Annotated in this window: 54 protein-coding genes, 2 pseudogenes and 1 riboswitch; of the genes and pseudogenes, 7 read left to right on the top strand and 49 right to left on the bottom strand. The window is 33.6% G+C overall.

All coding sequences use genetic code 11. From position 1 onward, the window contains the following. Window positions 1-97: 97 nt before the first annotated feature. From ACFOZZ_RS05345 to ACFOZZ_RS05310, 8 genes are all read right to left on the bottom strand, one after another. On the bottom strand, window positions 98-835 hold the full coding sequence (locus ACFOZZ_RS05345) for an amino acid ABC transporter ATP-binding protein (protein WP_376814873.1): 738 nt from the start codon (window positions 833-835) through the stop codon (window positions 98-100). An 11-nt stretch (window positions 836-846) separates the two neighbouring features. Continuing rightward, window positions 847-1,575 carry an amino acid ABC transporter permease gene (locus ACFOZZ_RS05340; RefSeq protein WP_279148198.1) on the bottom strand — a complete coding sequence of 243 codons (729 nt, stop codon included), beginning with the start codon at window positions 1,573-1,575 and terminating at the stop codon, window positions 847-849. An 8-nt stretch (window positions 1,576-1,583) separates the two neighbouring features. After that, the gene (locus tag ACFOZZ_RS05335; protein ID WP_278861526.1) at window positions 1,584-2,399 is read right to left on the bottom strand and encodes a transporter substrate-binding domain-containing protein; all 816 of its coding nucleotides are present in this window, start codon (window positions 2,397-2,399) and stop codon (window positions 1,584-1,586) included. Between the two features lie 234 nt (window positions 2,400-2,633). Then, window positions 2,634-2,800: riboswitch (Lysine riboswitch) on the bottom strand. Window positions 2,801-2,868: 68 nt separating this feature from the next. Continuing rightward, on the bottom strand, window positions 2,869-3,336 hold the full coding sequence (locus ACFOZZ_RS05330) for a metallophosphoesterase family protein (RefSeq protein WP_055288693.1): 468 nt from the start codon (window positions 3,334-3,336) through the stop codon (window positions 2,869-2,871). After that, window positions 3,333-4,484 carry a M15 family metallopeptidase gene (locus tag ACFOZZ_RS05325; RefSeq protein WP_278780164.1) on the bottom strand — a complete coding sequence of 384 codons (1,152 nt, stop codon included), beginning with the start codon at window positions 4,482-4,484 and terminating at the stop codon, window positions 3,333-3,335. The genes ACFOZZ_RS05330 and ACFOZZ_RS05325 overlap by 4 nt, the downstream gene beginning before the upstream one ends. Window positions 4,485-4,539: 55 nt before the next feature. After that, a complete protein-coding gene (uvrC, locus tag ACFOZZ_RS05320; RefSeq protein ID WP_376814872.1) occupies window positions 4,540-6,309 on the bottom strand; it encodes an excinuclease ABC subunit UvrC in 1,770 nt (589 codons plus the stop codon). Continuing rightward, the gene (locus ACFOZZ_RS05315; protein WP_376814871.1) at window positions 6,302-8,602 is read right to left on the bottom strand and encodes an endonuclease MutS2; all 2,301 of its coding nucleotides are present in this window, start codon (window positions 8,600-8,602) and stop codon (window positions 6,302-6,304) included. Before ACFOZZ_RS05315 ends, uvrC begins: the two co-directional genes overlap by 8 nt. A gap of 1 nt (window position 8,603) precedes the next feature. Beyond that, on the bottom strand, window positions 8,604-9,392 hold the full coding sequence (locus tag ACFOZZ_RS05310) for a CvpA family protein (RefSeq protein ID WP_278860369.1): 789 nt from the start codon (window positions 9,390-9,392) through the stop codon (window positions 8,604-8,606). Window positions 9,393-9,494: 102 nt separating this feature from the next. Between ACFOZZ_RS05310 and ACFOZZ_RS05305 the strand changes: the two genes are divergently transcribed. Further along, complete coding sequence (locus ACFOZZ_RS05305; protein WP_006504801.1) at window positions 9,495-10,415, top strand: ribonuclease HIII; 921 nt, start codon at window positions 9,495-9,497, stop codon at window positions 10,413-10,415. On the opposite strand, the gene ACFOZZ_RS05300 is transcribed toward ACFOZZ_RS05305, so the two are convergent. The 13 genes from ACFOZZ_RS05300 to ACFOZZ_RS05240 form a co-directional block, all read right to left on the bottom strand. After that, window positions 10,410-10,919 (bottom strand): deoxycytidylate deaminase, encoded by a 510-nt coding sequence (locus tag ACFOZZ_RS05300; RefSeq protein ID WP_055234703.1) that lies wholly within the window; start codon window positions 10,917-10,919, stop codon window positions 10,410-10,412. The two genes, ACFOZZ_RS05305 and ACFOZZ_RS05300, sit on opposite strands and share 6 nt — an antisense overlap. Further along, window positions 10,912-11,832 (bottom strand): RluA family pseudouridine synthase, encoded by a 921-nt coding sequence (locus ACFOZZ_RS05295; protein ID WP_279079055.1) that lies wholly within the window; start codon window positions 11,830-11,832, stop codon window positions 10,912-10,914. The genes ACFOZZ_RS05300 and ACFOZZ_RS05295 overlap by 8 nt, the downstream gene beginning before the upstream one ends. Next, window positions 11,802-12,308, bottom strand: a complete 507-nt coding sequence (lspA, locus tag ACFOZZ_RS05290; protein ID WP_070101805.1) for a signal peptidase II — start codon at window positions 12,306-12,308, stop codon at window positions 11,802-11,804. Before lspA ends, ACFOZZ_RS05295 begins: the two co-directional genes overlap by 31 nt. Before the next feature lie 71 nt (window positions 12,309-12,379). Beyond that, complete coding sequence (gene trhA, locus ACFOZZ_RS05285; protein ID WP_055234707.1) at window positions 12,380-13,054, bottom strand: PAQR family membrane homeostasis protein TrhA; 675 nt, start codon at window positions 13,052-13,054, stop codon at window positions 12,380-12,382. A 76-nt stretch (window positions 13,055-13,130) separates the two neighbouring features. Then, the gene (locus ACFOZZ_RS05280) at window positions 13,131-13,862 is read right to left on the bottom strand and encodes a metallophosphoesterase family protein (RefSeq protein ID WP_376814870.1); all 732 of its coding nucleotides are present in this window, start codon (window positions 13,860-13,862) and stop codon (window positions 13,131-13,133) included. Between the two features lie 55 nt (window positions 13,863-13,917). Then, entirely contained in the window at window positions 13,918-14,451 is a 534-nt protein-coding gene (locus tag ACFOZZ_RS05275; RefSeq protein ID WP_055288690.1) for a transcription repressor NadR, read from the bottom strand. Continuing rightward, complete coding sequence (locus ACFOZZ_RS05270; RefSeq protein WP_376814869.1) at window positions 14,452-16,491, bottom strand: L-aspartate oxidase; 2,040 nt, start codon at window positions 16,489-16,491, stop codon at window positions 14,452-14,454. It lies immediately after the preceding gene. 13 nt (window positions 16,492-16,504) lie between these two features. Then, complete coding sequence (gene nadA / locus ACFOZZ_RS05265; RefSeq protein ID WP_376814868.1) at window positions 16,505-17,410, bottom strand: quinolinate synthase NadA; 906 nt, start codon at window positions 17,408-17,410, stop codon at window positions 16,505-16,507. 243 nt (window positions 17,411-17,653) lie between these two features. Then, window positions 17,654-18,934 (bottom strand): ADP-ribosylglycohydrolase family protein, encoded by a 1,281-nt coding sequence (locus ACFOZZ_RS05260; RefSeq protein WP_376814867.1) that lies wholly within the window; start codon window positions 18,932-18,934, stop codon window positions 17,654-17,656. A gap of 116 nt (window positions 18,935-19,050) precedes the next feature. Further along, window positions 19,051-20,055, bottom strand: coding sequence for a macro domain-containing protein (locus ACFOZZ_RS05255; protein WP_376814866.1), 1,005 nt, complete (start codon window positions 20,053-20,055; stop codon window positions 19,051-19,053). 118 nt (window positions 20,056-20,173) lie between these two features. Then, the gene (locus ACFOZZ_RS05250) at window positions 20,174-20,341 is read right to left on the bottom strand and encodes a hypothetical protein (RefSeq protein ID WP_187114803.1); all 168 of its coding nucleotides are present in this window, start codon (window positions 20,339-20,341) and stop codon (window positions 20,174-20,176) included. 796 nt (window positions 20,342-21,137) lie between these two features. Beyond that, window positions 21,138-21,674, bottom strand: a complete 537-nt coding sequence (locus tag ACFOZZ_RS05245; RefSeq protein WP_055288685.1) for a TIGR00730 family Rossman fold protein — start codon at window positions 21,672-21,674, stop codon at window positions 21,138-21,140. Window positions 21,675-21,761: 87 nt separating this feature from the next. Further along, window positions 21,762-22,787 (bottom strand): YeiH family protein, encoded by a 1,026-nt coding sequence (locus ACFOZZ_RS05240; protein WP_278780140.1) that lies wholly within the window; start codon window positions 22,785-22,787, stop codon window positions 21,762-21,764. Window positions 22,788-22,898: 111 nt separating this feature from the next. On the opposite strand from ACFOZZ_RS05240, the gene ACFOZZ_RS05235 reads away from it, so the two are divergent. Further along, window positions 22,899-23,786 (top strand): LysR family transcriptional regulator, encoded by an 888-nt coding sequence (locus tag ACFOZZ_RS05235; protein WP_270467594.1) that lies wholly within the window; start codon window positions 22,899-22,901, stop codon window positions 23,784-23,786. Between the two features lie 63 nt (window positions 23,787-23,849). Here the strand turns inward: ACFOZZ_RS05235 and ACFOZZ_RS05230 are convergent, their stop codons facing one another. The 4 genes from ACFOZZ_RS05230 to ACFOZZ_RS05215 form a co-directional block, all read right to left on the bottom strand. Further along, entirely contained in the window at window positions 23,850-24,569 is a 720-nt protein-coding gene (locus tag ACFOZZ_RS05230) for a macro domain-containing protein (protein ID WP_278780136.1), read from the bottom strand. A gap of 39 nt (window positions 24,570-24,608) precedes the next feature. After that, window positions 24,609-24,815: a hypothetical protein gene (locus ACFOZZ_RS05225; protein WP_376814865.1), complete on the bottom strand. Its 207-nt coding sequence runs from the start codon at window positions 24,813-24,815 to the stop codon at window positions 24,609-24,611. Window positions 24,816-24,851: 36 nt separating this feature from the next. Next, window positions 24,852-25,514 (bottom strand): SIMPL domain-containing protein, encoded by a 663-nt coding sequence (locus ACFOZZ_RS05220; protein ID WP_376814864.1) that lies wholly within the window; start codon window positions 25,512-25,514, stop codon window positions 24,852-24,854. 187 nt (window positions 25,515-25,701) lie between these two features. Continuing rightward, window positions 25,702-26,841 (bottom strand): RNA-guided endonuclease TnpB family protein, encoded by a 1,140-nt coding sequence (locus ACFOZZ_RS05215; protein WP_376814863.1) that lies wholly within the window; start codon window positions 26,839-26,841, stop codon window positions 25,702-25,704. 78 nt (window positions 26,842-26,919) lie between these two features. Here ACFOZZ_RS05215 and tnpA point away from each other — a divergent pair, with 78 nt between their 5' ends. Beyond that, window positions 26,920-27,324 (top strand): IS200/IS605 family transposase, encoded by a 405-nt coding sequence (gene tnpA / locus ACFOZZ_RS05210; protein WP_286696561.1) that lies wholly within the window; start codon window positions 26,920-26,922, stop codon window positions 27,322-27,324. Window positions 27,325-27,408: 84 nt separating this feature from the next. On the opposite strand, the gene ACFOZZ_RS05205 is transcribed toward tnpA, so the two are convergent. The 7 genes from ACFOZZ_RS05205 to ACFOZZ_RS05175 form a co-directional block, all read right to left on the bottom strand. Beyond that, window positions 27,409-27,876, bottom strand: a complete 468-nt coding sequence (locus tag ACFOZZ_RS05205; RefSeq protein ID WP_278861389.1) for a flavodoxin — start codon at window positions 27,874-27,876, stop codon at window positions 27,409-27,411. Window positions 27,877-27,935: 59 nt separating this feature from the next. Beyond that, window positions 27,936-28,733, bottom strand: a complete 798-nt coding sequence (locus tag ACFOZZ_RS05200; RefSeq protein WP_278861390.1) for a carbon-nitrogen hydrolase family protein — start codon at window positions 28,731-28,733, stop codon at window positions 27,936-27,938. 5 nt (window positions 28,734-28,738) lie between these two features. Next, entirely contained in the window at window positions 28,739-29,395 is a 657-nt protein-coding gene (locus ACFOZZ_RS05195; protein ID WP_278861391.1) for a class I SAM-dependent methyltransferase, read from the bottom strand. 253 nt (window positions 29,396-29,648) lie between these two features. Beyond that, window positions 29,649-30,293 (bottom strand): class I SAM-dependent methyltransferase, encoded by a 645-nt coding sequence (locus ACFOZZ_RS05190; RefSeq protein WP_278861392.1) that lies wholly within the window; start codon window positions 30,291-30,293, stop codon window positions 29,649-29,651. After that, window positions 30,290-30,799, bottom strand: a complete 510-nt coding sequence (locus ACFOZZ_RS05185; protein ID WP_278861393.1) for a class I SAM-dependent methyltransferase — start codon at window positions 30,797-30,799, stop codon at window positions 30,290-30,292. Before ACFOZZ_RS05185 ends, ACFOZZ_RS05190 begins: the two co-directional genes overlap by 4 nt. A 14-nt stretch (window positions 30,800-30,813) precedes the next feature. Further along, complete coding sequence (locus tag ACFOZZ_RS05180; protein WP_278861394.1) at window positions 30,814-30,942, bottom strand: hypothetical protein; 129 nt, start codon at window positions 30,940-30,942, stop codon at window positions 30,814-30,816. Window positions 30,943-30,944: 2 nt separating this feature from the next. Further along, the gene (locus ACFOZZ_RS05175) at window positions 30,945-31,826 is read right to left on the bottom strand and encodes a ketopantoate reductase family protein (protein ID WP_376814862.1); all 882 of its coding nucleotides are present in this window, start codon (window positions 31,824-31,826) and stop codon (window positions 30,945-30,947) included. A 233-nt stretch (window positions 31,827-32,059) separates the two neighbouring features. Here ACFOZZ_RS05175 and ACFOZZ_RS05170 point away from each other — a divergent pair, with 233 nt between their 5' ends. Beyond that, on the top strand, window positions 32,060-32,209 hold the full coding sequence (locus ACFOZZ_RS05170) for a hypothetical protein (RefSeq protein ID WP_187114804.1): 150 nt from the start codon (window positions 32,060-32,062) through the stop codon (window positions 32,207-32,209). A gap of 21 nt (window positions 32,210-32,230) precedes the next feature. Here ACFOZZ_RS05170 and ACFOZZ_RS05165 read toward each other — a convergent pair whose 3' ends face one another. From ACFOZZ_RS05165 to ACFOZZ_RS05120, 10 genes and pseudogenes are all read right to left on the bottom strand, one after another. Next, on the bottom strand, window positions 32,231-32,770 hold the full coding sequence (locus ACFOZZ_RS05165; RefSeq protein WP_376814861.1) for a flavodoxin family protein: 540 nt from the start codon (window positions 32,768-32,770) through the stop codon (window positions 32,231-32,233). Window positions 32,771-32,835: 65 nt separating this feature from the next. Beyond that, window positions 32,836-33,150 (bottom strand): hypothetical protein, encoded by a 315-nt coding sequence (locus ACFOZZ_RS05160; RefSeq protein WP_278780126.1) that lies wholly within the window; start codon window positions 33,148-33,150, stop codon window positions 32,836-32,838. An 86-nt stretch (window positions 33,151-33,236) separates the two neighbouring features. Beyond that, complete coding sequence (locus tag ACFOZZ_RS05155; protein WP_270467588.1) at window positions 33,237-33,635, bottom strand: arsenate reductase ArsC; 399 nt, start codon at window positions 33,633-33,635, stop codon at window positions 33,237-33,239. Further along, window positions 33,628-34,182 (bottom strand): DUF5714 domain-containing protein, encoded by a 555-nt coding sequence (locus ACFOZZ_RS05150; RefSeq protein ID WP_270467587.1) that lies wholly within the window; start codon window positions 34,180-34,182, stop codon window positions 33,628-33,630. The genes ACFOZZ_RS05155 and ACFOZZ_RS05150 overlap by 8 nt, the downstream gene beginning before the upstream one ends. 250 nt (window positions 34,183-34,432) lie before the next feature. After that, on the bottom strand, window positions 34,433-35,080 hold the full coding sequence (locus ACFOZZ_RS05145) for a cupin domain-containing protein (RefSeq protein ID WP_278780122.1): 648 nt from the start codon (window positions 35,078-35,080) through the stop codon (window positions 34,433-34,435). Next, the gene (locus ACFOZZ_RS05140) at window positions 35,073-35,717 is read right to left on the bottom strand and encodes a GyrI-like domain-containing protein (protein WP_376814860.1); all 645 of its coding nucleotides are present in this window, start codon (window positions 35,715-35,717) and stop codon (window positions 35,073-35,075) included. Before ACFOZZ_RS05140 ends, ACFOZZ_RS05145 begins: the two co-directional genes overlap by 8 nt. Before the next feature lie 15 nt (window positions 35,718-35,732). Next, window positions 35,733-36,635 carry an alpha/beta fold hydrolase gene (locus ACFOZZ_RS05135; protein WP_376814859.1) on the bottom strand — a complete coding sequence of 301 codons (903 nt, stop codon included), beginning with the start codon at window positions 36,633-36,635 and terminating at the stop codon, window positions 35,733-35,735. Window positions 36,636-36,712: 77 nt separating this feature from the next. Further along, window positions 36,713-37,417 (bottom strand): annotated as a pseudogene (locus ACFOZZ_RS05130) (TraX family protein). Between the two features lie 412 nt (window positions 37,418-37,829). After that, window positions 37,830-38,894 (bottom strand): beta-aspartyl-peptidase, encoded by a 1,065-nt coding sequence (gene iadA / locus ACFOZZ_RS05125; RefSeq protein ID WP_376814858.1) that lies wholly within the window; start codon window positions 38,892-38,894, stop codon window positions 37,830-37,832. 148 nt (window positions 38,895-39,042) lie between these two features. After that, entirely contained in the window at window positions 39,043-40,254 is a 1,212-nt protein-coding gene (locus ACFOZZ_RS05120; RefSeq protein ID WP_376814857.1) for a hypothetical protein, read from the bottom strand. Between the two features lie 431 nt (window positions 40,255-40,685). On the opposite strand from ACFOZZ_RS05120, the gene ACFOZZ_RS05115 reads away from it, so the two are divergent. After that, window positions 40,686-42,182: a DUF1846 domain-containing protein gene (locus ACFOZZ_RS05115; protein WP_202980012.1), complete on the top strand. Its 1,497-nt coding sequence runs from the start codon at window positions 40,686-40,688 to the stop codon at window positions 42,180-42,182. 332 nt (window positions 42,183-42,514) lie between these two features. Here the strand turns inward: ACFOZZ_RS05115 and ACFOZZ_RS05110 are convergent, their stop codons facing one another. After that, entirely contained in the window at window positions 42,515-42,841 is a 327-nt protein-coding gene (locus ACFOZZ_RS05110) for a winged helix-turn-helix transcriptional regulator (protein ID WP_376814856.1), read from the bottom strand. A gap of 145 nt (window positions 42,842-42,986) precedes the next feature. Between ACFOZZ_RS05110 and ACFOZZ_RS05105 the strand changes: the two genes are divergently transcribed. Continuing rightward, window positions 42,987-43,340, top strand: a complete 354-nt coding sequence (locus ACFOZZ_RS05105) for a cupin domain-containing protein (protein WP_376814855.1) — start codon at window positions 42,987-42,989, stop codon at window positions 43,338-43,340. A gap of 404 nt (window positions 43,341-43,744) precedes the next feature. Here the strand turns inward: ACFOZZ_RS05105 and ACFOZZ_RS05100 are convergent, their stop codons facing one another. The 6 genes and pseudogenes from ACFOZZ_RS05100 to ACFOZZ_RS05075 form a co-directional block, all read right to left on the bottom strand. Further along, the gene (locus tag ACFOZZ_RS05100; protein ID WP_279148165.1) at window positions 43,745-44,881 is read right to left on the bottom strand and encodes a YcjF family protein; all 1,137 of its coding nucleotides are present in this window, start codon (window positions 44,879-44,881) and stop codon (window positions 43,745-43,747) included. Window positions 44,882-44,883: 2 nt separating this feature from the next. Continuing rightward, window positions 44,884-45,096 carry a hypothetical protein gene (locus ACFOZZ_RS05095; protein ID WP_376814854.1) on the bottom strand — a complete coding sequence of 71 codons (213 nt, stop codon included), beginning with the start codon at window positions 45,094-45,096 and terminating at the stop codon, window positions 44,884-44,886. Between the two features lie 42 nt (window positions 45,097-45,138). Then, window positions 45,139-46,857: a DUF262 domain-containing protein gene (locus ACFOZZ_RS05090; RefSeq protein ID WP_376814853.1), complete on the bottom strand. Its 1,719-nt coding sequence runs from the start codon at window positions 46,855-46,857 to the stop codon at window positions 45,139-45,141. Between the two features lie 8 nt (window positions 46,858-46,865). Further along, a pseudogene (locus ACFOZZ_RS05085) lies at window positions 46,866-47,090 on the bottom strand (helix-turn-helix domain-containing protein). 311 nt (window positions 47,091-47,401) lie between these two features. After that, window positions 47,402-47,722, bottom strand: coding sequence for a hypothetical protein (locus ACFOZZ_RS05080; protein ID WP_376814852.1), 321 nt, complete (start codon window positions 47,720-47,722; stop codon window positions 47,402-47,404). A gap of 6 nt (window positions 47,723-47,728) precedes the next feature. After that, window positions 47,729-48,130, bottom strand: coding sequence for a DUF4406 domain-containing protein (locus ACFOZZ_RS05075; protein ID WP_376814851.1), 402 nt, complete (start codon window positions 48,128-48,130; stop codon window positions 47,729-47,731). A gap of 326 nt (window positions 48,131-48,456) precedes the next feature. Here ACFOZZ_RS05075 and ACFOZZ_RS05070 point away from each other — a divergent pair, with 326 nt between their 5' ends. Beyond that, on the top strand, window positions 48,457-48,585 hold the full coding sequence (locus ACFOZZ_RS05070) for a hypothetical protein (protein ID WP_376814850.1): 129 nt from the start codon (window positions 48,457-48,459) through the stop codon (window positions 48,583-48,585). Window positions 48,586-48,620: the final 35 nt, after the last annotated feature.

Below are 48,620 nucleotides of genomic sequence, written 5' to 3'. Positions count from 1 at the left end.
CTTTACAAGTGGAAACCCCCAAATATTTAAAGCGAGTTTTTTATTGACCCCCCTTAAAAATTAAAGGTTCGTTTTAACCGTCTCTCAAGTAAATATTTTATCTATTAGAATAACGTGATAAGAACTGCTGAGCACGTTCTGTCTTAGGATGTTCAAATACTTCTTCAGGTGTACCCATTTCTGCAATAACACCCTGATCCATGAAACATACTACATCGCTGACTTCTCTTGCAAACTGCATTTCGTGAGTAACAACAGCCATTGTTAAACCTTCTTTTGCAAGTTCCTTCATTACATCTAATACATCCCCTACCATTTCAGGGTCTAAAGCACTTGTAGGTTCATCAAATAGAAGAACTTCAGGTTTCATGCATAATGCTCTTGCAATGGCTACACGCTGTTTCTGACCACCAGAAAGCTTTGTGCTTGATGCATCCGCAAATTTATCCATACCAACAGCCTTAAGCTGTTTCATAGCTTCCTCACGTGCTTCTTCTTTAGATTTCTTTAATACTTTGATCTGTCCAATCATACAGTTTTCCAATACTGTCTTATTACTAAATAAATTGAAGTTCTGGAATACCATACCTACCTTACTACGATAAGTAGAAGCATCCATATCTCCATTTAAAATATTCTGACCATTAAATAAGATTTCTCCTGCATCAGGAACTTCTAATAAGTTAATGCATCTTAATAATGTACTCTTACCAGAACCACTTGAACCAATAATAGTCACAACCTTACCACGTTCAATAGTAAAATCAATATCATTAAGAACACGGAGGTTTCCAAAATGTTTTTCTAAATGTTTAATTTCAATGACTGTATCCATTTTTTTCCTCCTTATGCGCAGTTATCCTTGATAGTTACTGTGTTTGTCTTATTGATTTTCTTTTCAATGTAGTTAAGCGCGAATGTTGCAACAGTTGTAAGAATTAAATAAAGAATAGCAACAACAAGATATACTTCAATATATCTCATATTAGTACCAGCCACTGATTGTGCCTGGAAGAATAATTCAACAACTGAAATTGCATTTAACATACAGCTGTCTTTAATATTAACGATAAACTGATTACCAAGTGATGGGAATGTATTCTTGATAGCCTGTGGGAAGATGATATTGATCATTGTCTGAGTATTTGTCATACCTAAAGACTTAGCTGCTTCCATCTGTCCAGCATCAATAGACTGGATTCCACTACGAATGATTTCAGCCATATAAGCTGCTGTATTGATTGAAATAATAACCATACCTGCAGTGAAGTTATTCCAATTTAATACTGGCTTAAATAAATAATAAAGGAATACGGCCTGTACCATCATAGGTGTTCCACGAAATACCCATACATAAAAGCCTGTAATAAAACGTCCTAACTGTTTAAAAAATCTTAAAACTGGCTTATCTAGAGGATCTAGTGGCACACAACGAATAGCGCCAATAATAAGACCTAAAACAAGACCAGCTAATGTACCAACAACCGCAAAAGCGATTGTCATCTTAATACCATACCAGAACAGAGGCCAGTTATTAATTAACTGGCTCCATGCATATTGAAAATCTATTTTCATTTTATCTCCTATTTATCAGTAGGTGCTCTTTTAACAGCATCTTCCATGATTTTTAATCTTTCTTCCTGTGAAATAGAGTCTAAAGCCTTCTGAATATTTTTAAATTCAGCTGTTTTACGAGTATTATTCTTTAATCCAATTGATACTGCAGTATCTACATTGAAGTTATGACCATCTGCAAACTTAACAATTGCAAGATCTGGGTTGGCCTGTACGATACCATTCGCAACTGGTAATTCTGCAGTAATACCATCTGTATCACCCTGCTGTAAAGCTACAACTAATTCTGGGTAAGTTGATTTAGGTGTCTGATGTTTTACACCTTTGATCTGGTCAATGATTGTATCATAGTTTGTATTCTTCTGACCTGTTACCTTATAACCTGAGAACTGCTGGATATCATTGAATGAAGTCATAGTGCTGTTCTTTCTTACAATCATAACCATTTCACTTTGATAATAAGGTGTAGTGAAATCTAATCCTTTTTCACGTTTCTTATCAGCAGTCATACCTGCGATGATTGCATCAATTTCACCAGATTCTACAGCTGGCTGTAAACCATCCCATGCAATCTTCTTTACAACAAGTTTTTTACCTAATTTCTTTGCGATTTTGCTGGCAATGACAACATCATAACCATCTGCATAACCTGCACCACCATCTAATTTAACAGCAGTATCTGTCTTCTTAGAAGTCTGCCAGTTAAATGGCTGGTAAGCTGCTTCCATACCTACTGTAAAAGTATTGTCATCTGATTTTGGAGATGATCCACATCCTGATAATACAAGTGCTGCTGCTGCAAGCGTAATTAAAGTCTTTTTCATAATTTCCTCCATTTCCGTCCGCCTTCGTCGGTCGGACACAAACATACAATAAAAATTTTAATTTATCATTAACCTAAATATTTTTAGGATATTACTATTTGATTTACTTTTTTCATAAGCAATATCTACTATGTCTTTATTTTTTTCGATTAATAACAAATTTTATTTTCACACTTATTTCCCCTTTCTATATAAAAATAGAAAAAAAGCCATACGTTATCGTATAGCTTTTAACGATAAGATAACGCCTCTTCATCATGAAGGAGTGAGACAGGTATTTCCTGAATCACCAAGACAACAAGCTGCCGCTTATCTTCTTTCGGCGATGATTACCTTTCATATGATTCTTAGTCTGCCGACTCCTCATATTACTCTGATGCATCGCTTCCTCTATCTTTATATTTGACTTTACATGCTCATTATAATAGGAAGATATAAAATGTCAATTCCTATTTATTTAAATGTATCACTATTCTAGAGTTTTAATCACTACATCTACATTTTTATCATCAATTGTTACAACTGCATAAGAACGTTTTGATCCACCACGTGGCCAGGATGTTGAGCCTGGATTAATAAGCCATAAGCCGTTTTCTTCTTTCGCAAGAGGCATATGTGTATGACCTGAGATCAAAACATCTCCATTATACTTTTTTAAGAACTGAATCATTTTCTTTTCGCGGTCAAAATAACCAAAGAACTGACCATGAGTGATGAGAAGATGCCTTCCTTCAATATCTAGTCTTGCTGTCTGAGGAAGATCAAGACTCCAGTCATTATTGCCTTTAACAGCTACAAAGCCATCTAAATCCTGAAGTGAATAGGACTCACTATCACCACAATGGATATAGTAATCTGCATCATCTTCTAGGACTTTAATATCTGTTAACATATTCATATCACCATGGTTATCTGACATGATTACAATTTTCTTCATTTTACTGCCTCCTTTTGAATATATTCTTCAATACAGCTATTTTCTTTATAAATCTTATTGGCTGTCTTCTTACCTACATAGCGATAATAATGAGAATCATAGACACGATTTGTAGAAGAAGCCATACGCTTCGGATAACGCAATATGAAGCCATATTCGTAAGAATGTGCTTCAAGCCATTGCGACAGGGCAGATGTTTCAAATGTCTGATAGGCAATGGATTTAGAAGCAATGGACACTGTTCTACCCAGCTGTCTTTCATCTTTGCCGGCAAGAGCTGGATTTGAATATTGAAAATCATTGAAGCTTTCATAGGCTTCTTTGACATAAAAATCTTCAGCAATATCATCCGGCATTGCTTCTACCATCTTCTTTAAGGCTTCATAAGCATCATTCTCTAAATACATAGCGTATTTCAAGCGATGAATATCTGACATCAGAACAAGATTATGTGGCACATAAGCCCCTATATAACTTGTATCATTAATTGTTGTCAGTAAAGATGAAGGATCCGCAATTAAGAATATCTCATGATTATTGGCCTGAGTCATGAGTGTCGTTAACCCATAACGTGAGTAGTTATTACAAGCATCCGTAAAGAAAGAACGAATTAATTTATCTGATAATCCACGATTTTTTAATAATTCAATATAATATTCTGTATCATCCACATAACTATAATCATCATATAGTGGTCTCATTTCATAATATATTTCTAATTTATCAAAATCAAAATTCTGATTATATAAATATCCTGATTCCAAATCATGTTCTACTAACTTTTTAGCCTGATCATAGGCATTGTTCTTAAAACTATCAAGAAGTTTTCCAGCTAATTCATTACCAGTAGAAAGAATAATCTTAATGTTGTCATAGCGACCAGTCTTTTCTAGTAGTTCATAATATTGATAATATGGAAGATAAAAATCATCATACTTGATAAATTTCATAAAATGGTAAAGTGGGATTCTGTTTTCTACAAGATATTTCTGTTCCTCTTTACTTAGATATTTCTCGATAATCATTCTGTTGTCATTGTTGATTCCATTGACACGATAGAATGGATCAAAACGGAGATTAATTGTATAGAATGAAACGATAAATAATGCAATGACTGTAACAAACAGATACTTGCGCTTATTTTCCATTAAATCACCTGCTCTCTAGTGTCAATTATATAGTATATCATGATGAGTGTATAGTTTATTCTTTGTGCAGTACTTCATAGAGTTTCAAAGCTGTATTTTTAGGAATCACTGCTTCTAATTCTTCTAAAGACGCTTCTTTCATCTTTTTGACACTTTTAAAATGATTAAGAAGTTTCTTCTTACGTGCTTCGCCGATTCCATCTACTTCATCAAGAATAGAACTAAATAATGATTTAGAACGGACCTGACGATGGAATGAAATAGCATAACGATGCACTTCATCCTGCATACGTGTAAGAAGGAAGAATAACGGACTCTTTGTATCAATAGGCACCTGATTGCCATTTTCATCTAGAAGCATAGCAGTAGAATGCTTATCATCCTTAGATAACCCACAGATATGTACAGGAAGATTCAAGCCGTCGATAACTTCTTTGGCTACTTTAATTTGTCCAAGTCCACCATCGACAATAATAAGATCTGCCATTTCCTTTTGTTCCATTAAAAGACGATAATAACGTCTATAGATGACCTCCTTCATACTAGCATAATCATCAGGGCCTTCTACTGTCTTGATCTTATATTTACGATAATCTTTTTTAGAAGGTACGCCATCCTTATAAACAACCATACCTGCAACAGCATAAGCCCCCTGGATGTTAGAGTTATCATATAATTCAATAGTATGAGGTGTCTCAATACCAAGTTTTTTACCTAATTCAATAATAGGCAGGATTGTCTTTTCATCCGTTTTCTCTTTTAATAAGAACTTCTTTTCTAGTGCTTCCTTCGCATTCTTATTAGCCATTTCTACTAAGGATTTCTTATCACCTCTTTGAGGCTGAAGTACATGACAGGATAATATTTCAGATAAAAGTTCTAAATCAACGTCCTGAGGAATAAGTAGTTCATAGGGTTCAGGATGTGTTTGATAGTAAGTAACTAAGAAACGAATCAGATCTTCTTCAAAATCTTCTCCTACAGGCTCAAGATTGAAATCATGATAGAGAAGCTTACCTTCACGCATAAAGAAGAGCTGAATACTGATATAACCTTTATCAATATAATAGCCTAAAATATCTCTATCTTTATAGTCACCAAATTGAACATTCTGTTTGGCAGTTACATATTCTATAGAACGAATGAGATCACGATATTCTTTTGCAAGCTCGAATTGTAGATTTTCACTGGCTGTCATCATCTTTTCAGTGAGTTCATCAATCTTTGATTTGGTATTACCATGAATAAATGAGATCAGTTCTTTTTTGATTTCATCATACTGGCTCTTATCAATATCGTTGATACATGGCCCTAAGCATTGATGTAATGAATAATAGAGGCATGGCTTATCTGGGACATGATTACATTTTCTTAAAGGGTAAAGCTTATTTAATAATTTAAAGGTATTTCTTGCTGCAGTAGCATCAGGATAAGGACCAAAGTACTTATTCTTTTTGTTTCTTGTTTTTCTTACTATTTTAAGTCTTGGATGGGTTTCATCAGTTAATTCAATATAAGGATAATAGGTATTATCCATAAACATGATGTTGTATTCAGGTGTATAGTCCTTAATTAGGTTGATTTCTAGTAATAATGCTTCCTTTTCACTGCCTGTTACAATATAATCAAAGTCCCATATATGATCTACAAGCTTTGTTGTTTTATAGTTATGTGCACCTGTAAAATAAGAAGAGACGCGATTTTTCAGTTTTCGCGCCTTTCCTACATAAATGACTTTTCCTTCTGTATTCTTCATTAAATAACAGCCAGGAGACATAGGAAGTAATGAGAGCTTCTTTTTAATATAATCTAGATTCTTATTCAAAGCTAACCACCGTTACACCTAAACCACCCTCATTGGGGCCGCCATCACGGTATTCTTTGACATAAGATAGATGATCTAACTTCTTTCTTATACCATTACGTAAAATCCCTTTACCCATACCATGCACAATACGTACTGAAGGATAACCAAGTAATAAAGCATCATCTAAGAACTTTTCAACAATATTCATCGCTTCTTCATAACGCATACCAATGACATTTACTTCATAATGTCCTGTTTTCTTCATATGCTGTCTAGTACCTGCTTTTTTTACTTTCTGAGGCTTAGAGGCGCCATGCATAAAAGTAACTTCTGTATCTTTTACACGTGCCTGGAGACCACCTAAATCAATCAACAGTTCATGTTTCTTAACTTCAAGTACATCCCCTTCTCTATTCATCTTATCAAGTTTGACATGATCCCCCTTCTTAAAGACATGGTCCTGGACCTTTATAATTTCTTTCTTTTCATATTTCTGCTGGTCTAATGCGTGTTTGGCTGCAGTCACTTGATGAGGTTTTAAAGAACCTTGATCCATGATATCTTTAGTCAATTCATCAATTGTTTTCTTAGCTTCTTCAAGCATCTTATTGGCTTCCTGCTGTGCTTCTTCTACAATACGATCTTTCTGCTTTGTGGCAATAGAAAGCTGATGTTCATAACGATTATGAAGCTTTTCATTATCTGCAAGTAACTGATTGATCCTTTCTTCTTTCTCATCTAATTCTGCACTCTGCTTAGTCAGCTTTTCAGTTAACTTTTCTGCTTCACTCATACGTTCTTCTTTATTATGTAAAGCATGATCAATAATCTCATGATCTAATCCTAAAGATGCAGCAATTTCAAAGGCATAAGAAGAACCAATTGAATGAAGCTTCAAGCGATATGTAGGACGCATAGTTTCTACATCAAATCCGACTGATGCGAGCGTAATATCATCTCTAGTCTGACCATAGCTTTTTAGTTCGCCATAATGAGTTGATGCGATAATACGACAGTCACGATTTAATAAGGTATCTAAGATAGCTTCTCCTAGACAAGCCCCTTCTTGTGGATCTGTACCAGAACCAATTTCATCAATCAGGATAAGAGAACGACATGTGGCATGTTCTAGGATATAGATAAGCTTCTTCATATGTGATGAATATGTTGAAAGTGATTGTTCAATGGACTGTTCATCACCAATATCTGTATAAACAGCATCAAAGAATGGAATAGAAGCGTCATTAGCTGGAACAGCTAATCCACTAATAGCCATTAATGATAATAAACCGGCTGTTTTTAAAGCCACTGTTTTACCACCGGTATTAGAACCAGTAATCATAAGCATTTTGCCGTCAATAATAATATCGTTAGGAACTATCTTTTCCTGATCAATTAAGGGATGTCTTGCCTGCTTTAAAGAGAGAACACCCGTTTCATTGATATCAGGCTTTACACAATCATAATCACAGCCAAAACGTGCTTTCGCAAAGACAAAATCAAGTTCAGACATGAGTTCCTGATCGAAATAGAATCTTGTATAGTTGTATTTGACACGTCTAGTTAGACTTTGAAGTATTTTATTGATTTCTGTCTGTTCCTGACTTTTCAACTCGTTGAGTTCATTATTCATAACAACGACACTTTCAGGCTCTATAAAGAATGTTTGACCAGAAGCACTTGTTGCATGAACTAAGCCTTTAATCTCATTTTTATGAGGCGCCTTGACTGCAAGTACTAAACGGTCATTTTTACTTGAAAGAGTATCCATACTTAAAGAATTCTTTTCACTCTTTAAATAGCCTTCCATTGAATGGCGAATACGTCCTTCTAATGCATGCATGCTTTTTCTAACACGATAAAGTGTTTCACTTGCGTGATCACTGATAGATCCATCAGGCATAATGCATCTATTGATTTCAATATGAAGACCATTATCTCCTTCTAAACCTTCTACTAGATCTCTTAATAGAATAATGTCTCCTTCATAAGCATTAAAATAAGATGTGACCTGAAAGATGTTTTCTAACATATGGTCAATCGCCATTAATTCTTCAGGAGCGAGAATACCATCCATCTTAGCCTTTGCAAGATAAGCACTGATATCATTGAGTGGTGCAAGAGGCAAAGTACCCATAATACGATGAATTGTCATAGCTTCTTCCAAACGATTCTGTTCTTCGTTCAAATCAGCTAAATTATCATACATCTCTAGATGTAAGATCTTCTTTTTCGCAATTTCTGTACGACATGTACCTGCGATATGATTTAAAATTCTTGGAAATTCTAAGACTTTATAACTATCTAACATTTTATTCACTTCCTATATTATTTAAAATTATATTCTTTTCTGTTTCTGTATAAGGCGTCTTATTTAACAATAAGATAAACTGTATTTTTTCTTCTTTAGGTAAAGTCACCTGCTGCTTTATTAGGGCAGGGCCTAGTTGAGTATAAACAAACTGTATTGCATCATGTTCGCCAAGTAGACCATGATCATAGGCATGATTGTTAGCAATAATCATTTTTCTTAATATATCTTTATCTTCTAATTGAAGGTTATGTTGTCCTTTTAATAAACTTCCATAAGCACTTGCTTCACTTAATACTGTTTCTGAAAGAATTGGCACATCTTCAATGATTAAATGTCCTATTTTAGAATCAGCAAGAATATCAGGACCAAAAAATGGCACAATAAACATAATCATTGCCAGGAAGGCTATAAAGGCACCTTTTAAGCCGTGAAGCAGTGCCCCTAATACGTGATTTACAAGTGATGTCAAGGCAAAGTGATCTGTTAATTTTGTGATTAATGGTTTAATAAGAAGTCCTATCAGTCTTCTTATGATTTCTAGAATAATGAACATGATGATAAAAACAATCAACATATTCACTACAGAGCCCCCTAACTGAGATAATGGATCATCTACTGGTTTATAAATCTGGATTATTGAAGAAATTGTCTCAACATTAAAATAGATAAAAAGCATCATAATGATGAAGCTTAGCAGATCATAAAGTGTTGAGAAAAAACCTTTGGAATATCCACTAAAAAACATATACAACAAATAAGCGATAAGAATCAAATCGAGAAAACTCATAGCACTTGCCTCCTTAACACTGTCGGTTCTTAATTATAACAAATGAAATTTATACTGTCAAAAAAATGAAATTTATGATAAAATAATTCATGTGAGGTGAATATGGTGGAGCCAATTAAATTTTTGATTAATGAAAACATTTTAAACAAGATGAAGAAGTTTTATGACAGTCAGATGGTTCCATTCGAAAGCGAGAACCTTCTTTTAAAAGCTCATGCTATTGGCTGTGACATCGAAGTGACATCGGATTATGAAGCAAGCTTTTTAGGACAGAATGCGGTGCATGAAGCAAAGCATTGGTCTAGAAGTTTAGCAAAGAAGATTGAGCAGGAAAAAAACTCAGATCATTTATGTATGCATCCTCATATCGGGGCTGCAGAAACAGGATCTGCTGATTTTCTTGGGCCGCTTTGTGTTGTTGCATGCTATGCCGATGATGAAGCACTTGAGATTATTAAAAACCTAAAAATTGATAATGTCGATGATTTATCAAATCAGGAAATTATCAATTGCGCTAAACTATTAAAAGGACATCTCATTTCATCACTACTAGTATTAGATAACTCACATTATAATAAGATGATTGATAATGGAATCAACCAGGCGAACATTCGTGCCCGTTTATTTAACCAGGCTGTTGTGAACGTTCTTCAGAAAGTGAAGAAGAGTGTTGAATTCAAAGTTATTGATCAGTTCGTTTCACCTAAGACTTATTATAACTATCTAAAGAGCGAAGTTATTGTTGTAAAAGATATGATTTTTGAAACCAATGCTGATGAGCAATACTTAGCAGTATTAGCTGCAGAAATCATTTCTCGTTACGCATATCTACAATATTTTGCTAGTATGACAAAGAGCTTAAAGATGAACCTTGCTAGGGGGGCTGGCACTAATGCCGAAATCGTGGCTGTTAAACTTGCAAACAAGTATGGGGAAAAGATTCTTACAAAAGTATGTAAGTTGAATTTCACTAATACGAAGAGAGTTAAGGGAGCATTAAAGAAATTAAAAGAAGGCCTATAGGCCTTCTTCTTCATCTAGAGAGTCACTTAGTGATTCTTTTTTTATTTCTATTTCAAATGCTGGAATTTTACGATAAGAGACGCCGGCAATATCTAACATACGTTTAGCCGCTCTATCGCTTTCTGATCCTTTATATTTTTCATCTTCATAGACAATTTCTTTGATTCCACTTTGAATGATTGCTTTTGTACATTCATGACATGGGAATAAAGAAACATAAATGCGACAATTCTGCAATTTCTGAGTAGAATTAAGAATCGCATTGAGTTCCGCATGAACTACATAAGGATACTTTGTATCATATAAAGCCCCTTCTCTTACTGACCAAGGAAATTTATCGTCTTCACATCCACGAGGAAGACCATTGTATCCTACACCTACAATACGGTTGTCATTGTTAACGATGCAGGCACCTACCTGCGTATTAGGATCTTTTGAACGATAAGCAGAAAGTTTCGCAACGCCCATGAAATATTGATCCCATGTAATAATCTGCTTATCCATCATATTCTCCCCCTAATTCCTTGATCTTTTCTTCAAAGAAATCTGGTAGAGGTGCTTCAAAATACATATGTTCATTGGTTCTAGGATGTACAAAACCTAATACCTTAGCATGTAAATACTGCCCATGTGTGTTATCATCATTTCTAAAGCCATATTGAGGATCACCATAAACTGGATGACCAATATATTGCATATGAACACGGATCTGATGTGTTCTACCTGTTTCTAGACGACATTCAATAAGTGTCATATCATCATAACGTTCTAATACTTTAAAGTTTGTAATCGCATCTTTTGCATTCTTGCTTGTGACAGCCATCTTCTTACGATCTTTGCTATCACGTCCAATAGGTGCCTCAATACGACCTACATTATGATTAATAACACCATGTACAAGTGCCACATAACGACGGACAACTGAATGTTCTTCTAGCTGTTTAGATAATGAACGATGGGCATTATCATTTTTTGCAATCATTAATAAACCGCTTGTTTCCTTATCAATACGATGAACAATACCAGGACGTGTAATACCATTTATTGCTGATAAATCATGACAATGATAAAGTAACGCATTGACAAGTGTTCCTGAATAGATACCTGCAGATGGATGAACAATCATACCTGTTGGCTTATTGACGACAATCACATCTTCATCTTCATAAATAATATCTAAAGGAATATCTTCAGGTCTGATTTCTGTGCTCTGAGGATCAGGTAAAGTGACCTGGATGACATCCTCTTCTTCTACCTTATAGTTAGCTTTTTCAACATTATCATTAACAATAACCTGTCCTGCTTTAATCCATTTCTGAATCTCAGTACGAGAACAATCAGGCATATGATTCAAGATGACTTTATCTAAACGCAAGCCTTTTTCTTCTAATTCTGGTGTAATTGATTGTATTTCCATTGTTTATATTCTCCAATTCCTAAATCTAAGATGATTAATAAAACACCTATTACAACACCCATATCGGCAATATTGAAAATAGGGAAATCATAACCAAATACAAAGAAATCTAAAAAGTCTCTTACATAATGAAAAACAACACGATCATATAGATTTCCTAGCATACCACTAAATATAAGCACAATTCCAAATCTTAATAAGACCTGGGATTTATCACTCTTGATAAAATAATAAATAAGCATAATACCAGCAATAATAGAAATTGCATAGAAAAGAAAGAAACGACCTGAAAGCATTCCCCATGCTGCACCCGTATTATGAATATAAGTGAAATAGAAAAAGTTTTTAATGACTTGATAACTCTGCCCTAACTGCATTGATTCATTGACTACAAGTTTAGTTACTAGATCGCCACCTAATACAATAATAAATGTGATCAAGTATAAAAAACCGTATTTAAAATTCATTTTTTTCATTTAATCATCCTTTCCTCAACGATTATAGCATGACTTTAAAAGATATAAAAGAAAAACAGGCTTTATGCCTGTTACATACAGTATAAGATAATGCATAAAAAGTGAAGGACACTACCTAGTAAGATCCATAAGTGCCAGATACAATGCATATAATGTATTTTTTCCTGTAATCCATAGAAGATTGTACCAATTGTATAAGCGACACCACCAGCGACTAATAGATAGATACCATTCATGCCTACAGTTCCAGGTAATAAATTAAACTTAAAGACGATACACCAGCCTAGAATAAGATAACAGGCCATAGAAAATTTTGCGAATTTATTAATGTCATAAGCATTTAATGCAATACCTAGAATTGTGACAGTCCATACTATACCAAATAAAACCCATGCCCAGAATGGATCAGCCAGTCTAACAGAACATAATAGTACTGGTGTATATGTACCAGCAATTAAGACAAAAATACTACAGTGGTCCATAATCTGGAATACCTTCTTCGCCTTAAGTTTAGGAGATAAGCCATGATAAATTGAACTCATTGTATAAAGAACAATCATAGAAACACCATATACAATACCAGAAGCTAAACCATAACCATTATGATGTAAACATGAGAATATAATACATAAAACAAGTGCTGCAACACCAAAAGCAGCCCCTACAATATGCGTTACCATATTAAATATTTCTTCACCGCGAGTATAATCAGGTAATTCACGGTCATCTAACTTTGTACGTTTCATTTTAATCACCTCTTGTACATCAAGAATATCATATCTATTATTTGATGTCAATACATCTAGTTTTATAGTCTAGGTGTTATCCTTCGTATGTGTTCCATTGTCTTATGATTTGATGTGATTCTAACTCATAGAGTGTATTAAAGACAGCTGTCTGGTTTCTCCACAATTCCTTATCTACATGAAAATGACCAAAATACCAATGTGTGTAGTTTGTATTTTTCTGAATATCATTCAAATAAGTAGTCAAAGGCATTTCTTGATAAACATCGCCTTTTATATGAAATTGTTTAATGGTTGATAGAAAATAAACCGTTTCATCCGGTGCTGTATGTGTAATAATATAATCCACATGATCTCTATTACTTAAATGTTGTAATCCATTCTCATATTCTTTTGTATTGGGCATTTCAGCAGGCCACCATGACATATTTTCTTTACGAAATGGCTGATCAATAGAATAACCACCACCAAAAGTGAAGAATGTTTTTCCTTCTATTATATAGATTTCTCCACGCATCAAATGAATGAGATTATGACGTAGTTTATGAACATATCCCCCATTCCATACTTCCATGGGATAACTATTAAGCTTATTAAAGTTCTCATGATTGCCATCAACAAATAAAACAGTATAGGGCTGAACACTAATGAAATCATAAAATGATTCTTCTGAAGAATATTTCTGTTGGAAAAAACCTATTCCAAAATCTCCACATACAATAATAATATCTCCTTCTTTTAATACAGGATCTATCTGTTCAAGCCATTTAAATTGATTGCCATGTATATCACCTGTTACATAAATCATAAATTCATCACCTCCATACCATTATATATTAAAAAGCCATCAATGTAGATGGCTTTTAGAATTCAACAGGTTCATATTCCTGAAGTTTTGCAAGATATCCTAGTTTTGACAATGCATCTTGAATTTCATCAAGTCTCTCATCTGTTTCAGCACAGATTGTATGATAATGATATCCACTTGTCACTGTCATTAAAGAAATGGATTTCCCACATTTTAAATTATCAAGATATTTCTTTACATCTAAACGAGATGCAATATTAAGAGGTGCACGTACAATATGATAAGCCTTATGATATACAAAGATATCTTTGACATAACCACCTAGATCCACGATTGTATTGAGCTCATTTTCTATATCTGCATCTGTATGCTGCATTTTGAGGACTCTTTCCACCATAGCAGAATGACGTATGATATATCCTTTATTGGTTGCTTCTATAACATGATTATTAGCACGAAGAAGTGCGACATCATTCACAATAACCTGACGTGAAACCTGAAGACGTTTCGCAAAATTAGAAGCAGAAATCGGTGTATCACTTTCCATCAGTTCTGTAAGGATGTAGTCCCTTCTTTCTTTACCAGTCATTTAGTCTCTCCCATTGATTGCATGAAGGTTCTTTAATGATAGATCTAGAATCTTTGCAGAGTGTGTTAATGCGCCACTTGAAATGAAATCTACACCCATATCTTTTACTCTATTGATGTTTTCTGCAGTAACATTACCAGAAATTTCGATTTCAGCACGTTTATCAATGTAATCAATAGACTGTTTTAATAATTCAGTACTCATATTGTCAAGCATGATAATATCAGCACCCGCTGCAACAGCTTCTTTCACCATATCAAAAGTTTCTACTTCAACTTCAATCTTTCTTACTGATGGAGCATAATCTCTTGCCATCTGTACAGCCTTAGTAACGCTTCCTGCTGCACCAATGTGGTTATCTTTTAATAAAACACCGTCTGTTAAGTTATATCTGTGGTTGCTTCCTCCACCTACTTTAACAGCATATTTTTCAAAGATTCTGTTATTTGGAGTTGTCTTTCTTGTATCAAGTAACTTAATACCTGTACCCTTAAGAAGATCTGCAACCTTACGTGTATAAGTTGCAATACCTGACATTCTCTGTAAGTAGTTTAATGCAGTTCTTTCACCTTCAAGAAGAGTTCTCATATCACCAGTTACTTTAGCTAGTAATTCTCCTTTATGGACTTCATCACCATCATGAGCAAAGAAGTGTACATGCACATCTTCATCTAATAATTTGAATGTTCTTTCAAAAATCTGAAGACCAGCAATAATACCATTTTCTTTACAAATTAATTCCACTTCACCTAGCTGTGCAGTTCTCATAACACTGCATGTAGATACATCTTCACTTGTAATATCTTCACGAAGAGCTGAAAGGATTAGTGGGTCTACATTTAATTTTAATGTTGTCTTATCAAACATACTTGGGGCCTCATACTTTCTTGTCATATCTTTTGCGGCTCTTTTAGCAAATACTAAACTTTCTAATAATGAGTTACTAGCAAGTCTATTTTTTCCATGAACACCATTACATGCCGTTTCACCAACAGCATATAGATTTTCCATAGATGTTTTACTGTTTTCATTGACTTTTACACCACCCATGAAATAGTGCTGGGCTGGTACAACTGGAATACATTCCTTAGTCACATCATAGCCTTTATCTAAGCAGTACTGAACAATATTAGGGAAATGTTCCTTTAGTTCCTTTTCACCAATAGGTCTTAAATCTTCTAAGACATAATCAGTACCATCTTTTTCCATCTGTTTCTTAATTGCATCAGAAACTACATCTCTAGGTAATAATTCATTAACGAAACGATTACCATTCTTATCATATAATAATGCACCTTCACCTCTGACACTTTCGGAAATAAGGAAACGTCTTTCATTATCTTTACTATAGAATGTAGTTGGATGAATCTGTACATAATCCAAATGTTCTGTTTCAATACCATACTTCTTAGCTAAATCAATAGCATCACCTGTTAAATGACGGTAGTTAGTAGAATTCTTATACTTACCACCAATACCACCAGTTGCAAGTACAACAAAGTTCGCATAGATATCATGTTCTTCATCGCCTTTGCGTACTCTACCACCAACGCACTTACCATTCTTTACAAGAAGGTCTGTTAAAGTTACATATTCTTCAATAGTGATATTCTTTCTTGTTTTTACTTCTGCATAAAGCTTACTCGTGATTTCTTTACCCGTAATATCTTCATGATAAAGAATTCTGTTAGTAGAATGAGCACCTTCTTTTGTATATTTAAGGTTTCCTTCTTCATCTCTTGCAAAATCAGTACCATATGATAATAAATCATCAAGTACAGCACGAGAACTTCTGATCATTAATTCTACAGAAAGAGGATTATTTTCATAATGTCCAGCTCTTAGTGTATCTTTAAAGAAAGCATGATAATCACTTTCATCCTTAAACATACAAATACCACCCTGTGCAAGAAAGCTATCACTTTCTTCTACACATGACTTAGTAATCATATGAATATTAAGGTTTCCAGGTAATTTAAGGGCACAATATAATCCTGAACATCCAGTACCTACAATAAGAATATCTGTTTTTTTAGTCATTTTTAGTCATCTCCTATTTAGCAAGTTCAAGCATTCTCTGTAATGGTGCTTTTGCCTTATTCATAAATTCTTCATCTAAGAATACTTCATTTTCACCAGTTTCTAATACATGAATAATCTTTTCTAGTGAATTAAGTTTCATATTAGGACATACCTGAGTTCTTACTACATTATAAAGCTTCTTATCAGGTGCCTGATTTAGGATTGTGGCATAAACGCCATCGACTGTACCAACAATAAATTCTTTAGCATCATTTCCAACAATATAATCAATAATACCTGATGTACTTCCAATATAATTGGCTTCTTCTAATACTTCAGGCTTACATTCAGGATGTACAGCCACTAAAGCATCTGGATGTTCCTTCTTTGCATTTAATACATCTTCCTTAGTCATGATGTGATGTCTTGGACAGAAACCATTATTTAAAATGATATTCTTACCTTCTACCTGAGTTGCTACATAGCTTCCTAAGTTCTGATCTGGTACAAAGAAAATATTCTTATTTGGTAATTTATTAACGATTTTAACTGCATTCGAACTAGTTACACATACATCACTATAAGTCTTGATTTCTGCAGTAGAGTTGATATAGCATACAACAGCTAAATCATCATACTTTTCCCTCATTTCTTTGATCTTTTCTATAATCACCATATGAGCCATTGGACAATCTGCATGTGCATCTGGCATATATACATGCTTAGTAGGATTAAGTATCTTAGCACTTTCTCCCATGAATTCTACACCTGCAAATACAATCTTATCAGCATCTGTTTCTGCTGCTTTTTTTGCAAGATAGAATGAGTCACCAATGAAATCAGCCGCTGCCTGTACATCTGCATCCACATAATAGTGAGCCAATATAACAGCATTCTTTTCTTCTTTAAGCTGCTTGATTCTATTCATCATATCCATAATTTAATCCTCTTTTTCAAACTTTTCCTAAATTAAGCGCCTATCTCTTTTTACGCTGTGCCTATGCTATCATTGTTATTGACAGATGTCAAGACACATATGTTGACATTGCAAAAGAAATAAGTTCAATTAATATTACAATATCCCTGAATGTAATAGATTACATATATTTTCAGGATGAAAATAGACTCATTAAAGCAAAAAAAGATTATAACTATAGTTACAATCTTTTTAGATTATTTTTTAACTTTCTTTCGCACATTCGTCATATATACTAATTAATAGAGCTATCATATTCTTACTGATTTGAATATGTTTTCCAAATGGATTAATGACAATACCATTTACTTCTTCTAAGTCAAGCACTGATTGAAGAATGGATAATATTGACTGGTTTATTTGAACATTACCACTCGATCCTTTATGCATTTCATTTGTTGACGTAAATACGCCCATCCACTCATTCCCCTTTACATCCTTCACTGTTTCTAGCTTAAGCTTCACATCATGATCAAGTGTAAAAGTATCACCAATACTTATACTATTTAACTGCTCTTTTGATAAAATTGAGTGCGTTGTGATATAAGGCACTACTAATTCTCCACCCTGTTCAATACTTATGAGTAGGGTTTTCATGAACACCAGCATTCCATCCTTATTATTCTGAACATAATATTGGTCTATCGCATCTTCAATCATCTTATTACTATTTGGAAAATCATCTTTTCTAGAAAGAACATCATTAAAATCATCAAGAACAATTCTCATATCTTTATTAATACGTTTTCTACATTCAGTTATTAACCATTCAGGTATTCCATAATAGGCTTCTGCAATACTTCCAGTAATCGCTCCAAGGGTATCTGTATCCCCACCTAGAGATACCGCATTTCTTATAGCATCTTCAAAGTCCTTGGCTTCAAGAAAGGCAATGATTGCTTCAGGGACTGTTTTTTGACAGGTTTCATCCATATGATAGCCTGGTCGAATCTCATTAAGTGTTCTATTCAAATCATAATGAAATTCATTCTCAATATACTTTTTGATTTCTTCTTTTGATGAACCATTTCTGGCCATAAATATCGCACTCGCAGTCGCCTCTGCACCCTTAATACCTTCTGGATGATTATGAGTTACATTTGCAGTTGCCTTTGCGATAGTTCTTGTTTTTTCAAGGGAATCATAAAGCCATCCTGCAGCTGATACTCTCATGGCAGAACCATTTCCATAACTATTATAAGTCTCGGGATGACGGGCTGTTAGCCAGCGTCTAAAATAACCTCCGTATCCTGCATGAGGATATCTTCTACCCCATGATTGCATACTTGATATAACTGCATCTTCGATTTCTTTGACTGTTACATCCTGCCCTACTTTAAGTAATGCCTCACATACTGCAAGAGTCATGACTGAATCATCTGTAAAATGAGATCTTCTACTAAATAATTTGAAATCCTTTGTTTTATCTCCTCTATCAAATTCAAATGGACTGCCAATAATATCTCCTAAAATTGCACCATACATAATATATTCCTCCAATCTTTTCTTATTACAATATCAGTATAAATGAGGAGGAAAGATATGTGGTCGCTTTGAAGGCGACATTTAAAAAACGTCGATACATGAAGTACCGACGCCATTTATGCTCCAAGAGTTTCATTGGTATATTTGAATAATGTGATGTTGAGTTCCATAATATCATATTGTTTATCGATGATTGCTTTTTGTACAATTAGATCTACTTTACTGCTTGGACTAAATGCCCAATCCGCTCTTGCAAGTAGATCTTTTGATTCTTCTAGATTAAGGTGTAATGCGATACATAATGCAAATACGGTTTTCTTTTTAGGATGATAGTTCTTATTGCATTGAATTTTAGAAAAAAGTTTTCTATCTAGATTGGCTCGTTTCCATACGTCTTTATTATCCAAATGCGCTTTGTCTATGAGTTCAAATAATTTATCATGAAATGAAGGGCCAATATTTGCAAGCTGATTTTCTAAAGAAGTATCCGATAAATGTAGAGATGATTCTTCATGAAATGTAGAGTTAAATAAAGAACAAAGACGAGCACTTCGTCTGTAGCTTAAAGGATACTCATTAATATGACTTTCTTTGACATAGTTTGCATCAATATAAGAATCAATCTCTCCGACAATTTGGCTGGATAATTGAAAAGAGGTTTTATCAAATACAACTAAAATGATTTCTATTTCATGTTCTGTCAAAAACTGACTGAATACAGATACTGCAATGTGCAAAGCCTTATCTTTTGGAAATTCATACACACCTGTTGAAATAAGAGGAAATGCGATACTTTGACATCCTAGTTCTATTGCTTTTTGTAGAGGTAGACGATAACATCTTTCTAGTATTTCAAGTTCATGATGATTTCCATCAATCCATACAGGTCCTACTGTATGAATAATATATTTTGCGTTGAGATTATAAGCTCCAGTGACTGCAATCTCTCCTCTTTCAATGGGGCCAATAGTCTCTCTTTCTGCAAGAAGCGCTTCTTTTCCTGCTGCTTCATATATCGCCAGATCTGTGCCACTGACACATTTTGGTTTTGGATTTGCTGTATTAACAATGATATCAGCTTCTACTTTTGTAATATCGTTTCTTACTATCTTAAATGCCATAGTATTACCTCTTATTTTTGATTTGTGTCTTCTGTATAAGTGAATACAATTTCTTCTGCAAGAATACTTGCTTTAACTCTCATTAAGCTATCATAGATATTTGATTTACCAAGTAAATTCATACCACCATGCCATACGTTTGACTTAAACGGCTAATGCCTGCTTTATCATAAATAGAATTGACAGATACAACATCAATGATCCCTGTTAAGGTATTCTTACTACCATGTAAGACCCCTATGAGATCTTTTCTTTGTTTCTCTTTCCCTGAGTTTGTCTTATACATAGGCAGGTCTTCGTTTAATTCTAAAAAGTGATGTGATTCATCTACCCATTGATCAATAAATGAACCACTCTGCATAATAATGAGTGTAGTGATTTTCCTTTGAGAAATCAAATAACTAGATACAACTATCTTACCAAATGCAGGGGCTGCATTAAGAACGCCATTATCATAGCTTAATAAATCAGATGCAGCAGTAAGATGTTCATCTCTTAATTTTCCAGTAAATGCTACATTAATAGGTTTTCCTTTTTCTCTCTTATCAATAATTTCATACTCAATATTTGATGAATCACACTTATTGAGGAGAGTTTCTAATACCTCTTTTGGAATTTTTATATAGTCGTTTATGTCTTCCCCTAAATAGATAACTCTTGGCTGCTTCCAATTGAAGCCGCTAAGCGTTTAATCTGGTTTTGAATGCGAGGCTTAAGATTAAGTATGTCTACATATATGCCATCTGCAAGGACAATAGAGAGTTTCTTTATAACATCTTCACTATAGAAGTTTTCATCCTTTTTACTCTTCTACCTTGAAACAAAGGAAGAAAAGAAGCTGCAAGTTTATCAGTAATTTAAGTATCTTTGATATATGGACCCTCATCGATAGATTCAGTTGCCATTTCTTCTTTTAGTTCATTAAATGTGATATTAGATTTTTTAGTAGTTCTTTTAATTCTTGGTTTTCTTCCTGGAGATGCCTAATCATCTTTCTTAATGATTCCGAGTTTTGTCCTTCTAGATTCATTATACGTCTCCTTAACTATTATTTATTATAAAAAGAATAATGAAAAAAATCACTATTCCTCTTCAATAATATTTTTTATATCTTCTAGATTATCTGCAAAATAAATTCCCTTCTGTTTTTCATCAGTAGATAATCCCATTTCTATCATATGGGACATAAGTTCTTTCATGCCCTTATAATAATCATTCAAATTATAGAATATGCAAGGCGTATGAAGTTGTTTCAATGAAATTTTAGACATCACTTCTGATATTTCTTCTAGTGTTCCTGTACCACCTGGAAAGGCGATAAAGGCATCTCCTAATTCTATCATTTTTGTCTTTCTTTCTGTCATATCTTGAGTAATGATTAATTCAGTTAAGCCATCATATTGTAGTTCTTCATCAATGAAGAATTGTGGTTCTATTCCAATGACATCTCCACCTGCATCTAATACACTTTCTGCAATATATCCCATTAATCCTGATTTTGATCCCCCATAGATGAGTGTATGATTGTTTTCTCCAATCCATGTACCAAGTTCTTTAACTGCATCCTTTAATACTGGATCATTGCCTCTCAAGGCACCTAAATAAACTGTAATGTTCATATGATTCTCCTATTAAAAAACAGTGAAAATTAAGTTTCACTGTAAGTCTATTTATATCTTAAGAAATATAATATGTAAAGTCAATGCTTACCAGATACCCATAACATGCTGCATGAGTAATGTAACAATAGTAATACCACACCAGCATGATGCACCTACTAATAATGGTTTACCACCTGTTTTAATTAAGTGAATGACATTACTGTTTAAACCAATTGCAGCCATAGCCATAATAATAAGGAATTTAGATAATTCTTTAATAGGTAAGAAAATATTGCTGTTAACTCCTATATGAAGGCTGACTGTAGTAATAATAGCAGCTAATACAAAGTATAGAATAAACATAGGGAATGCTTTCTTTAAACTGAAGTTTGAAGATTTCTGGTTCTTCTTACTTCTAATCATTGATAATCCTAAAGTGATAGGAATAATGGCAAGTGTACGTGTTAATTTGACAGTTACAGCTTTATTAAGTGTAGCGCTTCCTAAATGCCACATACTGTCCCAAGTAGATGCAGCTGCAGTAACTGAAGATGTATCATTGATGGCAGTTCCTGCAAATATTCCAAACGCATCACCATGTAATGTATCAAAGCCAATGGCTTTACCTAGAATAGGGAAGAATAATGCAGCTAAGACATTAAAGAAGAAAATAACTGCAATAGCCTGAGCAACTTCATCATCATCGGCATCAATGACTGGTGCAGTAGCTGCAATGGCAGAACCACCACAAATAGATGAACCTACACCTACTAGAATAGATGTATTGGAAGGTACATGTAATATCTTTCTTAAAAGCCATGCAATAAGAAGTGAAGTTGAAATAGTACAAACAATAATAGGTAATGACTGCTTTCCTGTTTCAAAGATGACACCTAAATTCATACCAAAACCTAATAAGACGACAGCTGTTTGTAGAATGATCTTAGAAGTCCATTTGATCCCTGGTGCTGCTTTACCTTTTTCTTTCCAAAACATAGTAATAAGCATACCTGCAAGAATTGAAATCACTGCCCCACCGATAACTGGAAATTGTTTTCCTAGTAACCATGATGGAATTGCAATAACTAAACATACAAGTATGCCATATATATTCTTTTTAATAGTTTCCATGAAATAACCTGCTTTCTTTAAATGTGTGCTCATTATATCACTTGACTATAATAATTTTAAATTATATATTTCTATTGAACTATAAGTATATATTATTGATGGGGTGATTTGATGTTAGATTATCGTATAAATACTTTCTTAAAGGTGTGTGAAACACTCAACTATACACTTGCGGCAAAAGAACTGCATATTACTCAGCCAGCTGTTTCACAGCATATTCATTATCTAGAAGAAGAATATGAAACAACACTCTTTGTATATTCAAATAAGCAGTTATCTTTAACACGTTCTGGAGAGATATTGAGGAAATATCTGATGACTATGCAGAATGATGAAAAGAATATTATAAAAGAGATGAAAAGCAGTGAAACTACCATAGAGACATTATCCATTGGTGTGACTATGACAATTGGTGAGTATGCGATAGTTGATAGATTGGCTGATTTTATTAAACATCATCCTGAAATGAATCTACATCTTCATTATGGTAATACAGCAGAATTATTAAAGCTATTAGATCAAGGTATGATTCATATAGCTATTGTGGAAGGAAATTATCCTAAAGAGAAATATAGTCATAAAAAATACAGCACAGAGGACTATATTGCCATCTGTGCTGCATCACATGAGTTTAAGAATATACCTCATACTTTACATGACCTTCTTAATGAAAGACTTCTTGTACGAGAACAAGGTTCTGGTACTAGACATATTCTTGAAGAAAGTCTAAAAGTACGTGGTTTGTCTATTTCTGATTTTATACATTATACACAAATAGAAAATATGCATACTATCATAAGTTTGACCAAGAAAGATTGTGGTATTTCTTTTATTTACAAGATTGCAGTTAAAGAAGAACTACAAAAAGGTGTATTAAAAGAAATTGTATTAAATGACTTTAAGCTCCAGCATAATTTTGAATTCATCTGGGAAAAGGATAGTCTGTTTACTGAGAAGTATATTTCTATCAGTGAAGAGTTTTTACATAATACGTTTTAGTAGTTTAAATTTCTTATCACCAAATGGTGCATAACGTAATGGCACATCAATCATTACTAAAGTTTATTTCTTAATCTTCTTAAAGGCTAACTTGAATACTGCTATGCCGGCTTCAAATAGTTTCTTTTGGTTTTCTGGTTTCTTTATCCATTCAATAGCTTTTTCTAATTGAGCTTCAAGTATATCCTGTGCAACATCTTTTCCATCAGCAATCAGTTTTCTTTGTTTAGCCTGATGTTGGAGCTTTTTATCATTCACTTTGATGTTAGCGGGAATGACAAATACATTATAACCTAGACTATTTATATACTTCTCCATGTTATCACCATAGATTACTAAGAATACTTTCTTCAGATTTACACCTTGGAATGATTCGATACTTTCCTCAGCAATTCGTACTGCGAGTTCCTTATCAAAGCCATTATTACCTGATGCTAGAAGCGGAAATGCAATTGATTCACATCCCATTACTTCTGCAATATTAAGTGCCGCTAAATATGCAGAACTTAATAAGTCATATTCATTATGCTCTCCGTCAATCCATTTAGGCACGACTGCATGAATTATATATTTTGAACTTAAATTATAAGCCAATGTTGGCACCGCACTTCCTATATTGCGATGACCCAGTTTTTTACATGCTTGAGTTAGTTCTTTTCTACCAGCAGCACTAAAGATAGCTTTAGAGGATCCAGGACCTTCCTTGAGTCCTTCGTTTGCAGGTAAAACTATTGCGTCTGAGACAACATCAATAATATTCGCTTTTATAATTTTAAACTTCATTATTTTACATCTCCTTTGTCATAAATCATTTGATAATACCTAGTATTTTTTTACATCTTCTAATGTTAGCCAACCTTTTTCTTTACCCGATTTTCGACCTTTAACGAGTTCATTCGCCAGCTGTAAAGTTGCCTGTATCTTTTCAGAGTCCTCTATATCAAAAATTGTATTATTACTGTCTCCATCTGTTATAGCATATAGTACTTCGCTATCACACAGATCTGAAATAAGTTCAATTTTTGTCAAACATCTCAACGCCTTTCAATCCTAGCTATTCGTACATTACTTAATATTCCAAATCACAGTTACTGTATCTGTGACATCAATATCATCTGCTTCAATATCAATATCATATCCAGCACGAGCTGTTGTTTTTTCAGCACTTGCAAATGCAAAATTCTGTATAGGTTCTGAGACAAAGCTGACTTCACCCCAAGAATAATCAATAGATACGATATCACCTAATTTAACATCTGCAGCATTTGCTAAGACTTCAGCTTTGTGCTTTGAATCTTCTATCGCATTCTTTAATAATTTATCTTTATGCTTTTCTGGATCACTGACTGTATATTCAATAGAGATTTCTGGTGTAATCACACTATGTGCCAAAGTATAGAGTATTTCACCTAGTTTCTTATTATCTGCATCAAATTCTATCAACATATGATGTGTATATGTATATCCTATTAATCTCTTTTTCCAGCTTTGATCTTTGGCTTTATAACTTTCATATTTGGTATTAATATCAAAGCTTCTAGTTTTTAAATCATCATTTTTAAATCCTAGAGAAACAAATAACTCCTTCAATATTTTTGTTGTTTCACTAGATTGTCTTAATGTGACTTCATATTCCTTATATGATTCTTCCATTGTCATATTAAGACGTATTATATCAGGCTTGACTGATACTTTTCCTTTACCTGTTATTTTCATTGTTTTATCCATGGTTATGCCTCCTTTCCATTATTATATCAAAAAAGCCCTGTCAACTACCCACGACCTAAAGGTCATGGGCTTGTAACTGCCCAGTCGTACTAATGGTTTACACCTCCGACCTTTAACCCCAATAGATATTGCTATCTAAAGTGGCGTTACATCATAGGGTGGTTGACAGCACCCTTTGCAGCAGAGTTTACTCTGTTACAACTGTATTAGGTACTTGGCTATCTGCAAGATAGTCTATTCCCATACGATACAGATTCATAGCTCCAATGCGGTCATCATTAGATTTATAACCACATTTTTTGCAGGTAAACAGATGTATCTTCTTATTGCGGTTAGACTTTTCAACGTGTCCACAGCAAGGGCAGCACTGACTTGTATAGCGAGGGTCTACCTTAATAACAGAAGACTGATTCTGTTTTGCTTTGTAGATTAGTTTTTGCTCAAGGTCATAGAAAGACCATGATACAGAAACGTAACGATCTTTTGTCTTAACACGTTCTGTAGCATTACGAATACCTGACAAATCTTCCAATACAAAGAGAGTGTGCTTTGGGTTGTTTTCAACGAGTGCCTTCGATACCTGATGGTTAATATCCTGCATCCAACGGTTTTCTCGCTGACCGATAGCTTTCAGTCTTCGTCTTGAGGATGGCGTATGTCGCATTTGAAGTTCTTTACGGAGCTTGGAATAGTTAGCACGTTTCTGTTTAATAGCTTTACCACTAACAAATCCAGACTTATGTTTGCTGTCATAAGTTGCAACAACAAAGTTAATACCTCTGTCAATACCTACAACGTTACAGATGTCAGAAATATTACTTTCTTCAACCTCATAGGTAACTGGTATATGCAGATAGTATTTACCATGCTTACTTACAAGTCTGGCAGTACCAAACTTATAAATCGTATGATCGAAATACTTAGACATTCCATCTGAAAAATAAGATAACTTTACACGACCATTAAGCGTATTGATTGAAAAACGGTTTTGTGTTAAGGAATAATCTCTGTTCCAAACCAGGTCGTACTGAGGCTTTTTGAACGATGGTTTAATCCACTCATTCTGATTTTCAAGAATGGTCTTATATCTGGCGATAACAGTCTTCAAAACAGACTGCGCCATCTGCGATTTAAGGTTAAACTCTTCTCGTAAAGTAGAATACAAAGCTTTATTAAGTGAAAACTGCTTTAAGTCATGAGTGCGGAATACATAGTCTGAAACATAATTACAGGCATTACGATAAACAGACATTGTTTCATCAAGCAAAACCTTATCTGTTTCAGCTGCGATTATTTGAATTTTAGCTGTAATAGTCATCTGTTCCATAGATGTACTCCTTTCATAGATATTTCACTATATATTATATTTATTTTATAGCGAAATATCTATATTTTGAGGTAAACTGTGGATAATAGATACAATCGTCATAACAGACAAAAATACAGTCTGAAGGTACATATAATTCTAGTAACCAAATACCGCAAACAACTACTAAAAGACTCTATCGCCAATGATGTTAAACAAAAGATTCTCGATATAGCTAATACTCGTGGCTACGAAATTATTGCGATAGAAACTGACAAAGACCATATACATTTCTTATTAAGTTACGATACAACAGATAGAGTTTGCGATATTGTCAAAATTGTAAAGCAGGAAACAGCATACCACTTATGGCATAAGTATAGTTCGGTCTTATCAAAACAGTATTGGAAGGAAAAAACATTTTGGTCAGATGGTGATTTTGCTTGTAGCATTGGAGAAGTGTCATCAGCAACTATACAAAAATATATTGAAAGTCAGGGATAATAGATACAATTTGCGAGGCTCCTCTCACCACCTATTGGCAGTGGGAGGAGCCTATGACAAACGAAAGGATTTATTTATGAATAATCATAAGGCCAATAATTCTTTTACTTTTTGAGTTGTTAGATTGTTTAGTAATAATCCTTTTTTAATATCTGCATTTGGTGCTGATACTTTTAATTCTTTTATAGTGTTTCCAAAACCACTACTTCCTGATGTAGCGAATAGTGTAATTCTCTTATTAGAGAAATCATATGCTTCTAGGAATGTATTAATAATTGTAGGTGCAACATACCACCAGATAGGAAAACCTAGATAGATATGATCATACTTTGAAATATCTAGATTATCTTTAATAATGGCAGGACGAAAAGATTTATCCTCCATTTCAATACTGCTTCTAGACTTCTTATTCATCCAATCAAGATCAGCTTTTGTATATGGGACTTCTGGCTTGATTTCATATAAATCAGCCCCTGCTATCTTTGCGACTTCTTCAGCTGCATGCTTTGTAACACCACTTGCACTAAAATAAGCAACCAATATTTTACTCATAGTATCATCCTCCTTGACTAAATTATAAAGTGTGAACCTTACTTTATGGCAAGGAGATTTTATTGATATAATTCTTTTCTTCTTAGTTGTGTATAGGGCCTACTTTCTCTTATTTTCTTTGAATTAGACAAATCAATGTCAACATATATGATTTCTTCCTGATCACCTGCTTTTTTAATAACTTTCCCATTTGGATCTACTACAACGGATTCTCCAGAAAAGTTCATTTCACCCTCTTGTCCTACTCTATTGCACATCGCAATACTTACACTATTATGAAAGGACTGGACACGAAGTTCCCATTCAAACATTTCTGAAGGTTCAGTTTTAGTATTCACTGTTGGAATAAGTATTAGATCTGCGCCCATCAGCGCTTCTGTTCTAATACTTTCAGGATAATGTCTATCAAAACATACGACAATGCCTATTTTACCATATTCTATATCAAATACTTTGAATCCATCATTTGAAGGTGTGTAGTAATCTTGTTCATAGAATTGTCTAGCCTGTGCTATATGAATCATTTTTTGAATGCCTTTGATTTCTCCATTTTTCCCTATTAATAGACTTGCATCATAGGTTTTTCCTTCTTCTTCAAGATAAATGTTTGGAACAGATATAATATTATATCTCTTACTTGCAGATTGAAGCATCTTTACTTCTTTTGAATCAAGTTTAAGTCTATATTGTGATACATCCTTTCCCTTATATTGTGGAAAGAATTCTGTAAGCTGAACTTCTGAAAATAAGATGAGGCTTGCATCATTTTCAGAAGCTTGTCTAATAAACTCTATACTTTTATCTAAGTTATCTTGGATTGTACCTTCATTTTTCATTTGAGCTAACGCAATACGCATATGTTTCACCTCTTTTTACAGTGAAAATATACCATTGATCCATCAATATGTATATCAATGATTTGATAGAGTTTATCTAGAATCTCTTTAAGTTCTTCTTCAGTTTGAAATGGTGGCGTAAACCACCCTTTCTTTGAAAGAATATTTTTTACTAGCCAGTCTGTTCTTTTTGATTTTCCTTTAATATAAAAGCATGCAATAAAATCACCACTAGGTTTTAGTACGCGCCATGTTTCTTGGAAAGCTTTAATCTTATCAGGAAAAGCATGAAATCCATTCATTGATAGTACGATATCAAATGTTTCATCATCCATCTGTAAGTTTCCTACATCTCCCTGAATATATTGGATATGTTTTTGACCATTTAATCTTATCTTAGCCTGTTCAAGCATATCCTGACTATAGTCAAGACATGTAATATGCGCATTATTTAAAGAAATCCATTTATTCTTAGTGAATACAGCTGTACCTACTGGAACATCAAGAAGAACACCATTAAAATCATTAGGAATATAAGAGAGTACTTTTTGTGCGATTACATTATCATCAGTACCACTCCAAAATAGTTTTATATAAAGTTGACTAAAAATATTGGATTGAGTGAGAACGTCATCATATATATTCTTAGATGATTCATAAGCATCTTTTACTTTATCTTTCATATTCATTTTCCTTTCTATTCTTCTATTCCACAACAACATTTCTTATACGTTGATCTATATCTAAGCGTGTATGTAATTTCATAACTTCTATCATTTCCTTAATACTAGTTGTGGTTGTTTAAAACAACTATTTTATTTGAAATATTATAAACAAAAGGAATTTTACCTAATACATGATATATAGGCATTAACTTCTTCATTCCTTCTACAAGACTCACTTCAGTAAGAAAAGAAAATGTAGGAAGAAGTTTTTCTAGTTCTTTCCCATTTTTATACCCCATGTAAATTTTGCGCGACTGCCTTCTATAGATTTGTCTTTAATGTGATTCACCATAAAAGGTGACATCACTTCAACCATTATTGTGACATTTGAAAATGCATGTTCGATAATAGAAAAGATCTTCTTAATATCAATTTCAGTTAAATACATAGTCAAACCTTCTATGATTACTAGAACGTCTTCTCCTTCATTGTGAATAGTATTTGTATAGGTTTCATCCATAGCTGACTTCGCGATTTGATAGATAGGTCCTATTTCTGTTAAAAACTGTTTTCTTATATTCATCGTTTCAGGTAAATCTAGATTATACCAGCTTATATATATGCCTTTCATACGATAACACCTTGTATCAAGATCACATGCAATATTAATCACAATAGTATTCTTATGTTTATCTAAATATTCCTCTACCATCTTATCTAATACAATTGTTCTTGCAATCACACCTGAACGCATTGTTTTATCTTGATCTGCTTGAGAAAAGTCATAATCTAATTGTTTGACTATTGATACAGCCATTTCATCTTTGATTTGAGGATTCTTTTGACTTGTTTCTTTAGCACGTGCATAAAGAGTCTGGATCATTGTTTCTGCTACACCTTTTACATTTATTTTCATTTTGAATCGCCTTCTTTTCTTACAACACAATGAAGACGCATTCCTTTACGTATTTCAAACTTCTCTACTTTTAATCCTGCTTTTTTACAACATTTATATACAACATCTCTTGTAGGAACCTGGAAATCTCCATGACCACATAAGTTTGCGAGAGGCATTTCAAATGTCTTCATTAACCATACAAGAAATTTATTATCACTTGTGACATCCCTAAGTATTAATCTACCCTTTGGACGTAAGCATCTTTTTACACTATTGAAAAATGCCTGTGGATTAGGGTAATGATGAAAGCTCATAGAACAGATAATGGCATCAAATGAGTTTTTCTCAAAAGGGAAATTCTCACAATCCCCTACTACAAATACTGCATTTGGAATATTCTTCTTTTTAGCCTGTTCAATCATAGCAGGTGTAAGATCAAGTCCAGTATAATACTTATCAGGATATTTTTCTGATAGTAAAGAAATCATAGGTGCTGGCCCACATCCTGCATCTAGTAGATTCATGAATGGTTCTTTCTCTAATTCTTTAAAATATCTGGATAATCCTTCTTACACATTTCATAGACACCTGCATGATTTCCCTCATATCTCCCAGCTGCTTTAGTAAATTCTTTGATTGATAGTTGTTTATATTCTTCATTTGTCATATTCATAATCTCCATTTCTTAATATAAGAATAAAATTGTTTATGTAGTTCTCTCATTTCATCTGGTGCTTTAATTGCATGCTGATACATAAATTTTTTACCAAAACTGCTTTTAAAAGTTTGAGACAAAATATATATGAGTATGGATGTTGGCAAATAGCGGAATATATGCATTTTAACTGGTGATAAGGTATTGAGATTTTTATATAATGTATTGAAATTCTTTTTAAGCTGAATAGCTGTTTTTCTCATCACCACTTTATCTTGTCCTACAAATTTTGGATTTTCTGTTTGATAATAAGCATCTGCAAGAGGTACAACCATTCCAAGGTGACATAACTGCCATATATGCATATTATTGACCTGCTGGTAAGGTATATGCGCATATTTCAATATTTGTGAGAGCTGTTCTGTTCTTTTTGTTTTCTTTCCTGATATTTCAAAAAAAGTAGTGGGTTGTATAATTTTAGGAGTAAGTGCTGCATCAAGTATATTATTTGTGATAGTGCCTCCAGCACCCGGGAAAGCAGATAATATTTTTCCTTTTCCTACAATACAGTCCCATTTTTCATAATTATCTAGTGTATTGACCATAGTAATGATAGTTTTACTTTTATTGGATTTTAATTCTTTAAGTGCTTGATATAATTGATTTTCTCTAACAGTTAAAAAAATAAAATCATATATATCATTATCTTGTAAGTGGTCAATGATCTTGATATCTACTTTTTTGATTATATTATTTTTCTTATAAAGGAATCCTTGATTTTGAAGGGCTTCAAGTCTATGTCCTCTTGCATAAATAGTTGTATAATACCCTGCTTCTTTCAACAAAACTGCATATAAAGAACCAGTTACCCCTGCACCATATATAAGTATTCGCATGATATCACCTCTTTGTTAGTTTAGTCTAACTTACAGATTCAGTATATCACTATGAAATAGATATCACAATTAGTATATTAGTTATAACTAACAAAAAAACATGAACATCATGTGTTCATGCTTATGATTCTTCATCTAATTGTCTTATACCTTCACCATTCTTACACACTCCTGCCTGACTAATATAGACAATACCTTTATTGGTCACTTCATCTCTCCTAAATAAGAAATATATGCCTGTTTGTTTTAATTCATCTCTACTCTTACATTCTTCTAATGAAGTACGAGGAATCTTAAAGGCAAGACCTGTCCATTTCGCAAGTGTTCATTTAATAATTGCATCTGTACCAGCAGGTAAGATAAAAGGTGCAGCAATTGCATAATCAAATATCACAATGTCTGCCTTATACATGAGAACCTAGATTATAGGCTTCTTTAAGCTTATCATTACTAGATATATCTCCACCACTAGATACACCACCACAAAGTACAGTACCTTTAATAGATGTCTTTTCAAAGCAGTCAATCCATCCATTTAGTCCAGTAATGATTTTTTCAAAGACTTTGTCTCCTTCTTCTGCAGCTGTCGCAAGAAGATAGACATCTCTGAACTTATAATCTTTTGAATACATTGGATTGAGACGATCAATAAGAGTTTTCATCTGTCCACTCATTTCATAATAATAGATAGGTGTAGCCCATACAACAACATCTGCATTGATCACACTATTCATAATATCAGCAACATCATCTTTAATAACACAATGTCCAGTTTTTTGACATGCAAGACATCCAATACAGAAACGAATATCTTTATTCTTTAATGTGATATATTCTACCTCATTTCCAGATTCTTTTGCTCCTTCTACAAAACTTTTCGCAAGTAATTCTGAATTACTATTATTTCTTAGACTTGTTGATAATACAACGACTTTTTTACTCATAATACCTTTTCCTTTCATATAAATACATCTTAAAGGCTAAAGTGAACTTTAGTGCAAGAGTATTATTATTTCTTTTGAAGTGTTTTTCCTAATATTTCTCCTATGAGTGCAATGAGAGAATATGCGATAATATACACCCAGGCAGAAATATTATAATAGATGAATAATGTAGGAATGAACAGAATTGCGACAATAAGAGGATAGATGAAATCAAATACATTTCTTAATCCATAAATAATAGAAGTAATCAGTGTTATAAGAGGAATGACAATGAGTAAAATAAACATGCCACTTCCTGTATCTTGAATTAATATTGGAATTAGATAGAAAGTAATGAAAATAATGAAATAATAGACCCAGTTCTTTTTGATTTTATCCATAAGTACGTCTCCTTATAGTATATGACTAAATAGAATAACTGCAATCAATAAGAATAAGCGAGAAATAATTCTCATAATAAATCCTACTAGTTCTTTAAATTATCCGTTAAATCTAATATTTTACTTTCAATTTCTTTGATAATATACACAAATTCTTCATCGCTTTTACCTGTAGGATCTTCTAAACCCCAGTTATCATCAAAAGGTCTTCCTATGAAAGGACATCCTACATTGCATCCCATAGAAATCGCAATGTCAGGTTTTGGAATATCATTTATAAGTTTAGAGTATTGCGCTTCTTCCATATCTATTCCGTACATCTGTTTCATTATACGAACAGCATCATGATTTATAACTGATTTTGTTTCTGTGCCTGCAGAATAACTTTCAAATACATCAGATGCCAGATAATGACCTAATGCCTCAGCTATCTGACTTCTACAGGAATTATGAACACAAATGAATGCGACTTTCTTTTTACTCATGAAAAGGACATCTCTCCTTTATACATTGCTTATTTAGTTTTGAATAGTGACAAGATGGATGTTCATATTCTAAAGTAACATCATAATGCGCATTGATATAATCAATCGCATTCTTAAATGAAATCATTGCGTCTCTTTTACAACATCTAGGCCCATTGATTTCACCCAAGTTCTTTAATGCGTTTGAAGTAAATTCCATATGGTCTCCCCAGGTACCATCTAGCGATAAAGGTCCTGTATGATCAATAATAGACAGTGCAGCACCTAGAGATGTGACTGCACCGCATACGCCCCATAAACCACACATAGCACCAGGCATTCTCAATCCTTCTATCATAATTTTATTTAATGCATCATCTAAATCAATTTCACCGCCTGCATTTTTAAATGCAACGAGTAAACATGCTCCATCTAAAATATGATGTTCTGGTCCATGAATATTGATATAATCATGATCTGCAATTCTTTTAAATATCTGTATAGGGTTATTTCCTTTTTCTTTCTTTATATCCTTGATAATTAATTCAGCTTTTTCTTGTATTGACATAAAAATCTCCTCCTTTACTCCATTATATAGTAAAAGCGACAGGATTACCCTATCACCCTAATTATTTCTATTTTTTCTTATATATACGAATCATGAGAGGTGCTTCCACTAATAACATGGCAATCCAGCCTATCAAGTAAGAATAAGGTAATGCTTCTATTCCAAAGTTCCATACTAAATGAAACTATTTCAAGAAATATGAAAAAGTAAAAAACGAGACTACAATTGAATCTCGTTCTAGGTAATATGATCATTGTTCTAATGTAAGAAGTAATGCCATCTTGAAACGTTTAGATGCTTTGACTGCGTGCATGCCACCCTTCGCAAAACAGAAGTTTTCTCCTGCTTTAATGACATGGTCTTTACCCTCATAACTGATGATACCTTCGCCATCTAATGCGAAGATGATAGCTTCTCCTGGTGCTGCATGTTCAGTAAGTCCAGTTCCTTCATCAAATGCCATTACTACAAATTTCATCTTATCATTATGTACAATATCCATATTGATAATCTTACCTTCTGAATAAGGTAATAGTTCTGCAAGTTTAAATACTTCTCCTGGTTTAATCATTTCGTTCATATAATCTATCCTCCTTATTAATGTTTCTGTATATATGACACCATCTTTAGTTCTTATACCCATAGGTATATCAGTGAATGTAATAAAACTTTCATTTGCTTTGAATACTTTAGTATAGCCATTATTTCCATAGACTTCCAACTGACCTTTCAAGACATAAATCATCTTATAGTAAGGATATATTTCAGCACTTATGTCTGTATTTCGTGCGAGTGAGAAATAAGTGAGTGTATCATTTACTGCTTTAGAAGTGGTACAGCCTTGTATAGGCTCGTTATCTTTTGTGATAGAGAAAACTTCTCCTATTTTTTCATTCATGTCTAACTCCTTTCTTGATGGGATGTCTAATAACTGTTTTCCATTTTTCTGGTGCGACTCTTCTTGCATCAGAAAGATATATTTCATGATGTAATCTTTCTTTTGAAAGATCATTGATATATCCATTTTCTTCTAGATATTTATCCATAAGTGCAACAGAAACCGGTTCATCATCAAAAGGACCAATATGCATCATCTGTACACATAATCCCTCCTCTATAGTAAGAAATTCTGCACAAGAACAATCTATCTTTTTCTTAATAGATGCAGTTTCTACTGCCCATTCAAAATCTTTTTTAGTAATAAAGTCTGGTAAACGAATGACAGAAATCCAATTAAAAGTAGATTTATCATCATAATCTATACCTTCAATACCATCCTGCCACCAGAAACCTTCTAGTGGAGGAACCACATATTTAAAGAATCCTTCTATCTTATAATCTGTTTTGTAGCTCATCTTAAGTGTATAAGCGACTGCATATAGTACACTAATAGCCTTCTGATAATCCCCACCTTCCTCGTTTGGATCCCCTTGTCCTCTTACCGCAATATAGTTAGCACGGGGAACAGTGACTATCATGGGTTTATTTTTAGGCATGTAGAATTCTTTATATTCTTTCTTAAAATCAAAAGCCATATATTACCTCCTGTATTAATTAGCATAGAAAAAGTCTAGAACATCTTTATATACTATTTCTTTATTTGTTTCATTGAGTAGTTCATGTCTTTTATCTTTGTACAGTTTACTCTTGATATTTTCATAACCTACTTCTTTCAAAAACTCTTCTAATTCATTAAATTTCTTTTTTCCTTGAATGACTGGATCATCAACACCTGCAATTAAGAATATAGGTAAAGAACTGTTTTGTGGATTCCAATCTTCTTTGATGAAAGCCGATTTTAATAACTGGAAAAGATTCATAAAGCCACTTGTAGTAAAAGTAAACCCACATAGAGGATCGGTGTTATATTCAAACACAGTCTGTAAGTTAGAACAGATCCATTCATTTTCAGTTGTATAGCCTTTGTTGTAGTATCCTACAGATAATTTATTCAGAATCTTATTAGGTTTATGTTCTTTATAAAATAATCCAGTAAGTTTTCCTGCAAATAATGCTACATCAACAAGCTTATTTTCTGTAGGTGGACCACACAATACAATCTTTTCAATATGCTTTTCATATTTTTTTAGATAGTTTCTAGAAACCAATGTACCCATACTATGACTAAATATAGAGATATTTAATGTAGGATATCTATTTTTCAAATATTCTGTAACTAGATAAGCATCATCAACAATATATGTTATATCGTTAGTATAGAAATATCCTAAATGTGATGTATCTTTTACACTTGCACCATGTCCTCTATGATCATGAATAGCACAAATATAGCCTTGTTGTGATAAATAATTCATAAAGTCATAATAGCGTTCTTTATGTTCAGACATACCATGTATTAACTGAATAATACCGACAGCCTCTTCTTCTGGTTCAATAATAGCGAGTTCTAGGGGTAATTGATCTCTTTTTGATAAGAGTGTTTCAATAATCATATGTATTTACCTCGTTTCAAGTATATTTTTTGTATAATTTAATACTACACAATTATTATGAACTTTAGATGATGTATCTAAATATGAAAAGTCTTTCTTATTATTCCTAAAATAAGCAAATGTACTGGATAGAAGAAATAGTTGAATAACTTATTTTGTCTCCCTCTTTCTCCGTTATAAGTGAGATTTAAACCAAATCCAAGTAATGCCCAGGGTTCCTTAAACATTGACGCATAACAAAATGGTATAGAATAGATATATTTATCATGAAATATATACATGAAATATCCAATAAGTACGGCATGATGTTCATAATCTAATCCCAGATTCATAGCTACAAAACACATAACTGCGACAATGAGGATGGATACAACATACCATAATGGTTTATTCAGTTTCTCTTTTAATACATCTATAATCCATATAATGGCAAGTACAAATGACAGTGTAAACATAATATTGTTTCAGTTGGGTTCAAAGAACACAGCTGATGTACACATATCAAATGGGACTTCAGAGATGATACCAAATAGAAGAAGAGTTCCTAAGTATTAATATTTGTTTCTTGTATGAAAGTATCCTTCTATAAGAAGAAAGATAAATATTGGAAAAGCAATTCTTCCTAAAATATCAAATAGATCACTTATTCTATTTAAAATACCACCATCCAGATTAGGATAGATAATAGCTTTATTGAAATGATCAATCAGCATTGAGGCAAATGCAATATATTTTAACTTCGCACCTGAGAATATCTTGATTCTCTCTTTTATATTATTCATATGTCTCATCCTTTCAAATCCATTATAACATAAAAGGCTGATTTACAAAGTAATCCGCCTTGGTAATTACTGTGATATGTTTTTTTAGAATAAAATCTCCCATTTCATCTATAAGATCCTCTGCTTTTATATTATAGCATATCAGAAAAAGCCATACATTCAGCATCTTATATTGAACTCTTATTATACTATAAGAAGGTGAAATTCATCTTACTTCATGACATAAAAGGATGATTCACAATTGTGTGAGGTACCATCTGTATTTATAAGAATAGTCAGATTAAATATAACCATCTTGATAAGTGACTGAATATAACATATTTCTTTATATTAGTATGGTATCCTCTAAGTATTTCTTAGAAATGAAAAGGTTCTGAATGATATTTATCAAAATCAGAACCTTTATCTAGTATTAATCTTTCTTTGTGATGATATGCTTGATTTCATCATCTTTCCATACAACTAAATCACAATCAAAGCCTTCTTTAATAACTCCTGTATTTTTTAAGCCTAATACTTGAGCAACATTTTGAGTAAAGAATGGTAAAGCTTTTTCATATCCCAATGCATTCTTTAGAGAAATAAATTCTTTCTTTAAGTTAGAGACTGGTGTAATACCAATTTCTTTGATAGATCCATCTTCATTATATGTAGACCATGAGCCTTGTGCATCACTAGAAATAGTGACTTTAGAAGTATCCTTAAACTGTTTAATGAATTCTAGAGTCTTGCCATCACCATCACATGTTAAGTCAACTGTACCACCCATTTCAGCAAACTTGAGTGCATCTTTAAATAAGTTTGGATTACGACTACAGTGTGTAGGCTGGAATAACGAAACAGGAATATCAGCTCTTTCTAATGCATGAAATACAGGAGTTAATCCTTGTTTTTCATCACCCATATGAAGTGTTAAATTAGCCTGTTTTCCAGCAATAAGACTTGCTGTACGGATTTGAGAAGCTAAACGAACAAGTTCATCATCAGTAATATGACTTGATCTATGATCACTTAATGCAAGCTTAACACCTAGAATACTATCAATAAATACAATATCATCTTCTACTGAATCAGTAAGCGTATATGTAGGATATGTATAACTTCCTGTTAGAATATAGGTATGGACACCTTTTTGAGTCAATTCTTTTGCCTTAGCGAATAATTCTTTTGTGTTTCTTGTATAGCCATCTGTACCTAATAATCCAATGACAGTAGTAATACCTGCATCTAGTATTTCTGTGACTTCAATAGGTCTAGCACGAGAAATAAAGCCTGCTTCTCCCCCACCACCTGTGATATGTACATGACGATCAATAAGACCTGGTGTAAGGACACAACCTGTCCCATCAATTGTTTCAATAGAATAAGGATATGTGATATGATCATCTATCTTTTCTATTTTAGAATCTGAAATCAATATGTCTTTGACACCTAAGTCTTCTGGTGCATAGACTTGAATGTTTTTAATTAGTTTCATACTTTTTCACCTCAATGAGTATTATATAGAGAAACCAAAGTGATATCATGTTAATCTTGAAAGAAAGCCTGAATTGTATCATTTCTTTATACTTATCTAGTATATACTTCATAATCAAAGCACCCTAATGGTGTCTTTGTTTGATTATTTAATTTACAACCAAAAGAATCTCTTTATCATCAAAACAGATTTCTTCAGTATGATTATAAATCTGAATCATATCTTCCATTTTATCAACAAATACATGTGTACCTGAATTACTTAATGATGAAAATTGATGAACAGCATCCATCTTCATTTCTTTGGCAGTTTTCTTTAACTGGCTTCCACCCTCTTGAAGCAATTCATCTACAGGTCCTTCGCTAATAAATGGGATGCTACCAATCATTTTACCAACTGCTTTTCCTGCTATACCTAAGCTATTTACGACATTAAATTCAACAGAATTATCTCCAAGTTTTTCAATATAAAGTGAGCTTTCGTTAAATAGACTTCTATATTTTTCTGAAAGTTCTGTAATCTCATCTCTAATACCTGCAATATACTCTTCTTTATAATTACCACCAAGCATGATTTCCATCATAGATGATAGTGAATATGTGTATAAAGAAAGTCTATAATACTTAAATTTTTTCTCTAAGTCATATAAAGATTCTTTGACTTGTTCTTGTCCTACTAATAGTTTCTTTGAAGAAAGACATTCAGTTATCTGTTTTTGATGTGATAGCATATGACTTCTCGCAGTTCTTTTTATATCCATAACCATCTTATGACTATTTGAAACATACATTTCATTATCCCAGTTGTACTTATAATTAGTAAGAAGTTCATTGACTGTTTCAAGATCACCTTCAATATCTGCCTCATCTTGGAATTCCATAAACGACAATATTTGTTTTTGTGTTTTCGCAATCTCTCCAAGTTCTTTCTCAATAGAATATAAAGCGACTGCCATCATCATAGTAGCAGGATCTATTGGAACTACAGCTTGAGATGTAGCAGAAAGAGGACCCGCTTCAGCTAATTTAGCCATTTTAGATTTTCCTGCCTGTGTCTTCATAGCACCCCAGGCAGTTCCATCCTTAGCCATTTTCAAGGTATCTCCCGTTGCTTGATTTGCGATTCTATATAATTTATCAGTTGAAAAAGTAGTAGTTGTCGTAACTGTATGCAGTGCAGGAATAAGTGAAGAAACACCTGCACCTAAAGATGATAGTTTCCCAATAGGAACACTTATAGTTTTCTTGCTTTCAAGAGATGATCTTGCATCTAATAGAAGTTCTTCTGTTACTTCAGATATACTTCCTGATTCGTCTCTTACTTTTATTTCATCGTTATTTGTTTTTATAGTATTTTCCATAATATGACCTCATCGTTCTTCTATAATCATTGCGCTTGATATGTAACTGTTTATATTTTAAATCTTATATTGGTGGACTATCAATACTTATAATACAAAAGCGATAATATTCTCTTTTTGAATATGCATCTTTACCAATGAGATAAGCATTTTTTGTACAATGTGTATACTTCTTGCATGATTGTTTCAGTATTGTAAAAAGCAGTTTGTGCTTCTCATTTTCATATCAGATTATAGGCCGGAGTAGAATTACAACCTGTGGTTTTTTGAGATTCAAATACAATTTTAGTATTAAACAAGTAGCACAAAAAAGATTATAAAAAGATTGTAAACTTCCCATATTCCGTAGTATATTGTTAGACGGTAGTTTTAAATGTAGGTTCAATATAGAATGAACTGTTTAAACATAAGATTATAGGAAAGAGGATAGAATGATGAACATAGGATTTGATAATGAAAAATATTTGCAGATGCAGTCTGCTCATATTCGCGAACGCATTGCTCAATTTGACAACAAGCTCTACCTAGAGTTTGGTGGAAAATTATTTGATGACTTCCATGCATCTCGTGTACTCCCAGGATTTCAGCCGGATTCTAAGATGCGCATGTTAATGCAGCTTAGCGACCAGGCCGAGATTGTGATTGTTATCAGTGCAGAAGATATCGAAAAGAATAAAGTACGTGGAGATCTTGGCATCACTTATGATGTAGATGTCCTTCGTTTGATGTCTATTTTTGAAGAACATGGTCTGTTTGTAGGAAGTGTCGTTATTACAAAGTACAGCGGACAGCAGAGCGCTTCCTTATTTAAAAACAAATTAGAGAAGCTTGGCATTAAGGTATATCTTCATTATCCGATTGAAGGCTACCCTTCTAATATTCCACATATTGTCAGTGATGAAGGTTATGGAAAGAATGAGTTTATCGAAACATCTCGTCCACTCATTGTTGTTACTGCACCTGGACCTGGAAGTGGTAAAATGGCAGTCTGTCTTTCCCAGCTCTACCATGAGCATAAAAGAGGCATCTGCGCCGGCTATGCTAAATTCGAAACATTTCCGATTTGGAATATCCCAGTGAAGCACCCAGTTAACCTTGCATATGAAGCTGCAACTGCAGACCTGAATGATGTAAATATGATTGATCCTTTCCACCTAGAAGCTTACGGAAAGACTACAGTCAACTATAACCGTGATGTAGAAATCTTCCCAGTACTCAATGCAATGTTCCAGCGCATTTATGGACAAAGCCCTTATAAGTCTCCTACAGACATGGGAGTTAACATGGCCGGAAATTGTATATGTGATGATGCCGCATGTAGGGATGCTTCTTGTCAGGAAATCATCCGTCGCTACTACGATGCAAGAAGACGCGCTCTTGCTGGCGAATGTTCCGAAGAAGAAGTATATAAAATCGAGATGCTTATGAACCAGGCTGGTATTACGGTCCACGATCGTCCAGTTGTTGACATGGCTCTTTCTCGTGCAGAAGAAACAGAAGCTCCTGCTGCTGCATTAGAGCTTGCAGACGGCCGCATGATCACAGGTAAGACTACAGACCTCCTTGGTCCTTGCGCAGCACTCCTTTTAAATGCACTCAAAGAGCTTGCTGGTATTCCACACAGTCAGCCAGTCATCTCACCTGCAGCAATTGAACCAATCCAGACTTTAAAAACACAGTATCTTGGAAGTAAAAACCCACGTTTGCATATGGACGAAGTATTGATTGCATTATCTGTTAGCGCAGCTTCTGATCCAAATGCTCAGAAAGCATTGGAACAGCTTCCTAATCTAAAAGGATGTCAGGCTCATACATCGGTTATGGTCAGCGATGTAGACAGAAAACTATTTATGAAGCTTTCTATCCAGGCAACTTTTGAAGCAAAATATGAAAATAATTCTGTGATTTTTCCTAAAAAAGGTATATAGCCCTAAGTAATTTTCATCTTTTGAAGAAAGAAACAAAGAGAGACTTATCGCAAATGATAGTCTCTTTTTTGATTTTCTTCTCATACCCAGTCAATCCGACTACCATTCCCAGTCTATTTCACAATAAGCTTTGTGTAGATCTGTTCTTTTTAGTTCATTGACTTGAAAACAATTCATATTATTTGTAACACTTTTTTTGCTGTTATATGTAAAAAAGGAAAGAGAAAAAGCGTTTGTGAAGGATAAAATAAAAATGTAGGTCAATATTTAAAGATAAGTGTAAAAAAACTCCTCATCACTCGAACTAAATTCAGTGATAAGGAGTCTTAGGCTTAATCAACAATTGTTTTATAATAATTTCCGAAATCTGCCAATGCATCAATAATTGGCATCATCTCTTTTCCAAGATCAGTCAGTCCATAATCAACTCTTGGTGGATTCTCATGATAATCATTTCTATAAACAAGGCCATCATCTATCATCTGCCTCAGACTATCAGTTAGTACTTTTTGAGAAATTCCATCTAAATCTCTCTGAAGTTCGTTGAATCTCCATGGACGACTTTTTAAATTTCTTATTATTAATAGCTTCCATTTACCACCAATTAAAGACACTGATGTTGCGACAGGACATTCTGGAAGCTCCTTTTTTGTATTCATATGCAGTCACCTCATTTCAAAAATATTATAGTATATTCATTTTATTATGTACAGTTACAAAAAGGTGCGTACTTTTTTTAGAGTGTATAAATGATTATACTATACTCAAGCAAGAAGGTTGCTAATAAAAACGGAGGTAATTCAAATGTCAAACTATACAAAAACCAATGTTGGTAATGAAAGTCGTACAGAACTTCATGAAGCACTTTCTTTAACTGGTGCTGAAGTAAGTATTAATTTTCTTCCTGCTGGTGCAGGTGTTCCTTTCGTTCATTCTCATAGAAATAATGAAGAAATCTATGGAATTATTGCTGGAAAAGGAACTGCTATCATTGATGGAGATACTGTTGAAATTACTGCAGGTGACTGGTTAAAAATCAGCCCTGCAGCAAAGCGTCAATTCTTTGCTGCAAGTAATTCAAGTATCACTTATATATGCATTCAAGTGAAAGAAAACTCACTTGACGAATTCACAGTTGATGATGCAATCATTTATTAAGAATATTGCATAACTGCACGAAACCCTCCTAGCTATCATAGCTAGGAGGGCTGTTTGTTATTCTGGTAGATAGTAAAACTTCCCATTCTTAGAAGTCAACTGGACAGTTCAGATGTATCTCTGTCTCCCATAACATCTAAATCACAGTCTAAAACCATCTGACTTTTTTAAAGTAGATATATTTCAATATAAGAAATATGCTACTTTTCGCTATTTATTTCTCTTGACTAGACATCTAGACTACTGTCTCAACGTAGCTCGGTTGTTCAACGAAAAACGTACTCAATCCCCTATTGTACAAGTGAATGGTAGAACGCACTTTTTCCTAAAATACCAGTGATATCGAGCTTGTGAGAACCTTGAGTTGCACTATTCATCGAACAGGGCAATAACTCATTTCAGCTTTATTTCTGTAATTTCAATTGTGTCTTAAAGAGAGTTGACATTGTTTCTTTTCCCTTTTTACTACCAAGATCATCAATGCTCATGTCTCCTTTGAAAACCAATTCCATAATTCCTATGTATGCCTCACCTAGTGCCGCTGTAATAGCTCCAGCTGTTCCTGCAGATATTACACCACCAACCACAGTTCCTGCGCCTGGTATGAATTTCAACAAGTTAGTAACTACAGTCTTTCCTAACAAAGTTGCACCGCCCGCACCAATTGACGATGACAACAATGCTGTGATAATGCTCTTATTTACATCAAAACCAAATATTACTGTAATTGAAGCTATCATACCTACTTGAGTAGGAATCAGTAATGCACAGTCAGAAAACGGAATAGGTGCAGCTCCTTCACCTGTCGCTGCAACTGATGCTGTTGCTACTGCTGCCTGTGCACGGCGCTTTTTTTCTTCTAAACATGCAATCTGAACATGTTGAAGTGTGTCAATCAACTCATCTGGGAGAGCCTCTCCCATTACCTTTATTAACACATCTAATCCGTGTGCTTTAGCAACGCCTAAATCTTCAATCTCATAATCTTCTGCAAGCACAGGGATTATCTGGATAATATCCAAGTTTTCATTCAATAAGACTTGTCTCATTTCTTGTGCTTTTTTCTTTGAAAATGATTGTGTAAGCACAACGATAATCGGAATTTGTGTGATTTGGTTCTCCATTGAGAGTTCTCTTAACCATTCAATTTCTTCTGGCTCAATTCTATTTGAGGCAGTATTAATACAATACCAAATACAGTGAATAGCCTTATTTATATCTTGAGTAGCAAGCCCTTTACTGATTGTATCCATTACTTCTTGCTTTACTTCTGCCTGAACTTCTTTTCCAAGTTCGAACCCTCTCGTATCATAGATTGCAAGTGGCACATCTTTTTTTGTGATTTTTCGCATATGCGATGTTACTGGCTTACCCATTCCAGTGTCAGCAAGTTTCTCCTTGAATACAGAATTGATCAATGTACTCTTACCGACACCAGTTTTACCAGCAACTATTATATTAAGTGTGTTTAGGTTCTTGATTTTCTCTGCTATTACATTAATTGCTTCCTGTGCAATCTTTTCTGCATCTATTCCTGCCACTATTATTCCTCCTTAGTTTCTTCCTCAAATGGAACAATCTCTGGTCCCATATCATCGAAATCAATATCATCTGTATCTAATGATTTCTTATAAACTTTGTTTCCATACTTTTTGATAAGCGGTGGAACAATGATAAAGCCGACTAAAGTCAATGCACTTCCAATCACAAACAATTTCATTTTTCCACATCTATCGTTTTTCTTTATATCAGTCATGATTTACCTCCTTATAAGTGTCCTTATAAATTTTGCGAATCTCTATAAAAGAATATCCTTTAATGCTTTACTCATCAATTCCTGACGTTTCTCCATAAACTCTTCAAAATTAGATAGTTCGTATGAAACATCACTAGGAAGGTACTTAGCATTTTCACTATTCTCAGTAACCTTCAACCAATCGACAAGTGGTGTCGCATTCTTGGATTCATTCTCTCTACCTTCCAACAATTGAAGGTTTGCTAATGTATTCCTTCTTCTACGCCAATCTTCTTTAGTATCATCATCAATCACTGTTCCGTCCGGCAACACTAAGTCTTTAATCTTTCCTTCTTCAAATCCTGTATACGGATGCATATGATCTTGATGGAATCCCTTCTGACTATATTTCAAATTTGGATACAGAAGAGATAGCAACATAAATGTGTAGGCACCAATCTCATATGTGTCAAACATTGCATCAATCTCATCCGCAGTATATCTAAGAGTTCTGTCACCTGGGAATCTAACCCCATTTAGATTTTTCATACTAAATGAATTAGATGGCGCTACCTTCAATGCCTCTCGTATACTTGTTAGTGCAGAGTTAGACGAAGCACCAAAAATCTGTCTTACCTGTGCGATTACAATATATTTTCTTAATTCAGATTTACTGCTCGAATCAAAATTACCACCTTTGTATCTGTAGTAAACCATAGGAGAAACAGCCACATAAGAAATCATGTTCTCCGAATTAAATCCGAACTCATTTAACAAATCAACTGTATCCTTGATAGCTTTTCGGATTGAGTCCCAGTTATCTTTGATTTTTAGTACACTGTCTTTTTTGAATGTTTCTACTTTTAATGCTACGGACATATCTAAAAGATACAAACAGGTACGCATTATAAAGTCATTAGAAAATTTGAATCCTTCGCCTTTCTTATTTATTTCAGAAAGCAACTTATCAATTTCATCCCTTGCCTTATCCCAATGAGAAACAATAGTAGAGAATAACAAGTCACTCTTTGAAAGAACGGTTCCACCAGAATTCACTCTGACGAAAATATCCAATACACTGTCTATTGAATCTTTTTCTACTTCAAAGTAGTTGATGATTTCATCAGTAACCAGTCTTGTATGCAAAAGAGAAATATTCTTTGTTGCAACCTTATCGGTTGCCCATCCATTAGGAATGATGACCTCTGTTAATAAATCTTCAGCTGAATACTTAAGGATATCTTTTACCAAATACCAAAGCTTATCGTCCTTATTCTTTGCAGCCTCTTCTGCTGTTAAAAATCTGAACTCATAAGAAATGTCCTCATCATCAGTTTTTTCACTGTGTAAATCAAAGTACAGTTCTTTCTTAGGAAATGCATCATCATTCTTCCATCTTTTGTTTGGAAGTTTTCTGCTCATACTTCCTTGCAAAGCTATGTATAGAGAAGTCAATCTCTGTTGGCCATCCAAAACTGCCCAGATTGTTTCATCTTCACTACCAACCGGGAACGGCTGTGGTGCAGCCGGATTCTTATACATATCTCGTTCATGGTAATTTTTTATAAATTCATACATTGAATACTCTTTTTGGTTCACAATAGTCTTCTTAACTTTCCAAAAAAGAAAAGTTCCAATAGGATATCCAAGCATGATAGAATCCATTAATCTTGTAATCTGTGAATTTCCCCACACATATTTTCTTTGAATAGCAGGAAGGTAGACTCTTCTACTATTTACATCATCTATTATTGCTCTAATACTTTTCTTTTCGTATGCCATGATTTGCCTCACTCATTACTTGTTTTTATCTGTTCTCCATCCGGGAAGATAAATGATTGCTCAAAGGTAACACCCATGACATCAGCTATCTGTTTCAACTCCTCAAGAGTCACAGTATCTCGTTTCAGTTTCTTACCAAAGTTCTGTGGAGTCTGACCTATCCGTCAGGCAAGTTCCGAAACGCTTATATTCTTTTTATTACATAATTCTTTAATCATATCGGATGTTTTCATCTTAATCCTCCATGTCTAAAACGCACCTCATCTTATTACATTATAAACTGTTTGGTTGATAAATTCAATTTTGGCATAGTTCCACCTTGTGAATTATCTAAGAATGACAAAAAAACTGCATTGCTACAAGATGTCCGTATCATTGTTCCTGTTCATTTATCTCTTAAGTTCAATAGTCATGCCAGATTTGAATTCAAAGATAAACTTGTCATCAAAGAAAGGATAATTGTTAAATAATGAGGCTTTCGTTTTAGCATAGAGGCTTGCATTTGTAATTGTTTCAATAGGAAACATCACATGATATCTTGGTACTAAGAGTAATTTCCTTTATTTTTCATGTAATGGTGGCTTGGCACTAAGCAATAACTAATATCAGGAAATAATTCATCCATCTTTTCTTCTGTTATGAAAGCATCAGGATTATTGATTTTATCGTTATCAATATCCATTACAAGCACACCAGAAGAAATGTATTTATCATTATTTCTACGGTTATTCTTATAAACTGCGCACGCATGATCTTTTTTGACTGCCTTCTGTAATGATTCAGGTGACTTGATATCTACTCTATTTGGATAATCGTTGTTTGAAGTATTACCTATGCAGTTTGCTGTATAAATAGTAAATTTCATTTAAGCTCACTCCTTAAATCTTGATATTTGTTTCTTGCATTGTTTGTTAAAATATCGAATTGGCTTCTTTAACTTCTTAGCAGCTTCAACTTCCACCTTCATACCAGATGACAATTCATTACCAAACACCCATAGTTCATCAACTCTACTAATGAGCACTTCATCCATATACATCGCGATATCTCGCTCTGTCTTTTCATCCATAAATACAGGAAATAATAAATGAGGTGCTATTGGTATCACGCCTTGCTCTACAGCAAATCTACTGTATCGCCTAGCATCATCAAAATTAGCAGTAATATCACCTGAATATATGGAATAGATATAAACTACGAGTTGAGCTGTCCTATCTTTATTAACAGTATTAGAATCTAAATCTTGTATTATATGTATTTTATGTGAATCCATTTTATGAACCTCCTTTCGTTAAAAAGTAGAAGTTATACCTTCCCTAACTTACTAAGGTGTTTCTACGACACAAATTCCGGGTTAAATTCAAAAATTTAAAAACCTGCTTTATTTCCTATCCTTATATACATATAGGAATAAAACAGGTTTTTTTTTTTTGCGAAAAGCTGGAATTTTACATCTCGCTTCCCCTTAGTAAGGAGAAAGATGAAAATCCACCATCGAAAAGAATTTAAAAAAAAGTTCAAAAAAACCGGAATCTCATCTTTCTAAACCCCTTAGAAAGTTAGAAAGGCAAAAGCCAATCAGAAAGCGAGGTTATGAAAATGACTAAAATAAGAGATTGTGCCAGTCCTATTGATCATGTTGATGAAGAGTTAATCGATACACTTATAGCCATCAGCGTTGTAGCAAAAAGACGGAGGTGCGGACAATTTCTTGGACCTGTTATTTAAATAAGATCCAGTAATTGTCTGTACTCTTTTGGACT

Origin of the sequence: Catenibacterium sp. GCM10023432 (assembly GCF_042651925.1) — a bacterium.
Lineage (GTDB): Bacteria > Bacillota_I > Bacilli_A > Erysipelotrichales > Coprobacillaceae > Catenibacterium > Catenibacterium mitsuoka.
Note: the sequence above shows the minus strand (reverse complement) of the source record. Positions and strands in the feature narration are given on the sequence as shown.

Bases quoted from the DNA above. Each gene is read 5' to 3' on its own strand.
- ACFOZZ_RS05075 (WP_376814851.1), bottom strand. From the start codon at position 48,130: ATGGATTCACATAAAATACATATAATACAAGATTTAGATTCTAATACT.
- ACFOZZ_RS05250 (WP_187114803.1), bottom strand. From the start codon at position 20,341: ATGTATAAGACAAACTCAGGGAAAGAGAAACAAAGAAAAGATCTCATA.
- ACFOZZ_RS05295 (WP_279079055.1), bottom strand. From the start codon at position 11,832: ATGGAAATACAATCAATTACACCAGAATTAGAAGAAAAAGGCTTGCGT.
- ACFOZZ_RS05345 (WP_376814873.1), bottom strand. From the start codon at position 835: ATGGATACAGTCATTGAAATTAAACATTTAGAAAAACATTTTGGAAAC.
- ACFOZZ_RS05300 (WP_055234703.1), bottom strand. From the start codon at position 10,919: ATGGATAAGCAGATTATTACATGGGATCAATATTTCATGGGCGTTGCG.
- ACFOZZ_RS05255 (WP_376814866.1), bottom strand. From the start codon at position 20,055: ATGGCATTTAAGATAGTAAGAAACGATATTACAAAAGTAGAAGCTGAT.
- ACFOZZ_RS05240 (WP_278780140.1), bottom strand. From the start codon at position 22,787: ATGGAAACTATTAAAAAGAATATATATGGCATACTTGTATGTTTAGTT.
- ACFOZZ_RS05230 (WP_278780136.1), bottom strand. From the start codon at position 24,569: ATGAAGTTTAAAATTATAAAAGCGAATATTATTGATGTTGTCTCAGAC.
- ACFOZZ_RS05095 (WP_376814854.1), bottom strand. From the start codon at position 45,096: ATGACTGATATAAAGAAAAACGATAGATGTGGAAAAATGAAATTGTTT.
- ACFOZZ_RS05115 (WP_202980012.1), top strand. From the start codon at position 40,686: ATGATGAACATAGGATTTGATAATGAAAAATATTTGCAGATGCAGTCT.
- ACFOZZ_RS05325 (WP_278780164.1), bottom strand. From the start codon at position 4,484: ATGGAAAATAAGCGCAAGTATCTGTTTGTTACAGTCATTGCATTATTT.
- ACFOZZ_RS05205 (WP_278861389.1), bottom strand. From the start codon at position 27,876: ATGAGTAAAATATTGGTTGCTTATTTTAGTGCAAGTGGTGTTACAAAG.
- ACFOZZ_RS05195 (WP_278861391.1), bottom strand. From the start codon at position 29,395: ATGAAAGATAAAGTAAAAGATGCTTATGAATCATCTAAGAATATATAT.
- ACFOZZ_RS05110 (WP_376814856.1), bottom strand. From the start codon at position 42,841: ATGAATACAAAAAAGGAGCTTCCAGAATGTCCTGTCGCAACATCAGTG.
- ACFOZZ_RS05145 (WP_278780122.1), bottom strand. From the start codon at position 35,080: ATGAATGAAAAAATAGGAGAAGTTTTCTCTATCACAAAAGATAACGAG.
- ACFOZZ_RS05165 (WP_376814861.1), bottom strand. From the start codon at position 32,770: ATGAGTAAAAAAGTCGTTGTATTATCAACAAGTCTAAGAAATAATAGT.
- ACFOZZ_RS05105 (WP_376814855.1), top strand. From the start codon at position 42,987: ATGTCAAACTATACAAAAACCAATGTTGGTAATGAAAGTCGTACAGAA.
- ACFOZZ_RS05310 (WP_278860369.1), bottom strand. From the start codon at position 9,392: ATGAGTTTTCTCGATTTGATTCTTATCGCTTATTTGTTGTATATGTTT.
- ACFOZZ_RS05180 (WP_278861394.1), bottom strand. From the start codon at position 30,942: ATGACAAATGAAGAATATAAACAACTATCAATCAAAGAATTTACTAAA.
- ACFOZZ_RS05135 (WP_376814859.1), bottom strand. From the start codon at position 36,635: ATGATTATTGAAACACTCTTATCAAAAAGAGATCAATTACCCCTAGAA.
- ACFOZZ_RS05140 (WP_376814860.1), bottom strand. From the start codon at position 35,717: ATGGCTTTTGATTTTAAGAAAGAATATAAAGAATTCTACATGCCTAAA.
- ACFOZZ_RS05120 (WP_376814857.1), bottom strand. From the start codon at position 40,254: ATGGAAAATACTATAAAAACAAATAACGATGAAATAAAAGTAAGAGAC.
- ACFOZZ_RS05245 (WP_055288685.1), bottom strand. From the start codon at position 21,674: ATGAACATTACAGTTTATTTAGGTGCCTTGAGAGGCAATGATCCAGTA.
- ACFOZZ_RS05340 (WP_279148198.1), bottom strand. From the start codon at position 1,575: ATGAAAATAGATTTTCAATATGCATGGAGCCAGTTAATTAATAACTGG.
- ACFOZZ_RS05330 (WP_055288693.1), bottom strand. From the start codon at position 3,336: ATGAAGAAAATTGTAATCATGTCAGATAACCATGGTGATATGAATATG.
- iadA (WP_376814858.1), bottom strand. From the start codon at position 38,894: ATGAAACTAATTAAAAACATTCAAGTCTATGCACCAGAAGACTTAGGT.
- ACFOZZ_RS05190 (WP_278861392.1), bottom strand. From the start codon at position 30,293: ATGAAAATAAATGTAAAAGGTGTAGCAGAAACAATGATCCAGACTCTT.
- ACFOZZ_RS05155 (WP_270467588.1), bottom strand. From the start codon at position 33,635: ATGAGTAAAAAGAAAGTCGCATTCATTTGTGTTCATAATTCCTGTAGA.
- ACFOZZ_RS05235 (WP_270467594.1), top strand. From the start codon at position 22,899: ATGTTAGATTATCGTATAAATACTTTCTTAAAGGTGTGTGAAACACTC.
- ACFOZZ_RS05215 (WP_376814863.1), bottom strand. From the start codon at position 26,841: ATGGAACAGATGACTATTACAGCTAAAATTCAAATAATCGCAGCTGAA.
- ACFOZZ_RS05315 (WP_376814871.1), bottom strand. From the start codon at position 8,602: ATGTTAGATAGTTATAAAGTCTTAGAATTTCCAAGAATTTTAAATCAT.
- ACFOZZ_RS05175 (WP_376814862.1), bottom strand. From the start codon at position 31,826: ATGCGAATACTTATATATGGTGCAGGGGTAACTGGTTCTTTATATGCA.
- ACFOZZ_RS05275 (WP_055288690.1), bottom strand. From the start codon at position 14,451: ATGACTGGTAAAGAAAGAAGGGACTACATCCTTACAGAACTGATGGAA.
- ACFOZZ_RS05150 (WP_270467587.1), bottom strand. From the start codon at position 34,182: ATGTCAATACAAGAAAAAGCTGAATTAATTATCAAGGATATAAAGAAA.
- ACFOZZ_RS05170 (WP_187114804.1), top strand. From the start codon at position 32,060: ATGCCTGTTTGTTTTAATTCATCTCTACTCTTACATTCTTCTAATGAA.
- ACFOZZ_RS05080 (WP_376814852.1), bottom strand. From the start codon at position 47,722: ATGAAATTTACTATTTATACAGCAAACTGCATAGGTAATACTTCAAAC.
- ACFOZZ_RS05220 (WP_376814864.1), bottom strand. From the start codon at position 25,514: ATGGATAAAACAATGAAAATAACAGGTAAAGGAAAAGTATCAGTCAAG.
- lspA (WP_070101805.1), bottom strand. From the start codon at position 12,308: ATGAAAAAAATGAATTTTAAATACGGTTTTTTATACTTGATCACATTT.
- ACFOZZ_RS05260 (WP_376814867.1), bottom strand. From the start codon at position 18,934: ATGTATGGTGCAATTTTAGGAGATATTATTGGCAGTCCATTTGAATTT.
- ACFOZZ_RS05280 (WP_376814870.1), bottom strand. From the start codon at position 13,862: ATGATTTATGTAACAGGTGATATACATGGCAATCAATTTAAATGGCTT.
- nadA (WP_376814868.1), bottom strand. From the start codon at position 17,410: ATGGATATGATGAATAGAATCAAGCAGCTTAAAGAAGAAAAGAATGCT.
- ACFOZZ_RS05335 (WP_278861526.1), bottom strand. From the start codon at position 2,399: ATGAAAAAGACTTTAATTACGCTTGCAGCAGCAGCACTTGTATTATCA.
- ACFOZZ_RS05160 (WP_278780126.1), bottom strand. From the start codon at position 33,150: ATGGATAAAATCAAAAAGAACTGGGTCTATTATTTCATTATTTTCATT.
- ACFOZZ_RS05070 (WP_376814850.1), top strand. From the start codon at position 48,457: ATGACTAAAATAAGAGATTGTGCCAGTCCTATTGATCATGTTGATGAA.
- ACFOZZ_RS05200 (WP_278861390.1), bottom strand. From the start codon at position 28,733: ATGCGTATTGCGTTAGCTCAAATGAAAAATGAAGGTACAATCCAAGAT.
- ACFOZZ_RS05090 (WP_376814853.1), bottom strand. From the start codon at position 46,857: ATGGCATACGAAAAGAAAAGTATTAGAGCAATAATAGATGATGTAAAT.
- trhA (WP_055234707.1), bottom strand. From the start codon at position 13,054: ATGAAACGTACAAAGTTAGATGACCGTGAATTACCTGATTATACTCGC.
- ACFOZZ_RS05185 (WP_278861393.1), bottom strand. From the start codon at position 30,799: ATGAATCTACTAGATGCAGGATGTGGGCCAGCACCTATGATTTCTTTA.
- ACFOZZ_RS05305 (WP_006504801.1), top strand. From the start codon at position 9,495: ATGGTGGAGCCAATTAAATTTTTGATTAATGAAAACATTTTAAACAAG.
- ACFOZZ_RS05270 (WP_376814869.1), bottom strand. From the start codon at position 16,491: ATGACTAAAAAAACAGATATTCTTATTGTAGGTACTGGATGTTCAGGA.